Below are 56,720 nucleotides of genomic sequence, written 5' to 3'. Positions count from 1 at the left end.
AGTTCACGATGAGCGAGGAGGGCAACGGGTTCTGGGCGCAGGCCTCCGGCTACATCCCGGGCAACACGGCGGTCGCCGAGCAGGACTGGGTCGCCGAGAACCCGGCCATCGCGGCCGCCGCCGCGGCGAGCGCCTCCCCCGACTCGGTGGTCCTCGACCAGCCGTTCTACCTCCCGGAGTTCACCTCCATCACCGCCTCCGACATGCAGCCGGACTGGCAGCTCGTGCTCCAGGGCAAGCTCCCCGTCGAGGACTTCCTCGGCACCTGGGCCGACGCGCTCACCGAGGCCCAGCAGCGCTATGACGCGGCCACCGACTAGTCGCCCCCTCCGGGCGGGCGCGCCGGTCGCGCCCGCCCCCGATCGCAAGGATCCGACGATGACGACCTCCTCCCCGCCCGTCCCCCGACGGTCCGCCGCCCGACCCGCCGCCCCTCGACGGCGGCGCTCGACGGCCTGGTACCCCTACGCGCTCATCTCCCCCGCCGTCGCCCTGGTCGTGGTGTTCCTCCTCTACCCGGTGCTCAGCGTCTTCTACTACAGCCTGCAGAACTACAACGTGACGCTGCCGATCTACAACGGCTTCGCGGGGCTCGACAACTTCGTCGCCATCTCGCAGGACCCGCTCTTCTGGCGCAGCATCTGGTTCACCGTGCGCTGGGTGGTCGTCGAGGTGGGCCTCCAGTTCGTGTTCGGCCTCGCCCTCGCCCTGCTCATCAACCAGAGCTTCCGCGGACGCGCGATCGTGCGGGCGCTGGTCTTCTCGCCCTGGGCGGTCGCCGGCATCCTCACCACCACGATCTGGCTGCTGATCTACAACCCGTCCACGGGTGTCGGCCGCTACCTCGCCGACCTCGGCATCGGGAGCTACGGCACCTCCCTCCTCGCGAACGAGGACACCACCTTCTGGGCCGTCGTGCTCGCGGAGCTGTGGAAGGGCGCGCCCTTCTTCGCGATCCTGATCCTGGCGGATCTGCAGTCGGTCAACCTCGACCTCTACGAGTCGGCCGAGGTCGACGGTGCCGGCCGCATCCGCAAGTTCGTCTCGATCACCTGGCCGCACATCCGCCAGGCGGTGATCCTCGCGACCCTGTTGCGCGCCATCTGGGAGTTCAACAACGTCGACCTCCTCTACACCCTGACCGGAGGCGGGCCCGCGAGCTCCACGACCACGCTCCCGCTCTACGTCGCCCAGACCGCGATCCACGACCGCGACTTCGGCTACGGATCCGCGCTCACGGTGGTCGCCTTCGTCATCCTGGCGGTCTTCACCGTCGCCTACCTCAGAGTCAGCAAGTTCGGACGGGACCAGTCATGACCACGACACTCGAACGCCCCCTCGCCCCCGCGATCCCCGTCGAGGAGCGGGCGCACCAGCGGAAGGCGAGCCGCCGCCGGATCGGCGAGCGGCTCCTGCTCGGCGGTCCGCTCGCCGTGGCCCTCGTCTTCACGCTCGTGCCGTTCTACTGGATGCTGCTCTTCGCCTTCCGCCCGGCCGGATCGACCTCGCTGCTCCCGTGGCCGCTCACCGTCGACAACTTCGTGACGGTGTGGAACGGCTCCGGCTTCGGGATCTACTTCGTCAACAGCCTCTCGGTCGGAGTGGCCAGCCTCGTCGTCTCCACCCTCATCGGGCTCCTGGGCGGCTACGGTCTGGCGCGGTTCCAGTTCCGCGGCAAGTCGGCCTTCCTGCTGGTGATGCTCTGCACTCAGTTCATCCCCGGGGCGATGATGCTCATCCCCCTGTTCGAGATCTTCAACGGCCTCGGGCTGACGGACTCGCTCTGGAGCCTGATCATCTCGGACACGGTGTTCCACCTCCCGCTCTCGCTGGTCCTGATGTCCGGCTTCATCCGGAACGTGCCGATCGACCTGGAGGAGGCGGCATGGGTCGACGGCTGCGGGCGCGTTCGGGCGTTCTGCCTGATCGTCCTGCCGCTGCTGCGTCCGGGCATCGTCGCGGTCGGGTCGTTCGCCTTCATCAGCGCGTGGAACAACTTCCTCTTCGCGATCATGTTCCTCTCGAGCCAGGACCAGTTCACGATCCCGGTGGGTCTGAGCTACCTCTTGGGCGAGTTCGGGACCGACTTCGGCGCTCTCGCCGCCGGCGGGGTCATCGCGGTGGTCCCCGTGGTCGTCCTGTTCGCCTACGTGCAGAAGTTCCTCGTGCAGGGGCTGAGCGCGGGAGCGGTCAAGGGCTGAGGATCGGGGCCTCCGGTCCGAGCGCACCGCGCGCACCGGAGGCTCCGTGCGGTCGGCCCGTGCACTCGCCCCTCGAGCCCCCCGTCGGCGCCGCGAGGCGGCACCCTATGCTCGGCAGATGACCGACCCGCGTCCCCGTCCCCGGCGCCGTCGATGGCCGGTCCTCCTCGCCGTCCTGGCGGCGGTCCTCGTGTACGCGACGGTCGTGCTGACGTACGCGGGCGGCATCCGGGACTCGAGCGAGGGCTGCGAGACGGTCATCGCGGGCGCCGACCCGGTCACCGTGAAGCTCCAGCCGGCGGAGGTCGACGCGGCCCGCCAGCGGCTCGAGTTCCAGATGACGCTGGTGCCGTCGGAGGGTCTGACCTCCTCCGACGGGTACACGGCCGAGGAGACGATCAGCCTGGTGACCTTCCCGGTCGACGGGCCGAGCGTCCTGACCTTCCCGGCGGGCGAAGTGCTCGACAGCTCCGTGCAGTCGGACTTCGCCGAGGGGACCGTCGAGGAGTGGCCCTTCGACAGCTACCGGGCGGACCTGACGACGTTCGCCTTCCTCGGCGAGGACGATCACGACGACCACGAGCACACCGCGGTGCCCACCCGGGTCTGCATCGACGACTCCGTGCCGGGGTGGCACTTGAACACCGTGACGGCCGCGCAGCCCGGCGACAGCGTCCCCACCGCCGACGGCGATGAAGCGCTGACCTCGGTCATCATCACCGCGACCCGCTCGGCGAGCACGGTCGCGTTCGGGATCGTGCTGCTCGGGATGATGGCGGTCACCCCGGTGCTCGTCCTGTTCGTCGCCATCAGCGCCTACACCGGCCGCCGCAGGGTGGAGGCGACCCTCACCAGCTGGATCGGCGCCATGCTCTTCGCGGTCATCCCGCTGCGGAACTTCCTCCCCGGTTCGCCGCCGGTCGGCTCGTGGATCGACTACCTCGTCGTGCTGTGGGTGATCGCCGGGCTCGTCACCGGACTCGCCATCTACATCGCGGCCTGGAACCGCTGGGGCCATCGCGCGATCCCCCGGCAGCCGGCTCCCGCCCGGTCGGACGAGCTCTAGCCGGATCCGACGACAGGCGGCCCGCGCGCCCCGTGTCGGAGGCCCGCCCTACTGTGAGGGAGTGACAGATCGCATCCTCGTCCTCACCACCGGCGGCACGATCGACAAGGAGTACTCGCTCGCGGGCGAGCTCGTGATCGGCGCGCCGACCATCCCGCGCCTGCTCGAGCCCGTGCTCTCGACGCTCGAGTTCCGGGTGGAGGAGGTGCTCGCGAAGGACAGCCTCGACCTCGACGACGACGATCGCGCCCTCATCCGGCAGCGGGTCCTCGAGGCGGAGGAGGACCGCATCGTCCTCACGCACGGCACCGACACCATGACCGCCACGGCCGAGGCGATCGGGACCGTCCGCGACCGCGTGGTGGTGCTGACCGGAGCGATGCAGCCGGCGCGGATGCGCGACAGCGACGCGTCGTTCAACCTCGGCGCCGCGGTGGCCGCTGTGCAGCTGCTGCCGCCGGGCGTCTACGTCGCGATGAGCGGCCGGGTCCTGCCCGCCGGAGCGGTCGTGAAGGACCGCGCGGCCGGCGTCTTCCTGCCGGCGTAGCAGCCGACCGCCGGCCTGGAGCGCGTCAGTCCGCGGTCGCCCGCGTGCACTCGGCGCAGAGGCCGAACACATCGACGACGTGGTGCGCATCCGTGAAGCCGTGCTGGCCCGCGACGGAGCGCGCCCAGGTCTCGACCTCGTCGGCCGCGATCTCCACGGTCAGCCCGCAGCGCCGGCAGATCAGGTGGTGGTGGTGCGTGCCCGGAGTGCAGGCCCGGTAGAGGCTCTCGCCGTCGGGCGACTGCAGCGAGTCGGCCTCGCCCTCGACCGCGAGGTCGGCGAGCGCGCGGTACACCGTCGCCAGGCCGATCGGCGATCCGGACGCGTGCAGCGCGCTGTGCAGCCCCTGCGCGCTGACGAAGTCGTCGCGCCCGGTCAGCGCCTCGCGCACCGCTTCCCTCTGCCACGTGTTCCGCTTGACCACCGGACCACCTTCCCGTCTCACGACCCGGGCCACGCTATACCCCCGCCCCGGCGAGCGCCGGTGAGCGCCGACGCCGGACTCCCCGCCGCCCGGCGATCCGGCAGACGACGTAGATCGTGAACGAGATCGTCGTCACGTACGGGCTGATCGGCACCGAGCCGCCCAGCGCCAGCAGGATCCCGCCGACCAGCGACCCGACCGCGAAGAGCGTGCTCAGCAGCGGCACGATCACCGGCGACGCCGAGATCCGCAGGGCGGCGGCGGCCGGGGTCACCAGGATCGCGAGCACCAGGAGCGAGCCCACGACCTGCACCGACACGGCCACGGCCAGACCCAGCAGCAGCATGAAGACGATCGAGAGCGCTCGGGTCGGCACTCCGCGGGCCGCCGCCACGTCGGCGTCCACGCTCGCGAAGGTCAGCGGGCGCCAGATCAGCGCGAGGCCGATCACGACGACGACCGAGATCGCGATGAGCCAGCCGAGCTGGGGGTCGTCGACCGCGACGATCTGCCCCGTGAGCAGGCCGAACTTGTTCGCGCTGCGCCCCGGGTAGAGCGCGAGGCAGAGGATCCCGATGCCCAGGCCGAACGGCATGAGCACGGCGATGATCGAATTGCGATCGCGGGCGCGGGAGCCGAGCAGGCCGATCAGCAGCGCCGCGACGAGCGAGCCGACGATCGAGCCCTGCACCACGCCGATCCCGAGCAGCAGGCCCGCGGAGGCGCCTGCGAAGGACAGCTCGCTGATGCCGTGCACCGCGAAGGCCATGTCCCGCGACATCACGAAGACGCCGATCAGCCCGCCGACCACGCCGAGGACGGCGCCGGCGATGACCGAGTTCCGCAGCAGCGCCAGCAGGGCTCCGTAGTCCGAGAAGTCGAAGATCTGCGACCAGACGTCGTCCATCAGGCGCGCTCCTCCGGGGTGTCGTGGCGGTGCTCGCGCCGGCGCTCGGATTCGTGCCGGTGCTCCGATCCGTGCCGGCGCTCCGCCTCGTGCTCGTGCACGTGCGAGTGGTCGGGGGCGCCGACCACGATGATCCGGCCGCGGGCGCGGATCACGTCGACGGGCGCGTCGTACAGGTCGCTCAGGACCTCCGAGCGCAGCACCTCGTCGGGCGTGCCGATGCGGAACCGGCCGCCGGCGAGGTACAGCACGCGGTCGACCATCCGCAGCACCGGATTCACGTCGTGCGTCACGAAGAGGACGCCGAGGTCGCGCTCGCGCCGGTGCCGGTCGATCAGCTCGCTGACCGCGCGCTGGTGCGCGAGGTCGAGGGCGATCAGAGGCTCGTCGCAGAGCAGGAGCGCCGGGTCGCCCGCGAGGGCCTGGCCGACGCGGACGCGCTGCTGCTCGCCTCCGGACAGGCTGCCGAGCGGGGCGTCGGCGTAGTCGGTCGCCCCGACGGCGGCGAGCAGGGCGTCGACCTGCTCGCGGCGGGCGCGAGAAGGCAGCGGCAATCCGAATCGGTGGCCGTCGATCCCGAGCCCGATGAGGTCGCGGGCGCGCAGCGGAGTGCCGTCGTCGGCGAGCTTCTGCTGAGGGATGTAGCCGATGCGGCGGTTGCCGCGGTGCACGGGCGCGCCGAGCACCTGCAGCTCGCCCGTGCTCAACGGCTGCTGACCCAGGACCGCCTTCAGCAGGCTGGTCTTGCCGGATCCGTTCGCGCCGAGCACGGCGACGAACTCGCCCGCCTCCACGTCGAGGTCGACTCCGCCCCACAGCTCACGCGAGCCGAAGCGGAGGCCGGCGCCGCGCATCCGCAGCACGGCCGGAGACGCCGGAAGGCCCGCCTCCGGGGAGGCGGGCCGATCGATCGGGGACGGAGGCGTCACGACGAGAGCGCCCCCTCGACGGCGTCGAGGTTCGCGGTCATCCAACCGACGTAATCGTCGCCGTCGGGCAGGGTCTCGGTGACGGCGACCTCGGGGATCCCCGCCGACTCCGCGGCCTCGAGCACCGCCTCGGTCTGCGCGTCGGAGGTCTGCGCGTTGTAGACGAGGGCGTCGACGGCGCCGTCCGAGAACAGCGCGAGCGTCTCCTGCAGCAGCGTGGCGGGCACGTCGGTGCCCTCCTCGATCGCCTCGCTGAACTCCTCCGGAGTCGCGTCGACGAGGCCGAGCGCCTCGGTCATGTACAGCGGCACCGGCTCCGTGATCGCGATGGAGCGGCCCTCGAGGGTGCCCTTGAGCTCCTGCTCGCGCTCGATCAGCGCGTCGAGGTCGGCGGCGAGCGCCTCGGCGTTGGCGGAGTAGGTCGACGCGTTGTCGGGGTCGATGCTCGAGAGCTCGTCGGCGATCCCGGTCGCGACGTCGCGGGCGACGGCGAGGTCGTACCAGACGTGCTCGTTGTAGGCGGCGTGATCGTGGCCGTCCTCGTCCGAGTGACCCTCCTCCTCGGCGCCCTCCTCGTCGGAGTGCTCCTCCTCGTGCGCGTGCTCGTCCTCGAGACCGGCGACGACGGTCGCCGTGACGACGGGCGCCTCGGAGCCGGACGCGTCGATCATCGTGTCGATGAAGGGGTCGTAGCCGCCGCCGTTCTCGATCACGAGCTGCGCGTCCGAGACGGCGAGCTGGTCGCGCGCCGTGGCCTCGTACTCGTGCGGGTCCTTCTCCGGGCTGTCGATGATGCTCGTGACCTCGACGAGGTCACCGCCGACGCTCTGCGCGAGGTCGCCGTACACGTTCGTCGACGCGACGATCGAGACGAGGCCGGAGTCGTCGCTCGCCGAGCCGGAGCCGGAGCAGGCCGAGAGGGCGAGGGCCGCGGCGCCGACGAGGGCGGCAGCGGAGAGGGTGCGGGTACGGGTCGTCACGGAGAGCCAATCTGAGTCCGGAGTCGGACGGTCGGGGTGACTTCACGGTAGCGGCTATTGATAACGATTGTCAAAATCGGCAGCGCATCGATTCATCACGGCCGCTCCACCGCCCGCGACGACACCCGGAGTCACACGCCGTCACTGCCCGACGCACGCGGTGCATCCGCCGCGCCCGGCTGCGAGAGTCGCCGCACCGTTCGAGAGAGGACCACCGTGAGCACCGCATCCGCCCCCACGCCCACCGGCACCACCACCCCGCCCACCGGCCACGAGCCCGCCGCGCGCGCCACCGCGCTGGGCGACCCGCTCACCGACCGCTGGTCCGGCGCCCCGCGCCCCGCCTCCCCTGCGGAGTGGATCGCCCGCGCCGACGAGGTCGCCTCGGTCCTCGCCGTCGACGCCCTCGAGCGCGACCGCGCCGGAGCCGCGCCCTTCACCGAGGTCGCCCTGCTCAAGAACGCCGGGCTCGTCACCCTGCTCGGCCCGCGCGAGCACGGCGGCGGCGGCCAGGAGTGGACCACCGCGCTGCGCGTGATCCGCACCGTCGCCCGCGCCGACGGCTCGATCGGTCAGCTGCTCGGCTACCACTACCTCTGGGCGTGGGCGGCGCGACTCGTCGGCACCCCCGAGCAGATCGCGGCCGTCGAGCAGCTCGCCACCGAGGGGAACCTGCTCTACGGCGGCGCCGTGAACCCGCGCGACTCCGACCTCTCGATCCGCGAGGAGGGCGACGAGCTCGTCTTCTCGGGCCGCAAGTCGTTCTCGACGGGAGGCGTGGTCAGCGACCTGACGGTGCTCGAGGGGATCCTCGAGGGCACGGACACGCACGTCTTCGCGATCGTCCCGACCGCGCAGGACGGCATCGTCTTCGGCCGCGACTGGGACAGCCTCGGCCAGCGGCTCACGGAGTCGGGCTCGGTCGAGATCCGCGACGTGCGCGTGCCGTGGGCCGCCGCCGCCGGCTTCGTCGACCGCGAGTTCCAGCCGCTCGTCTACAACTCGCTGAACGTGCCGACGATCCAGCAGGTGTTCGCCGAGTTCTACGTCGGCATCGCGCAGGGCGCCCTCGAGCACGCCGCGCGCTACACGCGAGAGCGCACCCGCGCCTGGCCGTTCGGCGGAGACGACAAGGAGCGCGCGACCGACGAGTGGTACCTCCTCGAGGGGTACGGCGATCTGCAGGCGAAGCTGTGGGCGGCCGAAGCGCTGATCGACGCGACCGGAGCCGAGCTGTCGGCCGTGCTGCACGCCCCGCGCGAGGAGCTCACTCCCCGCCGCCGCGGCGAGATCGCCGTGCGCATCGCGGCGGCCAAGGCCCGCATCGTCGAGGACGGACTCGAGACGGCGACCCGCGTCTTCGAGCTGACCGGCGCCCGCGCGAGCGCGAACACGGTCGGACTCGACATCTACTGGAGGAACCTCCGCACCCACTCGCTGCACGATCCGATCGCGTACAAGCGACGCGAGGTGGGCGTCTTCGCCCTGCTGGGCGACGTGCCCGAGCCCTCCTGGTACACCTGATCGCCGTCGGCCCCGGTTCCGGCGAGCCGGGGCCGGCTCAGATCAGGCCGTGACGGAGGAACGCCGTCCGCACGCCGTCCTCGTGCACCGACGTCGTCACGTCGTCGGCGATCGCGAGGACGTCGTCGGTGGCGTTGCCCATCGCGATCCCGAGCCCGGCGGCGGTGATCATCTCGACGTCGTTCGAGCTGTCCCCGATCGCCACGGTGTCCTCGACCGCCCGCCTCAGCCGCTCGGCGAGCGCGAGGAGCGCCGCGCCCTTGTCGACGCCGGGCAGGCTCACCTCGCCGCCCGCGTGCCCGAGGTACGGGATGGTGCCGGTGACCACGTGGAAGCGCTCGCCCAGGCCGTCGCGCACCACCGCGAAGGTGTCGTCGTGGTCGCCGAAGAACGTCGCCTTCGCGATCCCCTCGGTCGGCACGGGTCCGCGCGGCGTCTCGACGACCGGCTCCACCGTCTCGCCCCGCCGCGCGTGCAGCTCGGCGACCCGCGCCGCGAGCCCGCCGCTCGTGAACACGGCGTCGTGCGCCTGCAGCGTGTACTCGATCCGGTGCGCCTCGAAGAAGTCGACGATCTCGCGCACCGCGTCCGCCGGCATCGTGCTCCGCGAGACGAGCTCGCCGTCGAGCTCGACGAAGCCGCCGGCGGCCGAGACCACTCCGTCGAAGCCGAGGGCGAGCACCTGCTGCGGGATCTCGGGACGCGAGCGGCCGGTCGCGAGCAGCACCAGGTGGCCGTTGCGGCGGGCGCCCACGACGGCCTCGGCGGCCGAGGGCGCGACGACGCCGCCGTCCATCAGCGTGCCGTCGATGTCGAGCAGGATCAGGCGGGAGCGGGTCACCCGCGGAGCCTACCGAGCCCGGGAGAACGCCCCCCTCCCGAGCACGCGGATCTCGATATGCCCGCTCCGCGGCCTACTCGATCAGCAGGCAGGTCCGCCCCCCTCTGCGGCCTACTCGATCAGCAGGCAGGTCCGCCCCCTCTGCTGGTCGAGTAGCCCCGCAGGGGCGTATCGAGACCCACCACCACCGGACACCGCGGATCTCGATACGGCCGCTCTGCGGCCTACTCGATCAGCAGGGCTGGTCGCCCTGCACAGCCGGGCAGCTCGCTCCCCCGTCACCCGAGCACCCGCGGCGCGCGGTACTCCCACTCCCGGTCCTCGTCGCCGATGGCCCGCAGCACGCGCGCCGGCACTCCTCCGACGACGACCAGCGGAGGCACGCTCGCCGTCACGACCGCACCCGCGGCCACGACGGAGCCCGCGCCGACCACGACGCCCGGCAGCAGGATCGCGCCCGCCCCGATCCACACGTCGTCCTCGATCACGACCGGCGCCGAGAACTGGGTGCCGTCGCGGCGCAGCTCGGGGTGGACCGGGTGCCCGGTCGTGCTGATGGTGACGTTCGGGGCGATCATCACCCGGTCCCCGATCACCACCTCGACGTCGTCGACGAGCGTCAGACCGAAGTTCACGTAGACGTTCTCGCCCAGCTGCACCCGGTTGCCGTAGGCGACGTGCAGCGGAGGCTCGACCCAGACGCCCTCGCCGACCGACTCGAAGAGCTCGTGCAGCAGCCGGCGGCGCTCGACACCCTCGCGCGGCCCGGTCGCGTTGTACGCGTGCGCGAGCTCCTTGCCGCGGATCCGCTCCTCCTCGAGCGCCGCGAGCCCCTCGCCCGCATCGGTGTACAGCTCGTGGGCGTCCATCCGCCGGCGGACCTCGTGCTCGCGCGCGTCCATCGCGCCCCCTCTCGTCGAGTCTCCAGCGTGCCGGACCCGCCCTCCGCCGCCCGGCCGCGACACGACCGCGCCGCCTCCGCCCCGCTCGAGGTCCGCACTCGCCGCGACACCGTGTCCCGCGAGAACAGGACGCCGCGGGACGCGCGGTGGTACAACGTTGTAGGTTGGGCGCACCCCCGAGCGGAGGAGGACCGATGGCGGTCACGTTGCACGACGTCGCGCGTGCGTCCGGAGTGTCGATCAAGACGGTCTCGAACGTCATCAACGACTATCCGCACATCCGTCCGGCCACCCGCGAGAAGGTCGAGGCCGCGATCGCGGAGCTCGGCTACAGCCCCAACCTCTCGGCGCGGAGCCTGCGCAGGGGCCGCACCGGAGTGATCGGCCTCGCGCTCCCCGAGCTCAGCCTCGCCTATTTCGCCGAGCTCGCCGACAGCGTGATGCGCGCCGCCGACCGCCGCGGGCTCACGGTGCTGATCGAGCAGACCGGAGCCGATCCCGCCCGCGAGCGCAGCGTCCTCAGCTCTCCGCGCCGCCAGCTGACGGACGGCCTCCTCTTCAGCCCGCTCGGCATCGACATGGCCGACGAGCCCGCCCTCGCCGTCGACTACCCGCTCGTCCTGCTCGGCGAGCGCATCTTCACCGAGCGCGTCGACCACGTCACGATGCAGAACGTCGAGGCGGCCCGCGCGGCGACGGAGCACCTGCTCGAGAGCGGCCGCCGGCGCATCGTCGCGCTCGGCGCGCACGCCGGCGAGGAGGTCGGCTCGGCCGTGCTCCGCACCCGCGGCTACGAGCAGGCGCTGGAGGCGGCGGGCGTGCCCTACGACGAACGGCTGATCGGCTACTCCGGCCCCTGGCACCGGGCCAACGGCGCGGTCGCGATGCGCGGCATCATCGAGTCGGGCGTCGACTTCGACGCCGTCTTCGCGTTCAACGACACCCTCGCGCTCGGCGCGATCCGCACCCTCCAGGACGCGGGCCGGCACGTGCCCGGCGACGTCGTGGTGATCGGCTTCGACGACATCGACGAGTCGCGCTACTCGGTCCCGAGCCTGTCCTCGATCGACCCGGGGCGGGAGGAGATCGCGCAGACCGCCGTCGACGTGCTGAAGGCGCGCATCGACGGCACCGAGACGGGTCCGCACCGACTGCGCACCGCGGCGTTCTCGGTGGTGGCGCGGGAGTCGAGCGCTCCCGTCTGAGCGCTCAGCCGCAGTCGCAGATCTCGCGGCGGATCCACTCCCCCGCGTCGCCGACCGGCAGGCGTCCGCGCCGCAGCAGCCGACTCCACTCCACGGCCCGCCGGGTGAGCCGGTCGTCGGCGCTGCCCGCGGCGTCGCCGCCGACCGTGCGCAGGAGCAGGTGCGCGAGCGGACCGCCGAGGTGGAGCGTCGCTCCGGCCACGCCCGCGAAGTGGCGCGCCTGCCCGCGGGTGTCGTCGTCGTACGGCTCGGCGAAGCCGCGGCCGCGGATCCGGTTGCGTCCGCCGCTCAGCAGATCGAGTGGCCCGAGGAACCCGCCCCGGATGCCGGCGATGTCGCGCGCCACCGCGCGGATCAGGGCCCTGGGCGGCGGATCGGAGGCGGCGAGCGCCTCCACCCGGTCGGCGAGGAGGCGGCACGCGTCGATCGTTCCCACCCGCCCAGTCCAGCACGGCCGGCTGGGCGGACACCGCTCGGGCCGCTCGGCGAGCCGCTCTTGACAGCGCCGCGGCGACTCCGCATCATCGTCTCTACAACGTTGTCTCCATCGTTGTAGAAACGTCGGGGACACGCTGCAGAACCTCCCCGCTCCCGCGTGGAACCCTCCTCAGGCCGACGACGGCCGCATCCGAAAGGAAACGCAATGACGCGTCATTCGAAGAGACTGCTGGCTGCGGGGGTGGCCGTCGCGGCTTCCGCCGCTGCTCTCACGGGCTGCTCCGCCGGGAGCGACGCCGCCAACTGCGAGAACACGATCGTGAACGAGGACGCGAAGGTCGTCACGATGTGGGCCTGGTACCCCGAGTTCGAGGGCGTGGTCGACCTGTTCAACAACAGCCACGACGACGTCCAGATCTGCTGGAGCAACGCCGGCGCCGGCAACGACGAGTACACCAAGCTCACCACCGCCGTGCAGGCCGGCTCGGGTGCCCCCGACGTCGTCATGCTCGAGAGCGAGGTCGTGCAGAGCTACATCCCGCAGGACGCCCTCGTCGACCTGAACGAGTACGGCGCGTCCGACGTGCAGCAGAACTACTCCGAGGGCGCCTGGGCCGACGTCTCCAGCGGCGACGCCACCTACGCGATCCCGGTCGACGGCGGTCCCGTCGGCATGCTCTACCGCCAGGACATCCTCGACGAGTACGGCATCCCCGTCCCCACCACGTGGGAGGAGTACGCGGCCGCCGCGCAGGCGCTCAAGGACGCCGGCTCCAGCACCCTGATGACCGACTACGCGGGCAACGGCCGCGCGTACCAGCAAGCGCTCTTCGCGCAGGCCGGCTCCGTGCCCTACACCGTCGACGGCACCGACGTCACGGTCGACCTCGACGACGAGGCCAGCGCCAAGGTCATGAACTACTGGAACGACCTCGTCACCAAGGGCCTCGTCGGCACCGAGGACAGCTCGACCACCGACTACAACACGCACCTCGTCGACGGCACCTACGCCTCCGTGATCGCCGCCGCCTGGCTGCCCGGCTACCTGCAGGGCTTCGAGGGCGCGGACCCCGACGCCGTGTGGCGCGCCGCTCCGGTCCCCCAGTGGGAGGGCGAGGAGCCGACCCAGATCAACATCGGCGGATCCGCGTTCGCGGTGACCGAGCAGGCCGAGGACAAGGAGGCGGCGGCCCTCGTCGCCAAGGAGATCTTCGGCACCGAGGAGGCCTGGAAGATCGGCATCGAGAAGGGCGCGCTGTTCCCGCTCTGGAAGCCGATCCTCGAATCCGACTACTTCGCGGACCTCGAGTACGACTTCTTCGGCGGTCAGCAGATCAACAAGGATGTCTTCCTCACCGCCGCGACCGAGTACCAGGGCTTCCAGGTCTCGCCGTTCCAGAACTTCGCCTACGACAAGCTCACCGAGGCCGTGAACGCGGTCAACAGCGGCGAGTCCAGCGTCGAGGACGCCCTCGCGACCTACCAGACCGCGGTCAGCGACTACGCCGCCGGTCAGGGCTACACGGTCGGTTGACGACCGGCGGCCGCCGTCCGCGAGGGCGGCGGCCGCCCCGTCCCGTCTCGAAGGAGCACCATGTCGAACCTCGTCGTCCCCGCGCCCGCCGCCACCGCCGAACGCCGCACGAAGAAGCCCCGCACCGGAGTCGTCGCCTCGCGCCGCGCCCGCTGGGGCTGGGTCTTCGTCGCCCCCTTCGGCGTCTTCCTCGTGGTCTTCCTGATCACGCCCCTGATCTACTCGTTCATCCTGAGCCTGCAGAACAAGACCGTCGCCACCGGCACCGAGTGGGTCTGGTTCGCGAACTACGCCAAGGCGTTCTCGGACCCCCTCTTCCTCGAGGGCGTCTGGCTCGTCGTCCGGTTCGCGTTCATCCTGATCCCGATCCAGATGCTGGTCTCGCTGATCGCCGCGCTGATGCTGGACGCGCTCACCTCGCGGTTCTCGCGCTTCGCCCGGCTGATGATCTTCGTGCCCTACGCGGTGCCGGCCGTCATCGGCGCGCTGATGTGGGGCTTCCTCTACAGCCCGTCGTTCGGCCCCGCCTCGGAGGTGTTCGGCTGGTTCGGCCTCGACGCTCCGAACCTGCTCGGCAAGGAGTCGATCTTCGGCAGCCTCGTCAACGTCGTCACCTGGCAGTGGGCGGGCTACTACATGATCATCATCTACGCGGCACTGCAGGGCATCGACCCCGCCGTGTACGAGGCCGCCCGCCTCGACGGTGCGAGCGCGATCCAGACGGCGCTGCGGATCAAGATCCCGATGATCTCCTCCTCGATGGTGCTGATCCTCGTCTTCGCCCTCATCGGCACGCTCCAGTTCTTCACCGAGCCGCAGATCCTGCGCTCGCTGGCGTCCGGCTCGATCGACGCGTCCTACACGCCGAACATCTATGCCTACACGCTCGCCTTCTCCTACAACCAGTTCAACTACGCCTCCGCGATCTCGTTCGCGCTGGGCCTGGTGGTGTTCGTCGGGTCGTACCTGTTCCTGGCGGCCACGAAGAAGCGGAACGGACTCTCATGAGCACCCTCGAACTCGCCCCCAAGCGCGACCGCGTGCAGCGCCGCGACGACGCCGTCCGCGCCCGCAGCCGCCGCGGCGGACGCCAGCTGCTCCCCCACGTGATCCTGCTCGCCTTCGTCGTGTACTTCGCCCTGCCGTTCTGGTGGCTCGTGGTGGCGTCGACGAAGGACCAGGTCGGCCTCTTCTCCGGGACCGTCAGCCCACTCTGGTTCGGCGACTCCTTCGAGTTCTTCACGAACATCGGCTCGCTGTTCACCTACTCGAACGGGCTCTACTGGAAGTGGCTCGGCAACTCGTTCCTCTACGCCTTCGTCGGCGGTCTCGGAGCGACGGTCCTGTCGGTGCTCGCGGGCTACGGCTTCGCGGCGTACGCGTTCAAGGGCCGCAACGCCTTCTTCTCGCTGGTCCTGGGCTCCGTGATGGTGCCGGCGACGGCCCTGGTCATCCCGCTGTTCGTCATGTTCAGCGCCGCGCAGCTCACCAACACCATGTGGGCGGTCATCCTGCCCTCGATGCTCAACCCGTTCGCGGTCTACCTCATGCGCGTCTACACGCAGGACGCGGTGCCGGAGGAGATGCTCGACGCCGCGCGGATGGACGGGGCGGGCGAGATCACGGTCTTCTTCCGCGTCGCCCTGCCGCTGCTGCGCCCCGCGCTCGTGACGGTGCTGCTGCTGTCGGTCGTGGGAACCTGGAACAACTACTTCCTCCCTCTCGTGATGCTCTCGAACTCGCAGCTCTTCCCCGTCACCGTGGGCCTGGGCACCTGGCAGACCCAGGCGTCGGTCAACACCGGCGGGCAGTCGCTGTGGAACCTCGTGATCGTCGGGGCCCTCATCTCGGTGATCCCGCTGATCGTCTCCTTCCTCACCCTGCAGAAGTACTGGCAGGGCGGGCTGTCCATCGGCTCGGTCAAGTGACCGGCCGCACCCGCGCACCACTCCCCTCCAGAACAGGAGGGGCCCGTCACCGCCTCAGAAAGGCCCTGTCATGACCGACGCTCCCCGCGCCGTCCCGTCCACCTCCTCGGCCCGGATCACCCTCGATCCCACCGCGGTCGTCGCCCCCGTGAATCCGCGGATCTTCGGCTCGTTCGTCGAGCACCTCGGACGCTGCGTCTACGACGGCATCTACGAGCCCGGGCACCCCACGGCGAACGAGGACGGCTTCCGCCTCGACGTGGTGGACCTGGTGAAGGAGCTGGGCAGCACGACCATCCGCTATCCCGGCGGCAACTTCGTCTCGGGCTACCGCTGGGAGGACGGGGTCGGCCCGCGCTCCGAGCGCCCCCGCCGCCGCGACCTGGCCTGGCACTCGCTCGAGACCAACGAGGTCGGACTCGACGAGTTCGCCCGCTGGGCCGAGCTCACCGGCAGCGAGATCATGTACGCGGTCAACCTCGGCACCCGCGGCGTCCTCGAGGCGCTCGACGTGCTCGAGTACGCGAACGGCCCGGCCGGCACCGCTCTCGCCGACCAGCGCATCGCCAACGGCGGCACCGAGCCTTACGACATCCGCATGTGGTGCCTGGGCAACGAGATGGACGGCCCCTGGCAGGTCGGCCACATGAACGCGGAGGACTACGGCAAGCTCGCCTCCCGCACCGCCAAGGCGCTCAAGATCGCCGATCCGTCGCTCGAGCTCGTGGTCTGCGGCTCGTCCGGATCCGGCATGCCGACCTTCGGCGAGTGGGAGCGCGTCGTCCTCGAGCACACCTACGACGACGTCGAGTACGTCTCGTGCCACGCGTACTACCAGGAGTACGGCGGAGACCTGGGCTCGTTCCTGGCGTCCTCCCTCGACATGGAGTACTTCATCGCGACGGTCGTCGCGACCGCCGACCACGTGAAGTACAAGCTCAAGAAGTCGAAGGACATCATGCTGTCCTTCGACGAGTGGAACATCTGGTACCTCGAGGAGTGGCAGGCCAAGGAGAAGGCCGACGCCGAGGGCGACCAGAGCACCCGCGAGTGGGCCTACGCCCCCCGCCTGCTCGAGGACGTCTACTCGGTCGCCGACGCGGTGGTCCTGGGCAACCTGATGATCACACTGCTGAAGCACTCCGACCGCGTGACCTCGGCCTCGCTCGCGCAGCTGGTCAACGTGATCGCGCCGATCATGACCGAGCCGGGCGGAGCGGCGTGGCGCCAGACCACGTTCTTCCCGTTCTCGACGACCGCGCGTCTCGCCTCCGGCACCGTGCTCAAGCCCCGGATCGAGGCGGGCACGTACTCCACCGCCCGCCACGGCGAGGCTCCGCTCGTCGACTCGGTCGCGACGCACGACGGCGACCGCTCGTCGGTGTTCCTCGTGAACCGCTCGCAGACGGAGTCGATCACGGTCACCGTCGACGTGTCCGGCCTGGGCGTCTCGAGCATCGCGGAGGCGGTCGCCCTCTTCGACGAGGACCCCTACGCGAAGAACACGAAGGACGACCAGGAGCGCGTGGGCCTGCGCGACGCGGTCGACGCCTCCCTCTCGGACGGCACCCTCACGGTGACGCTGCCTCCGGTGTCGTGGACGGCGGTCGCGCTGACGGCGTAGCGCCGACTCCGGAGGCGGTAGGTCTCGATACGCCGCCTCCGGCGGCTACTCGACCGGCAGGCACGGGGAAGCCCCCCTGCTGGTCGAGTAGCCCGCGCAGCGGGCGTATCGAGACCCCCGTCCTCCAGAGGCCGCGTCAGCCGCACGCCGGCCACTGCACCGGCACCGGCAGCCGCCGCCGCTCCGGCGCCGCACCCCGGTCGGCCAGCCGCTCGATGAGCAGCTCGGCCGCCGCCCGCCCCAGCTGCTCGCCGTCGACGTCGACCGCGGGCACCCCGACCAGACCCAGCGCGTCGACGATCGAGCGCTCCGAGCTCACCACGAGCCCCTCCGGCACCCCGCCCGACGACAGCAGCGCGTACTGCACGCCGAGCCCGAGCGCGGTCGCGTACGGCACGACGGCCGTCGCTCCCGAGTCGCGCACCGATGCCGCGGCGCCCACTCCCGCCGCGAACGTGGCCGGGAAGGGACCCAGCACGGTCAGCTCCGCTCCCCCGCGCCGAGCCGCCTCGCTTACCGCCGCCGTGCGCTGACCGTCCTGCCACGACCCCTCCGGTCCGCCGATGTAGAGCACGCGCTCGTGCCCGTCGGCCGTGAAGCGCTCGACGAGCGCGCCGAAGGCCGAGGCGGTGTCGGCGACGACGGAGGCCATCCCGTCGACCTCCCGGTCGACCAGCACGGTCGGCTTGTGCGATCCCGCCGAGAGCAGCAGCTCGTCGCCGCCGCGCGGCGCGACCACGATGAAGCCGTCGACCTGGCGCGAGAGCCGGTCGAACGCTCCGAGCTCGCGCACCGCCTCGAGCGGATGCACGGCCACGGTGAGCTGGAGGCCGTCCTCGTCGGCGCGGCGCTGCGCCCCTCCGATGATCGGCGTGAAGAACGCGTTGTCGAGGGTCGGCACGACCAGCGCGACGACGCCGGTGCGGCCCCGGGCCAGCTGGCGGGCCGCCGAGTTGGGGATGAAGCCGAGCTTCGCCGCGGCGCTGAGCACCCGGGCGGCCGTCTCGGGCGAGACGACCTCGGGGCGGGAGAGCGTGCGCGACGCGGTCGCCTTCGAGACGCCTGCGAGGGCGGCGACGTCGGCGAGCGTGGCCATGCGTCCCCCCTCCGGCTCTCCCGTGATCATAGGGCCACGTCTGCAACCGCTCGCATCGAGGACGTGCCCTGACGCGGGATCACGAAACACAGTGTTTACACGCGCGAATCGAAGCGGGTAGCGTCGCCGGTCTACTGTCGATGCAACCGGTTACATTCACCCTGCGGCCTTTCACGGCGCCGCCCGACGCGTCCGATCGGAGTTACTCGTGAGGTCGAGGACCGCTCCCCTCCTGCTCCTGCCCGGGCTGGGCTTCCTGCTGCTCTTCTTCGTCGTCCCCTCGCTGGTGATGCTGTTCGCCCCTCCCGGAACGGGGCCCGTCGAGGTGATCGCCCGGGTCGGCGAGATGCTCACCGACCCCTACGAGCTGCGCATCATCGGCCGCACGGTCGGCATCGGACTCGTGGTGACGCTGATCTGCGTCGTCCTGGGTTTCCCGATCGCCTACCTGCTGGCGCGCTCCTCGTCCCGCTGGTCCGGCGTCCTGCTGGCCCTCGCGATCTTCCCGCTCCTGCTCAGCAACGTCGTGCGCACCTTCGGCTGGCTCGTCGTGCTCGGCTCGAACGGCGCGATCGGCCAGCTGCTCGTGGGTCTGGGCGTCGTGTCCGAGGCCCCGCAGCTGCTCTACACGGAGCTCGCGATCGTGCTCGGCCTGACCCAGCTCTTCCTGCCGCTCGCGATCATCTCCTGCTACTCCGCCGTCTCGCAGGTCGACGCCGGCCTCGACGATGCCGCCCGCGGACTCGGCGCGAGCCCCACCCGCACCTTCTGGGACGTGGTGGTCCCGCTCTCGCTGCCCGGCGTCGTCGTCGCCGCGACGCTCGTCTTCGCCGGCTCCGTCACCGCGTACACCACGCCCTACCTGCTCGGCGGGTCGAGCCAGCGGATGCTGAGCACCCAGCTGTTCTCCTACTCCAGCGTCACGATCGACTGGGCCGGCGCCTCCGCCACCGCGATCGTCATGACGGTCCTGGTCTTCCTGGTCTCCGGGCTCTCCTCCCTCGTCGCCCGGAAGGGAGCCGTCTCATGAGGACCCGCCGCCCCGTCGCCGCGTCGCTCGCGGTCGCCGGCTACGTGATCATGATCGTGCCGATCCTGTTCGTCGTCGCCACGGCTTTCACCGCCGGATCCACGCTCCGCTTCCCGCCGGAGGGGCTCTCGTTCCGCTGGTTCGGCGAGGCGCTCTCGTACGACCCGTTCCTGGAGTCGCTGGCCACCAGCGCGCAGCTCGCCGTGCTCTCGACGGCGATCGCCCTGCTGATCGGCATCCCGGCGACCCTGGCGATCTACCGGGGCAGGATCCCCGGCCGCTCGCTGATCGAGGGGCTCTTCCTCTCGCCGCTGATCGTGCCCGAGCTCGTCGTCGGCCTGGCGCTGTTCCAGCAGCTCGTCGTCACGCTCGACATCGACAACGCGGCCGTGCTGCTGATCGGCCACACGGCGCTCCTGCTCCCCTACGCCGTCCGCGTGACCGGCGCCTCGCTCGCCACCAGCGACCCGGCGCTCGAGGAGGCCGCCCGCGGCCTCGGGGCCGGACCGCTGCGCACCTTCTTCACCGTCACGCTCCCGATCCTGCGCCCCGGGGTCTTCTCGGCCGCGCTGCTCGGATTCGTGACCTCGTTCAACAACGTCCCGCTGTCGCTGCTCCTGCAGAGCCGCGACGCCAGGACCCTCCCCGTGACGATGCTCGACTACGTCCAGCAGAGCTACGACCCCATGGTCGCGGCCACGTCCACCCTCATCCTCGCGGCGACCGTCGTCATCGCGATCATCGCCGAGCGCAGCGTCGGCTTCGCCCAGATCTTCGGAGGCATCAACCGATGAGCGCAGCAGCGGAATTCGTCGACGTCAGTCAGGTCTTCGGTGACTTCACCGCGGTCGACGGCATCGACCTGGCGATCCCGTCCGGGAAGCTGACCACCCTCCTCGGGCCCAGCGGATGCGGCAAGACCACGTCGCTGCGGATGCTCGCCGGGTACTCGACGCCGACCTCGGGCCGGATCCTGATCGACGGCGTCGACAGCACCCGGCTCGCTCCCGAGAAGCGCGGACTGGGCATGGTGTTCCAGTCGTACGCGCTGTTCCCTCACCTCAGCGTCGCCGACAACGTCGGCTACGGGCTGAAGCTGCGCGGTCTCGGACGCGCCGAGCGGGCTCAGCGGGTGACCGAGAGCCTCGAGATGGTCGGGCTCGCGCACCTCGCAGCGAGCCGGCCGCGGCGCCTCTCGGGCGGACAGCAGCAGCGCGTCGCCCTCGCCCGCGCCATCGCGATCCGCCCCCGGCTGCTGCTGCTCGACGAGCCGCTGTCGAACCTGGATGCGCGGCTCCGCGTGCAGATGCGCTCCGAGATCCGCCGCATCCAGTCCGAGACGGGGCTGACCGTCGTGCTGGTCACGCACGACCAGGACGAGGCGCTCGAGATGAGCGACGAGATGGTGCTCATGCGCGCCGGGCGCATCATGCAGCAGGGCGCACCGGCCGCGGTCTTCGGCGCTCCGGCGAACCGCTTCGTCGCCGACTTCCTCGGCTACGAGAACTTCCTCGGCCTCGCCGACGGCTCGCTCGTGACGGTGCGTCCGGAGCACCTCGCGGTGACGAGCGGGGCCTCATCCGGCGCACTGTCCCTGGACGCGGTCGTCGTCGACGTCGCCTACCGCGGGGTCGACGTGCTGGTGACGGTCGAGGCGACGGATCCCGCCGGCGACCCGGTGCGGCTGGTGTCGGACGTGCGCGCCGACTCCGCCGCGCGCGTCGCGCCCGGGGACGCGGTCGTCGTGTCGGCCGCGGCGTCGCGGATCGTCGCACTGGCCCGCGACTGAACGCGGCGCCTGCTCCCGCGCTCTCCTCGTTCTCTCCGTCCTCCTCTTCCCCAGCAGCTCCCCTCCGCAGCACCTCTCGAAAGGAACCGCCATGTCCCGCACCACACCCCGGCGCGCCGTCGCCCTCACCGCCGGTGCCGTCATCGGCGCCCTCGCCCTCGCCGGCTGCTCCGGCGGCTCCGACTCCTCGGAGTCCGAAGGCGCCTCCGAGACGCTCGTCGTCAGCACCTTCCCCTTCGGCGTCGAGCAGTTCCAGGAGGCGGTCATCGACCCCTTCACCGAGGCGACGGGCATCGAGGTCGAGGTCGAGACCGGCTCCAACTCCGACCGGCTCTCGCAGCTGCAGCTCGCGGGCGGCGACGACCCCGGCGTCGACGTGATGCTCATCAGCGACTACTACGCCGCACTCGGCCAGGAGGACGACCTCTTCGAGCAGGTCGACGCGGACGCCGTGCCCGCGATCGCGGACATCGCCGACTTCGCTAAGGAGGACGTCTACCTCGGCCCGGCCTACAGCTACCAGCTCAACGGCACGCTCTACTCCACCGACGCGTTCTCGGCCGAGCAGGCCGCCGACTGGGAGCTCTACGGCGACTCCGCGAACGCCGGGCGCGTCGCGCTGCCCGACATCTCGGTCACCGCGGGCCAGCTGATGATCAGCGGAGTCGCGGCCACCTACGGCGACGGCCCCTACGACATCGACACGGCGCTCGACACCCTGTCGGGCTGGGCTCCCGGCGTGCTGCAGTTCTACAGCTCCTCCACCGAGGTCACGAACCTGCTGACGCAGGGCGAGATCACCGCCGCCGACGCGCTGAGCGGCTTCGCCACCGACCTCGTCGCCTCGGGCGAGCCCATCGGCTGGACCCCTCCCGCGACCGGCCGCTACATGGCGACCAACCGCGCGATGATCCCCGCGGGCGCCGCGAACACCGACGCCGCCGAGCAGTTCATCGACTACCTGCTCTCGGTCGAGGCGCAGACCTCCTCCGCCGAGATCGTGGGTGACCTGCCCGTCAACCTCGCCGCGCAGGTCCCGGAGTCGATCACCGCCGTCGTCGGCGACATCGCCGCCGACCCCACGGCCGCCGGCTACGAGACCCTCGACCCGACCGAGCTCGTCCCCACCCGCTCGGAGTGGGTCGACCGCTTCGCCCGCGAGGTCACCGCCCAGTAGGCGGCCCGCCCGTGCGCGGCCGCCGCGCCGCGCACGGGCCCTCCACCCTGCACCGCCCGCACCACCCGGAGAGACCGCCATGAGCACCGAGACCGCCGCCCCGACCGCCGCCGCCGGCGCCGTCCCCGACGAGTGGATCCGTCGGATCCCCAAGGTCGACCTGCACTGCCACCTGATCGGGACCGTGCGCGCGAGCACGTTCGCCGAGCTCGCCCGCCGGGAGGGCCTCGCGCTGCCCGCCGACCCCGAGCGGATCTTCGCCGACATCAACTCCCTCCCGCCCGACCCCGCGCTCTACCGCGACACTGTCGTGCCGGTGCCGCAGGGACGCTCGGCCGGCGAGCCCGAGGTCTCGTACTCGCTCTTCCAGGCGTCGGAGTGGGTGGTGCAGGTGCTCCGCTCGCCCGAGGACCTGACGCGGATCGTCTACGAGGCCTTCGAGGACGCGCACCACCGCAGCGGCACCCGTCATCTCGAGCTCTTCTTCGACGCCGTCCCCGAGCACCTGGCGGGCCTGGGGTACCGCGGCAGCGTCGAGGCGTACGCCGACGGCATCCGCGCGGCCCAGCGCGACTTCGGCATGACCGGGCGGATGATCGCCGGAATCGACCGCAGCCGCAGCGGCGAGGAGGCCCTCGCCCTCGTGCGGCAGGTCGTCGACTCCCCGCACGAGTACGTCGCCGGCATCGGCCTCGACAACCTCGAGACCGCCGGCCCGCCCGAGCGCTTCGCAGACGCGTACGCCCTGGCCGGACGAGCGGGTCTGGGCCGCACCGCGCACTCCTCCGAGCACGCCCCCACCGCCGCGAACACGATCACCTGCCTGGATCTGCTGGGCTGCGACCGCATCGACCACGGCTACTTCGTGCTCGAGGACCCGGCCGTCGTCGAGCGGATGCGCGAGGACGGAGTGGTCTTCACCGTCGCGTCGACCACCTCCCGCCGCTCCTGGCGCCCGTGGCGCCGCGCCTCCATCCGCGCCATGCTCGACGCCGGTCTACGCGTCACCCCCTGCTCGGACGACCCGGGGATGTTCCCGACGACGCTCGCCGACGAGTACCGGATCGCCGCGGGGCCGATCGGAGCGACGCACGCGCAGCTGCGCGCGATGGCGCTGACCGGGGTGGACGCGTCGTGGCTGCCCGCGGCCGAGAAGGCGCGGCTGCACGTGGCGGCCGCGGCGGAGCTCGATGCACTGGACGCGGAGTTCGGGCTGGGGCTCTAATCCCGGACGCGCCACCTCCGCGCCGAGAAGTCGAGGGAATGTCAGTGGTCGACGCTTCACTGCTCGCATGACGGAGATCGGTACGACGGAAGCGGTGCTCGCGGAGGTCCGCGGGCGCGGCGACCGCGCCGCCGCGCTCGCCCGCTCGGCTGCACCGCTCCACCTCGCCGCGGCCGAGGAGCTGTACGCGGGCTACCGCGCAGCTCTCGAGCACCCCGAGGCGTTCTCCCGAGGCCGGTCGCGCAGCGAGTCGAGCGATCTCGTGGAGCGCTCGATCCGAGCCGAGTTCGCGGTCGCCCTCAGGGTCTCGGAGGCGTCCGCCTCGCGCTCACTGGAGCAGGCGCGGCTGCTCGTCGAGGATCTGCCGATGACCAGGGCCGCGCTGGCCGGAGCGCGCATCCTCTGGGAGTCGGGCCGCATCGTCTGCGCCGTCGCCGCCACGCTGCCCGTCGCCTCGCGGGCCGCGTTCGACGAGCGCGCAGCCCGTCTCGCCGTCTCCCTGACCCCCACCCAGCTGCGGCGAGCCCTGGCGCGACTCCGGGAGGAGCTGCACGAGCAGCCCCTCGCCGAGCGCCACCGGCGAGCCCGTGAGGACCGGGCCGTGTGGATCACGCCGGAGATCGACGGCATGGCGACCCTGTCCGCGCTCCTCCCCGCTCCCACCGCGATCGGAGCGTTCGCCCGCCTCGACCGGCTCGCGCGGACCCTCCGCGAGGGCCGCGCCGGCGCCGGTGAGCACGGCGACCAGCGCCGCGACGAGCCGTGCGACGACCGCACCCTCGCGCAACTGCGCGCCGACGCCCTCGCCGGCCTGCTGTGCGACGGGGACGTGTCGGGCACCTCGCCCGGCGAGCCCGGTGCACCCACGTTCGTCCCCGGGGTGCGCGCCGAGATCCGCCTGACCCTCCCCGCCACGACCGCCGCCGGTCTCGACGACTCCCCCGCAGACCTCGACGGCTACGGCCCCGTGCCGGCCGATGTCGCCCGGGAGCTGGTCGCCGGCGGCGCCTCCTTCACTCGCGTCGCGACCGATCCCGGTGCCGGCACCGTCGTCTCCGTCGGCCGCACGCTGCGCGTCCCACCCCCGGGGATGCGCCTCCACCTGCAGCTGCGCGACCAGACCTGCCGCTTCCCCGGCTGCACCCGTCCCGCGTCGCGCACCGAGGCCGACCACGCCGTCGAGTGGCGCCATGGCGGCGAGACCGCCCTCCGCAACCTCGCCTCCCTCTGCGTCGCCCACCACCACGTCCGCCACGGCGACCGCTGGACCTACGTCCTCCACCCCGACGGCACCGCCGACTGGACCACCCCCACCGGACGCCGTGTCACGACCCGCCCGGGCCCGGTCGCCGGCGCCCCGCCGGGCTCGGGCCCGCGGTTCGCCGACCCGCCGCCACCCTTGTGAGCAAGCGACCGCGGAAACCCGCGTCGCGTCGCGCCCATCGATCGAATGTGAACCAGGGTGCGTGGGCACCCGCGGCTCCCGGCGACGGCGGGTCGCGATACGCCGCTTCCGGCGCCTACTCGACCAGCAGGCCTGCGTATCGCCGCGCGCGAAGCACATCCCTCCCCGGAGAACGGGACCACCTCGCCGAGCCGACCACGCGACGCCACGGGGCGATCCGTGTGCGAGCGGATCGCGTAGCGGAACGCACTCCGCTCTGCCGACCGCGCCCGACTCGAACAGCCGACCGCGCGCCGATCGACGAGGACCTCGTCGAATCGGACTCAGTCCAGCAGCAGCGCCGGCTCCTCCAGCACGCTCGCCACGTCGGCCACGAAGCGGCTCACCACGTCGCCGTCGACAACGCGGTGGTCGAACGATCCGCCGACCGTGGTCACGTAGCGGGGACGGACCTCGCCGTCGACGACCCACGGCTTCTGCTTGATCGTGCCCAGCGCGATGATCGCGACCTCGCCGGGGTTCAGGATCGGAGTGCCCGTGTCCATCCCGAAGACGCCGATGTTGGTGATCGTGATGGTGCCGTTCTGCATGTCGGCGGGCGCCGTCTTGCCGTCGCGGGCGTCGAGCGTGAGCTTCTCGAGGGCCTGGGCCAGCTCGAGCAGGCTCATCGACTGGGCGTCCTTCACGTTCGGCACGATCAGTCCGCGGGGGGTGGCCGCGGCGATGCCGAGGTTGACGTAGTGGCGCACGATGATCTCGGAGTCGGTCCACGCCGAGTTGACGGTCGGGTTCCTCCGGACCGCCCAGATGATGGCCTTCGCCATGATCAGCAGCGGCGACACCTTGGTGCCGGCGAAGTCGGGCGAGTTCTTCAGGCGCTTGACGAACTCCATGCTGCGCGTGGCGTCGACGTCGACGAAGACGCTGACGTGCGGCGCGGTGAAGGCGCTCTGCGACATCGCGGCGGCGATGGCCTTGCGGACGCCGCGCACCGGGATCCGCTCCTCGCGGGAGTCGGCCCAGGCGGGGGTCTGGATGTTGCGGAAGACGCTGGCCTGCGAGGCGTGGCGGATGACGTCGTCGCGGGTGACCTCGCCGGCGAGGCCGGTGGCCTGCACCTCGAGGAGGTCGACGTCGAGGTCCTTCGCGAGCTTGCGGATGGGCGGCTTCGCGATGACGGGGAGCGCGGCCGCGGCGGGGACCGACGTCGGGCGCGGCGGCGCGGCCGGGCGCGCGGGGGCCGCGGCGGCCGGAGCGCCCTGCGGTCGGCGGCGACGGGTGGCGACGTGGCCGCCCGCGGTGCCGTAGCCGACGAGCGCGGCGCCCGATCCCTCTCCGGGCTCGGTCGTCGACGGGGCGGGCGGAGCCGCCTGCGCCGGGTGGGCGGGGATCGCGGGGATCTCGGACCCGAGGGTGCCGGCTCCCGCCTGCACGGTGATGATCGGGGTGCCGACGTCGACCGTCTGGCCCTCGTCGACGAGGACGTCGACGACGGTGCCGCTGAACGGGGACGGCAGCTCGACCAGGGACTTCGCGGTCTCGATCTCGACGAGGACCTGGTTGACGGCGACCTCGTCGCCGACCTTGACCTTCCAGGCCACGATCTCGGCCTCGGTGAGGCCCTCGCCGACATCGGGGAGGAGGAACTGCTCTGTCATCGTCGGGATCTGCTTTCTGACGCTGGAGGGACGCGGACGCGTCGGGTGGGACGCGGACGCGTCAGTACGCGAGGGAGCGGTCGACGGCCTCGAGCACGCGGTCGACGTCGGGGAGGAAGATCTTCTCGACCTTGGCGGGTGGGAACGGGGTGTCGAAGCCGGCGACCCGCAGCACGGGCGCCTCGAGCGAGTAGAAGGCGCGCTCGGTGACGGTCGCCGCGATCTCGGAGCCGAGGCTCACGTTCGCGGACGCCTCCTGGGCGACGACGAGGCGGCCGGTCCGGCGCACCGACTCGAGCAGCGGCTCCCAGTCGATCGGCGAGAGCGAGCGGAGGTCGACGACCTCGATGCTCGTCCCCTCCTCGCCCGCGAGCTCGGCGGCCTGGAGCAGCACCGACACCATCGGGCCCCAGCCGACGACGGTCACCTCGGTGCCCGGTCGCACGACGCGGGAGGCGTGCAGCGGAACGGCGGAGGCGCGCAGGTCGACGTCGCCCTTGGGCCAGTAGCGGCTCTTGGGCTCGAAGAACATCACCGGGTCGTCCGAGGCGATGGCCTCCTGGATCATCCAGTAGGCGTCGTTGGGCGTGGACGGGCTCACCGCGCGCAGACCGGCGGTGTGCGCGAAGTACGCCTCGTTGCTCTCCTGGTGGTGCTCGACCGCTCCGATGTGCCCGCCGTAGGGCACGCGGATCACGACGGGCATGCTCAGCTGCCCCTCGTGCCGGTTGGTCATCTTGGCCAGCTGCGAGGTGATCTGGTCGAAGGCCGGGTAGATGAAGCCGTCGAACTGGATCTCGCAGACGGGCCGGAAGCCGCGCATGGCGAGTCCGATCGCGGTCCCGACGATGCCGGACTCGGCGAGCGGGGTGTCGAGGACGCGCTGCGGTCCGAACTCGGCGTGCAGTCCCTCGGTGATGCGGAAGACGCCGCCGAGGGGGCCGATGTCCTCGCCCATCAGCAGGACGCGGTCGTTCTCGGTCATCGCGCGGCGGAGGCCGGCGTTGAGCGCCTTGGCCATGGACATCGACTGGAGCTGCTCCTCGGAGAGGTGCGGCTGGGCAGCCGTGGTGCTGGTGTCGATCGTCATCGCGGGTCGCCTCCGAACGAGTCCTCGTAGCGCTGCAGCCACGCCTTCTGCTCGGCCACCTGCGGATGCGGTTCCGAGTACACGTGGTCGAAGATCACGTCGACCGGCGGCGCCTCCAGCTCGAGCAGCCGGCGGCGGATGTCGGACGCGTAGTCCTCCGCCTCCGCGTCGACCTCGTCGAAGAAGGACTGCTCCACGCCCTCGGAGCGCAGGTACGCGGCGAAGCGCGTGAGCGGGTCCTTCGCGATCCACGAGGCGAGCTCGTCGTCGGTGCGGTACTTCGTGGGGTCGTCGCTCGAGGTGTGCGCACCGATGCGGTAGGTGAGCGCCTCAATGAACTGGGGGCCGCCGCCCGAGCGGGCGTCCTGGAGGTGCTTCGCGGTGACGGCGTAGCTCGCGAGCACGTCGTTGCCGTCGATCTGCACGCCGGGGATCCCGAAGCCGGAGGAGCGGAGGTAGAGCGGGCTGCGCGACTGCGTCGCCACGGGCACCGAGATCGCGTAGTGGTTGTTCTGCAGGAAGAAGACCTGGGGCGTCCGGTAGCTCGCGGCGAAGACCATCGCCTCGCTGACGTCGCCCTGGCTCGAGGCGCCGTCGCCGAAGTAGACGACGACCGCCGCGTCCTTCTCGGGGTCGCCGGTGCCGGTCGCCCCGTCGAAGGTCAGCCCCATCGCGTAGCCGGTGGAGTGCAGCGCCTGCGAGCCGAGCACGAGCGTGTAGAGGTGGAAGTTGCCGTTCGCCGGATCGGTGGGATCCCAGCCGCCGTGCGTGGTGCCGCGCAGCAGAGCGAGGACGTTCAGCAGGTCGATGCCGCGGATCTTGCCGACGACGTGCTCGCGGTATGAGGGGAACACGTGGTCCTGCGGGCGCATCGCGAAGGCCGAGCCGACCTGCGCCGCCTCCTGGCCGTGGCTGGGCACCCAGAGCCCGAGCTGACCCTGCCGCTGGAGGTTCGCGGCCTCCTTGTCGAAGCGCCGGACCACCGCCATCTCGCGGTAGAAGGAGCGGTGCTGCTCCTCGCCGATCCCGTCGAGGAAGGAGGCGTACTGCTCTGCCGCGGGGGTCGGGGCGAAGCGCCCGTCCGCGGTGAGGAACTGGACCGTCGGCGACTCCGTGCTGGTGACTACCACCCGACTAACCTATCCGCCTCGCGGGATGCCCCTGCGGGAGGGACCCCACAATCTCGGCCGCCGCCGAGAGGAGCTTGTCGACAGACTCCTCCTCGCCGATCGAGACCCGGATGCCCTCCGGCGGGAACGCCCGGACGACGACGCCGGCCCGCTCGAAGACGCCCGCGGCCCACTCCGTCTGCTCGCGCGTGTCGAACCAGAGGAAGTTGGCCTGCGAGTCGGGCAGCGTCCAGCCCGCCTCCTGGAGCGACTGCTGCACGCGGTCGCGGAGGGCGACGATGCGGTGCACGCGCTCGAGCAGCTCCTCGCGGTGCCGGAGGGACGCGACGGCGGCGGTCTCGGCGAACCGGGTCACCGAGAGCGGGATCGCGGTGGACCGGGCGGCGTCGAGGATCCGGGGGTGGCCGATCGCGTAGCCGACGCGCAGTCCGGCGAGCCCGTAGGCCTTGGAGAAGGTGCGGGCGATCACCAGGTTCGGGTACCGGCCGAGCAGCGCCGTGCCGTCGACGGCGCGCTCGTCGTCGACGAACTCGGCGTACGCCTCGTCGAGGAGGACGAGGACGTCGCTCGGGACCCGCTCGAGGAACGCCTCGACGTCGTCGGCGGTCGCGATCGTGCCGGTGGGGTTGTTGGGGCTGCAGACGATCACCAGGCGGGTGCGCTCGGTGATCGCCAGCGCCATCGCGTCGAGGTCGTGCGTGTCGTCGGCGCGCAGCGGGACGGGCACGCTCGTCGCTCCGGCGGTGGTGACGAGGGAAGGGTACGCCTCGAACGAGCGCCAGGCGTAGACGACCTCGTCGCCCGCTCCGGCCGCCGCGCTGATGAGCTGCGCGATGACGGCGACGGATCCGGCCCCGACGATCACCTCGTCGAGACCGACGCCGTACTCCTCGGAGAGCGCCGTCCGCAGGGCGGTCGCCGCCGCATCGGGGTAGCGGTTGAAGTCGCTCACCGCGTGCACTTCGTGCAGGACGGAGGGCAGCGGATCGAACGGATTCTCGTTCGAGGACAGCTTGAACGCGTCGGCGGCCGCCGCTCGACCCTGGCGGTAGGCCGGGAGGGCGAGGATCTCGGGGCGGAGGCGGACGGGAGGGGCCGACGGGTCTGTCACCCGCCAATGGTAGGCGGCGGGGGGACACACACCCCCCTGGCCCGCGGCAACCTCCCTTCTTCGGGGGCCGATCGTGGCCCTGTCCCCCGATAAGGTGCCGTCATGCGGAGTCGACGGCGAACCGAGCGGTGCCCTGGTGCGCACCGGGCGCCTCACCGCGTCGTCGCCGCCGTCTGGGCGGGCCTGCTGACCCTCGCGCTCGTCGCCTGCACCCCGCAGGAGGACGCGGCCGGTCCCCCTCCGACGCCCCGCGAGACGTCGATCGAGGTGACCGCTCCGGCCGAGTTCACCGCGGCGAAGGAGCGGGCGCTGAGCGTCCGCGACGACGTGCTCGCCCTGCTCGCGGCCACCGACCGCTCGGTCGAGGGCAGCGCCAGGGGCGACCTCCTCGCCTCCGTCCCCGCTCTCACCGCCGCCCTCGCCGGCGTCTCGACCGAGGAGCTGATGGCGGCCTCCGATGCCGCCGTCGACGCCGAGCTGGTCGTCGCTGACCGCGTGCTGGGCCTCGGCGCCGGAACCCTCGCCTCCGGCTCCGGGTCCAGCGCCCGCCGAGCCGCACTGCGCACCGCGATGGGGGAGCTCGAGGCGGCCGTCGCCGCCCGCGGCGGTCTGGCCGCTCCGGCCCGCGCCGTGCTGGACGCGCGGGACCCGCTGATCCCGCCTCCCGGCAGCGGAGTCCCGCCGCGCGCCACGCAGGCCCCCCAGCCGCCCGCGGCCACTCCCCCACCCGCGCAGCCCACCCCGGAGCCGACTCCGACCGAGCCGCCCGTCGAGCCGCAGCCGACGGCGCCCCCCGCGCAGCCGGAGCCGCCGCCGCAGCCCCCGGCGCAGCCGGAACCGCCGGAGCAGCCCGAGCCCACTCCGACCCGGCAGCCGCCGATCGATCCGATCCCCGACTGCGGCAGCGACCCCTCGCTCTGCCCGCCCGTCCCCTCGCCGTCGATCGACGACCCCCGCTGACCCACCGGCTCTCGCGGGCGGCCCCGCGGACCGGGATAGTGGAGGCATGCGCAGACTCCTCCTCGGCCTCCTGACCAACGCCGTCGCGATCTGGCTCACCACGCTCGTGGTGGCGGGGGTGCGCGTCGCTCCGTACGAGGAGGGGGCCACCGCCGCCGTCCTCACGTACCTCCTCGTGGCGGTGATCTTCGGAGTCGTGAACGCCGTCGTCGGCGGCGTGATCCGCGTGGTCGCGTTCCCGCTGTACCTGCTGACGCTCGGGCTGATCTCGTTCCTCGTCAACGGGGCGCTCCTGCTCCTGACCGCCTGGGTCAGCGGCCTGTTCGGGTTCGGACTCGAGGTGGACGGCTTCTGGTGGGGCGTGCTCGGCGCCCTCGTGCTCGCGATCGTCAACTGGTTCATCGGGCTCCTCGTGCGCCCGTTCCTGCGGAGCCGCGAGAGCTGACCGGCACCGTCGTCAGGCGGACGCCGACCCGGGAGTCGGGTGCCGAGCGCCACAGGGCGAAGAGCCCCGCACCGGCGACCGCCAGGCGCGGGTCGCTGTCGAGGGTCTGCGCGGTCGCGATGTAGGAGTGGAGTGCGTGCGCGGGCACGGCGCCCTCCTGCAGCGTCGCGGCGGGATCGGACCCCCGCTCCACGCGGACGACGCCCGGCTCCAGCGCGCTGGTCCGCCCGAATCCGGCGAGGGCCGGCACCAGATCGTCCGAGTGCTCGACCGACACGGTCCTGGTGCCGTCGGGCAGATCCAGACCCCGGATCGGGCTGCCGAAGGCGACGACGTCGTGCACGTCGTACCGCCCCGACTGCGCGACGCGCGCCGCGATCAGCCCGCCCTGCGAGTGCGCGACGATCGTGACGGGCGCTCCCGGAGGCACGCCCGCCGCCTCCATCGCGGCCAGCGTCCCCTGCACCGAGGTCCCGGCGCTCCCGCTCATCGCCTGCAGGTTCGCGGCGGCCCCGAAGGCCTGCGCGGGATCCCCGCTCCAGTCGGTCGTCCCCGAGACGGCGACGAGCCACTCCGATCCGTAGCGCTCGATCACGACCTGCGGCCCGTCCGGGTCGCTCGGCGGGACCCGCCCCGCGAGCTCGCCCCAGCCGCGCGGCGGGGCGGCGACCGATCCGAAGGGCGGCGCCGGAGGATCCGCCCGCTCGAGACGGAGCCGCCGCTCACCCGGCGGGGGCACCGCACCCAGCAGCGTCCCGAGCACGACGAGCACCCCCGACGCCGAGCCGACGCCGGTGCCGATCACCCGCTCGTCAGGCGGGGCGCCGAGTGCGGCCGCGATCGGTGCTGGCAGCAGCAGCACCCCGATCTCGGTCCCCAGCCCGATCGTCGAGATCAGCGCGCGGATCCCCTCGAGCACCAGCGGATCGCCGAGCAGCGCCCGAACCAGCTCGTCGCGCTCCTGCTCGAGTGCGGCCCGGTCGCCGCCCGCCAGCAGTGCCGCTCCGACACCGTGCACCGCATCCGTCGTCGCGCGCACGAGCGCCGCGGCGTCCGCGAGCGCGGTCGGTGCGCGGTGCCCGAGCGACTCCTCCGCCCGTCGCGCGAAGGCGACCACCGCGACGACGGGGGCGGAGCCGGGTGGCAGCGGCGGCGGCTCCTCCGCCCGCTCGTACGCGGCAGCGGCGCTCGCCAGAGCCGCCCGCAGCACGTCCGCCTCCTGGGCGAGCAGGCGCAGCCGCGCGCCGAGGAGGCCGAGCTCGCCCGAGCGCTCCGGCGAGGTGAGCGCGACGGCCGGCGCCGCCGCGTCGACCCCGGCCGCGCACTCGGTGAGACCCGCCCCGAGCACGCTCAGCATCCGCTTCCGCTCGTCGAGCTCGAGCGTCTCGACCCGCGCGGTCACCGCACGCCCTCCGCGAGCATCGCCGCGCTCGCCTCGAGGACCGCGAGATCGCCCAGGATCCGGGCCGCCCGCTCCGCGAAGCCCCTCGCCGCCGCGTCCTCCCAGTCGGCGTCGGGGACGAGCCCCGCCGCCTCCGCCCGCAGCTCGCCCACCCTCTCCGCGAGTGCGCGGAGCTGCGGCCCCGCCCCGTGCGCCGTGTGCTCGATCACCGTGCTCGCCTCCGTCATCGGGCCCCCGCGGAGCCAGCATCGCCACACGACCGCGCGGCCGGGCACCGCCGGGTCGGTTCGGGGGAGGACGGAGCGGACCGACCGGGTGTGAGGGAGCCCTCGTGCACCAGAATGAGCGGGTGACCCCCCGCCCCCTCGCGCCCTCGGCCTTCGCCGTGTGCTTCGTCTGCACCGGCAACATCTGCCGATCGCCGATGGCCGAGGTCGTCCTGCGCTCGCTGGCCGAGCGGGCAGGCCTCGGCTCGGTCATCGAGATCACGTCGGCCGGCACGGGCGAGTGGCATCTCGGCGAGCAGGCCGACCACCGCGCGCTCGACGCCCTCGAGCGACGGGGCCTGGACGGCGCCCGCCACCGCGCCCAGCTCTTCGATCCCTCGCGGTTCGGGGAGTTCGACCTGGTCGTCGCCCTCGACCACGGTCACGAGCGCGCCCTGCGCTCCTGGGCGCGGACGGACGTCGACCGCCAGAAGGTCCGCCGGCTGCTCGCCTTCGAGCCGGGCCTCTCCCCGCAGGGCGACGTGCCCGACCCCTACTATTCCGATGCGGCGGCGTTCGACTCCGTGCTCGCGCTCATCGAGCGGGCCTGCGAGTCGCTCTTCGCCCAGATCGAACCCGGACTGCGCGGCAACCGCGCGTCCCTCACCGACTCCCCCCGAGAACCGGAAGGCACCACCGCATGACGCTCCCCCTCCAGCCGCTCAGCCCGCTCGACGGCCGCTACAGCTCCGCCGTCTCCTCGCTCGGCGAGTACCTCTCGGAGGCGGGCCTGAACCGGGCGCGGGTGCACGTCGAGGTCGAGTGGCTGCTCGCCCTGACCGACCGACGGCTGTTCGGCTCCGAGCCCGTCGACGCCGCCACGGCCGAGGAGCTGCGCCGTCGCGCCCGCGACTTCGGCCAGGCCGAGATCGACGAGCTCGCGACCCTCGAGGCGACCACGCGCCACGACGTGAAGGCCGTGGAGTACCTCGTCCGTCACTGGTTGGCCGACCTGGGCCTGAACCGCATCGCCGAGCTCACCCACTTCGCCGCCACCAGCGAGGACATCAACAACCTCTCCTACGCGATCGTCGTGCGCCAGGCCGTCGGCGAGATCTGGCAGCCCAAGCTCCGCTCGGTCGTCGACTCCCTCCGCGAGCTGGCGGTGCGCTACCGCGACGAGTCCATGCTCAGCCGCACGCACGGCCAGCCGGCGACGCCGACCACGATGGGCAAGGAGTTCGCGGTCTACGCGTACCGCCTCGAGCGCGTCCTCGCGCAGATCGACGCCACGGAGTACCTGGGCAAGTTCAGCGGAGCGACCGGCACGTTCGCCGCGCACCTCGCCGCCGATCCCGACGTCGACTGGGCCGGTCTCGCCGAGGAGTTCGTCACCTCGCTCGGTCTCGACTTCAACCCGCTGACCACCCAGATCGAGTCGCACGACTGGCAGGCCGAGCTCTACGGCAAGGCCGCGCACGCCAACCGGATCCTGCACAACATCTGCACGGACATCTGGACCTACATCTCGCTCGGCTACTTCCGGCAGATCCCGCAGGCCGGAGCGACGGGCTCGTCGACCATGCCGCACAAGATCAACCCGATCCGGTTCGAGAACGCCGAGGCCAACCTCGAGCTCTCGAGCGCACTGCTCGACTCCCTCGCGCAGACCCTCGTCACCTCGCGGCTGCAGCGCGACCTCACCGACTCGACGACGCAGCGCAACATCGGAGTCGCCTTCGGCCACTCCCTGCTCGCCCTCGACAACATCGCGCGCGGCCTGCTCGAGATCGACCTCGACCCGCGCGCGCTCGCGGCCGACCTCGACACCAACTGGGAGGTGCTCGCCGAGGCGATCCAGACCGTGATCCGCGCGGAGGTGACCGCCGGGCGCTCCTCGATCACCGACCCCTACGCGATGCTCAAGGACCTCACCCGCGGCAAGCGCCTCGGCGCCGAGGACCTCGCGGCCTTCGTCGACGGTCTCGACATCGGCGAGGCCGCGAAGGCGCGCCTGCTGGCGCTGACGCCCGCGGGCTACACGGGCGCCGCCTCGGCCCTGGTCGACCGCCTGAACTGACGGAGGCGCCGGTGTCGGCGGTCGTGCGTAGCGTCGGGGCATGCCCCGCCGCCGCACCGCCGCCGTCACCGCCTGCAGCATCGACGGGTGCGCTCTGCCGACCGAGGCGGGCGCACCCGTCGCGCTGTGCGCGGCGCACCTCGGCCTCGCCCACGACTGGGTCGCCCGCGAGGACGGGGTCGTCGACGCGCTGCCGTCGCCGTGCCCCGTCTGCGGATCCCGGCTCGGCGTCCGCCTGCCGTCGGCCTGGCTCTGCGCCGCGTGCGAGTGGCGGCACGGCGAGGTGCCCGACGGCGAGCTCGGGCCGCCGCGCGTCGAGGTGGTGTACTACATCCGCTTCGGCGACCGGCTGAAGATCGGCACGAGCGCGAACCCGCGCCAGCGGCTGCACCGGCTGCGGCACGAGGAGCTGCTGGCCTTCGAGCGCGGCGGTCGATCGCTCGAGCAGCACCGGCACGCGCAGTTCGCCGCCGAGCGCCTCGAGCGCACGGAGTGGTTCGCGCGGAGCCCCGCCCTCGACCGTCACGTCGAGACGGTGCGGGCGGGCGAGCCCGATCCGTGGGCGACTCACCGCCGCTGGTTCAGCGAGGCCCTGGCGCTGCGCACCTGACGACCATCGGAGTCAGCGGCACCACGCGTCCACGAGCAGCGGGCCGCGGATCTCGCGCAGCCGCTCGAGGACCCGGTCCGCGAGGGCCGGCGAGACCGCCGACGCGGTCAGATCGAACGGACCGAGCGGAGCGAGCCTCCCCGTCCGCACGCGCAGCACCTCCCAGCCGGCCGCCCTCACAGCGCGGTCCTTCCGCCGGTCGGCCTCCTCGCGCTTCCCGACGTGCTCGAGCCCGTGCCGACCCGTCGAGTCGTACTCGATCGCGACGCGCAGCTCGGCCAGCACCACATCGGGCCACGCCTCGAGGTGGTCGAAGAACGGCTGCCGCAGCCGCACCGCCGTGAGCCCCGGTTCGAACTGCAGGCGCTCGGCGAGCAGCGCCCGCAGTCGCGCCTCGACGGCAGAGGCGGGCGGAGGAGCGCAGCGGCTCGCGAACGGCTCGCCGACGGGCAGATCCGGCGTCTTCGAGCAGAGCCGCGGAGGGCGACGGGAGGAGGGGCGCGGGGCGACAGCGCGCACGGGAGCAGCAGCCGCAGAGGCAGCAGGTGACGCCGTGCGCCCCGCCGACGCCGCCCGGGCGAGCGCCACCACCATCGGCTCCCCCACGTCCTCCCGCATCGGCGCCGCCCGCGGCCCTCGGGGAGCCGCCGCCTCGGCGCAGTCCGGGCACCACGACGAGCGCCGCCGCTCGCGCCCCGGCCGCATCCGCTGCTCCTCGGGCGTCGCCACGAACAGGTGACCCGTGTCGCAGAGCCAGCAGAGGTAGACATCGGCGGCCGGCGGGATCTGGCTCAGGACGATGCCCTCGTTGTACTCCGGCCGGTACTGGCGTACGAGCACCGGGTACGACCGCCACGCCTCCCGGTAGGTGCCCACCGCGTACGGCACCTCGACGCCGCGCGAGAAGCGCCGGCGCCGCCACCATCGTCCGATCTGCTCAGCCACGGCGGCACGCTAACGCGCACCTCCGACACCGCCGCGATCAGGAGGTGCTTAGGCGGTCACGGGACCGCGACGGGGATCAGGCCCCGTGCCCGCGGTCCTGCTCGTCGATGTCGGCGATCTCGGCGCCGTCGGGCTTGAAGGTGAGCGAGAACATCGCGATCGCGACGAGCACGACGATGAACGTCACTCCGAACGAGATCAGCGCCACCACGATCTCGCGGGTCGACAGCAGCACCACGCCGCCGACGAAGAGCGCCATGACGGCCGAGAAGCCGATCAGCTCGAGCGGGCGCAGACGATCCTTGCGGGTGGGCTGGAACGTGCGGGGCGTGAAGTGCTCGTCGTCGGCGCCCGGGGTCGAGCCGGAGTCGGGGGTGGGGCCTTCGGCGGTCATCGGTCTCCTCCGGTGGTCGGGGTGGAGGGCGCGACGGCGTCGGAGGCGCCCGCCCACTTGAGCGAGAACGCGGCGATCCCGAGGTAGACGGCGACCATCACGGCGTAGGCGCCGAGGAGCCCCACCGAGACGACGGGATGGGGCGGGAGGAGCGCGAAGGCCGCTCCGAGCAGGAGCGTCCCGGCTCCGACGACGACGGAGTCGCGCGCGGCGAGTCCGCTGCGGCGGCGCCCGGAGACCAACTCGAAGGTGCCCGCGACGAGGCCCCAGCCCGAGACGAGGGCGATGAACAGCATCAGCGACGGGACGGGCAGCGCGACCAGCGCGAGCACTCCCGCGAGCAGCGTCACTCCGGCCGACACGAGCGCGGGAGCGCGACCCGGTCCGGTCAGGGTGCGCAGGGCCAGGAGGAGCGACAGCGCGCCCGTGAGCAGCGCGAAGCCCGCGAACACGGCGAGGCCCAGGACGGGGCTGTGGTCGGGCGAGAACGTGACCGTGCATCCGGCGACGGCGGCGACGATCGCGCGACCCAGCGGGAGGAGCCAGGTGCGGCTCGTCGTCCGGGCGGTGTCGGCGGCTTCGGCCACGATCGAGCCTCTCTGGTGGTGCGGTCGGCGGAGGATGCGGGGCGGTCCGCCTCACGGTGCGGCGGGATGCGGTCCGGTGCGGGCGTCGGCCGCGGGCGGACCCGCCGGATCCCGCAGGCACGACGATTTTACGCCCCCGCCCGGCGCACGAGCGCCCGGCGCCTCTTCCCCAGCCTTATCCCCGGCGAGTTCCCGGTCCCCGCGAGTGCGCGGTCGAGCCCGACCGCGCACCCCGCCGGGTCAACGCGCGACGGTGCCGAGCCAGACCTCCTCGACCCGCGGGAAGACCGCGGTCGCCGAGAATCGCTCGTCGAACCGGCGCGCGGCCCGCTCGACCATCTGCGCCCGCGCCTCGGCGTCGTCGATCAGCTCGCGCAGCGCGGAGGCGAGGGCCGCGGCGTCGCCCGCGGGCACGACCGAGCCGACACCCTCCGACAGCACCTCGGGGATCCCGCCGACGGCGGTCGAGACGACGGCGGCGTCGCGCGCCATCGCCTCGAGGATGAACATCGGCATGGCCTCGTCGCGCGAAGGCAGCACCGCGATCGCCGCCTCGTCGAGCAGGTCGAGCAGGCGGTCGTGCTCGAGCGAGCCGAGGAACTCGATGCCGGGGATGCTCCGGTCGACGATCTCCTCCTCGCGGATCGGACCCGCGACGAGCAGGCGCCACGTGTCGCCCTTCGCGAGATCGGCCCAGGCCTTCTGCAGAACGTCGACGCCCTTGCGCCGGCTGACGACCCCTCCGAAGACGACCGTGTCGGTCTTGGCCGACGGCGTCCCCTTCTCGATCGCGTTCGGCACGAGGTGCACGCGGTCGGCGGGCGCGTAGCGCCGGCAGATCTCGGACGTCTCCTCCGAGAGCGAGATGACCTCGTCCGCGCTCCGCAGCACGTTCTTCACCAGCGACGGGTGCGCGCGGGTGAACGCGGCGAACTCGCTGCCGTGCAGGTGGGCGACGGTGCGCAGGCCCAGACGGTGCGCGAGGCGCAGGAGCGATCCCTCGCGCAGGAACGAGCCCCGCTCCGAGAGGTGCACGACGACGACGGCCTGCGGCTCGCGCCGCGCGAGCGCCACGATCCGCGCGGCGGCCGACGCCGCCAGGCGGGCCCCCGCCACGTGCTCACCGGGAGCGGTGCGCGACGAGATCACTCCGACCTCGGAGCGCTCGAAGGGCCAGGCCAGGTAACCGTTCACCACCTGGGTCATGCCCCCGGGCACCTCGCCGCTGCGGCCCACGTGGTAGACCGGGCGCTTCGCGGCGGCACCGCGGGCGCGGCTCCCCCGGCTGGGCGTGCGGAGGAGCGACTGGATGTCGTCGCGCACGCCGCGGAGGCGACCGCGGGCCTCCAGCAGCGCCTCGAGCAGCTCGCGACGCCGGCCGGCGACGGCGCCGAGGAACTCGACCGCGTCCTCGGGGCGCGCCTTCGACATGTCGAGGGTGACGCCGTCGACGCCGATCGTCTCGAAGTGGCGGGACGCCTTGGTCGAGGAGTCCATCTGCAGGCTGACGGGGACCGCGCCCTCGGTGAACGCCATGATGATGACGTGCAGGCGGTCGCTCAGGGCGATGCGCGTGCGGCGGTAGAGCTCGCGGAGCTTCACCTCGTGCTGGTCGTGGGTGTCGCTCGGGTCCCAGTCCAGGAGCTCGGCGCCGAGGTCGGCGGCGAGGCGGCGCGACCGGTCGGAGTCGACCGCGACCTGCGTGACCACGTGGATGTCGAGGTCCTCGCGCTGCGCGTAGGCGGCGATGGCGTCCAGCCACTCCTTGCGGGGGTAGGGACGCGCGTCGACCTCGTGGTCCTCGCGGAGGGAGAGGACGAGGATGCGGCGCGCATCCTCCGGCTCCTGCAGGAACGAGCGGATCTCGTCGTCCGTCGCGCCCTCGCCGTAGCCGAGGTCCGGCATCGCCGCTCCCACCCGCATGTACGAGGCGGTGCGGTCGTCGCGCCAGCGGGTGTAGCTCGAGAGGGCCATCGAGGGCCACATGATCGCGCGCGGCAGCGGGGCGAAGTTCCTCGTGCCGACTCCGGCTCGGATGACCTTGCCGCCGCCCAGGCGCACGAGGGCGATCCCGGGGAGCATGACCAGGTGCTCCTTCATGCCGATCAGCGTCAGCTGGATCTCGCCCGGCTTGAAGACCGAGTGCGCACGACCGGCGAGCGCCTCGCGGGCGAGGGCCGCGTACCAGCGCACGAGCGAGCGGTAGACCGTGTCGTCCGGGCCCAGGCGCAGGCCGTCGTCGTAGCCCCACGGCGAGTGACCGACGTAGACGTGCATCGGCCCGGCCTCGCGCAGCCAGTCGAGGAGCTGGCGCCGGAGGATGATGTCGCCGATGTTCTCGTACTGTCCTCGTCCGACGGCGAAGATCGAGCGTGCTTGCGTCACAGGCGGGCCTTTCGGGTGCGGGTCGGGGTCTGTCGCGTCGCCCGGGCGGGGCGATCCGCCGGCCGGGCGTTCCCCGGGAGTGCTCCGGACGTCCTCGCGAGGCACCTCGGCGCGACGCGCATGAACACTATCGCAGCGCTCAGCAGGTGTTCGTGACGAAGAACGCCTTCAGGAATCCGCCGGTCTGGTAGAAGTACTGGCCGATCAGGTAGTCGAACCCCATGGGCTCGTTCGAGGGGATCATCGAGATCTCTCCCGAGTAGCAGCGCTCCATGATCATCCGCGCGCGGACGATGTGCGGCTCGTTCGTCATCACGATCACCGAGTCCCAGCCGTACTCCTCGGCCATCCGCTCGAGCTGCCGCGCCTCGCCCTGGGTGGTCAGCGGTTCGGCCGCGTAGCAGAGGACGTCGCCGCCCTCTTCGTTGCACTTCTTGTACTTCTTGTCCTCGTAGTCGGCCTGCATCTCCTCGGGGCCGACCGACAGCACCATCACTTCGGTGGCTCCCGACTCGATGATGCGGCGCGCGTACTCGACGCGGGCCCGGGTGGAGGGGCCGAGGACGAAGACGGCGTCGGCCTGCTCGGGGATCCGCTCGATGGGGGGCGTCACGTAGAGCGGGATCCCCGCACCGAGCAGCGCGAGCGCGATCAGGGGCACGAGGAGGACCCGCCGCAGCAGGAACCACCAGCGCGGAACGGCGCGGACGACGCGCTCGGCCCGGTGTCCGCTCGTCCGTCGGGACGGGGTGGGCGCCGGGGCGCCCGCCGAGGCGGTGCCGGTCGTGATCCCGTCCATCGCCGCCCCTCGTGATCCTGTCGTGCTCGTTCGACCCACCGGCGCCACTGATCCCGGGGATTCGGCGCGAGGGTCTCATGACGTTATCTCAGCGGATGTTTCGCCGATGAATCGGGGAGATGAATTCTCCGTCACGTCGGACTGTATCGGCTCGTACCCCCAAGGAGTGGGACAGCGGTCACGGGTAGTGTGGAGGCGTTCCCGCGGCCCCACCCCGAAGCCCGGATCCTCCTCCTCGTCCGTCACCGCATCCTCTCGCCGTCGAGCCCCGGCCGGTTCCCGCCCGCCCGGATCGCAGCGATCCCCCGTCTGCCCGTCCCTGCGGGCAGCGGCGCCGCGAACCGGCGTCGAGGGCAGCCGGGGAGTCCGCACAGGGCTCGTCCCGCTCCCGCCGTACGTCCCCTGCACGCCCCCTGAGCCCCCTCGAGCCCCCGGAGCCACCCGTGAACCCCTCATCGCACACTCTCCCCCGCGAGCGGAGCCGCCCGGCGCGTCGACGCCGCGGCGTCGTCGTCGGGGCCCTCGTCGCGGCACTCGCCCTGCTCGTCACTCCCCTGGTCTCCCAGGCCGCCTCGGCCGACACCCTGGACCCCGGCGCCGGGAACACCGTCCGCGTGCAGGAGGGCGATCCCGCCCTCGTCTACGACGGGCCCTGGCGCACCATGTCCGGCGGCGACAGCGCCGGCGGCATCCGCTTCCTCAACCGCGCGGGATCGGTCACGCTCACGTTCCGCGGCACCGGGTTCACCTGGATCAGCCGCACCACCTCCTACGCGGGCATCGCCTCCGTCTCGCTCGACGGCGACGACATCGCCTCGGTCGACCGCTACAGCCCCACCGCGAAGTACAAGGTGCCGGTGTTCTCGCGGAGCGGCCTGCCGGACGCGCAGCACACGGTGACGATCTCGTACACCGGCACGCGGGCCGCGGCCTCGAAGGACAAGAACCTCGTCATCGACGCGTTCGACATCGTCCGCGGCGACGGATCGACTCCCGAGCCGACCCCCTCCGACGCACCGACCCCGACCGACGAGCCGGAGGTCCCGACGAGCGACCCGTCCACGCCCGCCCGACCGGCGCTGACCCCGTCCGCGACCGCTCCGCTCGTCGCCGAGGAGACCGACCCCGTCCTCGTGTGGAAGGGACGCTGGAAGGACCTGAAGGGTGGCGACAGCGGAGGGTCGATGAAGTACCTGACCTCGGCGGGCTCCGTCTCGTTCGACTTCATCGGCACGTCCTTCCGCTGGCTCAGCCGCACGACCTCCTCCTCCGGCATCGCCAGCGTCTCGATCGACGGAGGACCGGCGACGGCGGTGGACCGCTACAGCCCGAAGGCCGAGTACCAGGTCCCCGTCTTCGAGAAGAACGGCCTCGACCAGGGCAGGCACACCGTGACCGTCTCGTTCACCGGGAAGAAGAACCCGAAGTCCTCGGGGAAGAACCTGATCGTGGACGCGTTCGTGCTCTCGGCCGACGGGCTCGCGGTCGGCGGAGTGACGCTCGCTCCGCTGGTCGACGGCTACGCGGTCGCGTGGAACGCACCGCTCTCCTCCGGCGCCGAGTCCTACGACGTCTTCCGCTCGAAGGCCGACGGCTCCGACGAGCGGAAGCTCGCCTCGGTCGCCGACCCCGTGCGCCTCTACCGCGACGAGGACGCCTCCGCCGACGAGGCCTACCGCTACTGGGTCGAGGGCGTCGACGGCTCCGGCAGCCGCGCCCGCTTGAACGAGTCCGTCTCGACGACGAACGCGATGCGCTCGCAGCGCGCCGCCGTGAGCGCGGCCTTCGACTGCCCCGCCCCCACCACGACGGTCTCCGACTCCGGCGAGCTGGACTCGGCGCTCCGCTCCGCGGGCTCCGGCGACGTGATCCGCCTCGCCGACGGCGAGTACACCGGCGAGTTCGCGCTGCGGAAGAAGAAGGACGTCTGGCTCTGCGGGTCCCCCGACGCCGTCGTGACCTCGGGGGGCATCTCCTCGGGAACCGCACTGATGCTCAACGACGTCGAGGACGTCCACCTCACCGGATTCACGGTGCGCGACTCCTTCCAGGGCGTCCAGGTGCTCGAGAGCGAGGGCGTGACCATCGCCGGGCTGACGGTGACCGGGATCGGCTACGAGGCGGTGCACCTGCGCAGCCAGACGACCGACTCCCTGATCACCGGCACGACGATCCGCCGCACAGGGCTCGTGACCGCCAAGTTCGGCGAGGGCGTCTACATCGGCACCTCCGACCGCAACTGGTGCAAGTACAACGACTGCGACCCCGACCGCTCCGCCCGCATCTCGATCATCGACAACACGATCAGCGACACGGGAGCCGAGCCGATCGAGGCGAAGGAGGGTACCCTCGACGGGTCGATCCTCGGCAACACGGTCTCGGCCGGGTCGCGCCTCGACTCCGACGTGGCCTCGCTCGTCCTCGTGTCGGGCAACGGATGGCGGGTCAGCGGCAACACGGCCACAGGAGGCACGACGTACGGCTACCAGGTCATCACGCGCGCCGACGGCTCGGGCAACGACAACTCGATCGACGGCAACCTCGCCGTCGGCTCGACGTCGGCGCCGGTGTACCTCCACCAGCCGTCGAAGTGGACCACCGAGGGCAACACGCTGAGCTGCTCCAACTCGGGCGCCGACCCCGTCGGAACGCAGCCCTGCACCCCGTGACGCACTGACCGGCCCCTCGCCGGCCCGAGCACCCGCGCCGCCCCCGTCGACCCGACGGGGGCGGCGCTGTCGTTGCGGGGGGCGTGCCCGGGACTGGTCGTCCCCCCTGCTCATCGAGCAGTCCGCGTGGCGGCCGTATCGAGCGGAGGGGCGCCTTCGGTGCCGGCGCAGGGCGGGGACGAGACGCGGCTTCTGGGAGACGTGGGTCTCGATACGCCCCTTCGGGGCTACTCGACCAGCGAGGAGGCGGGGGTCTCTTCCCAGTAGGTCCACCAGCACCCGGAGCCGGTCGGTCTCGATACGCCCCTCCGGGGCTACTCGACCAGCCGACTGCCTGCTGATCGAGTAGCCCGCGCAGCGGGCACATCGAGATCGACCGCCGCCCGGAGCCCGAGGGGCTGCCCGACCGGCGAGAGGGGCGCAGACGAGAAAAGCGCGTGCCGCCCGACGGGAGAGTCGGGCGGCACGCGCTTCAGGAGAGGGCGATCAGACGATCGCGGGCGTCTTCTGCAGGCGGCGGCGGGCCACGACGAGCGCGCCGACGACCGGGGTGCCGGCGGTCTCGATCCAGTGGGTGTCGGCGGCGGCCTGGCGGCCCTCGACCTTGCCCTCGACGAGGACGAGCACGGCCGCGTCGGCCAGCCCGCGGAACGCGATCGACTCCTCGGTCGAGCCGACCACTCCGGTGATCAGGAGCACGATGTCGTAGACCTGCTCGAGCTCGCGGATGACGGCGCGCAGGGCCTCCGGACGACCGGCGGCGGCGGCGTTGCGTCCACCGGCGGGGAGGAGGTCCATGCCGTCGTCCTGGCGGCGGACCACGGCGGCGTCGAGCGAGGCGGTGCCGGACGCGACGTCGCGCAGTCCGGGGCGGCCCGCGGCGGCGTCGGCGAGGGCCGATCCGTCGGCGGTGGCGTCGACCAGGATGACCGAGGAGCCGACGGCGGCGATCGCCTTGGCGAGGAGCACGGCGCTCGTGATGTGCGGCGTGCTGGAGGTGGCGGGAGCCAGGGCGAAGGAGCTGACCGAGCGGGCGCGGCCGATCGAGGACAGCTCGAACGCGACGGCCGAGTACCGGGCCGGGATGCGGTTCGAGGCGAGCAGCTCGCCGAGCTTCGCGACCTTCGACGGCACCACGCCGAGGAGCGGGCGCTCCAGGGCGGTGCGCACGTCGTCGCCGTCGCGGATGCGGCGGTCGAGCGCGGTCAGCACGATCGCGACTCCGACTCCGATCACGGCACCGGCGAGCAGACCGAGGATCAGCAGGACGATCGGGCCTCCCGTCACGGGGATGAGCGGCGGGATCGCCTGGCTGAGCACCTCGAGCTGGATGACCGGCACGGGCTGGGCCGTGACCGCCGGCGTCTCGGTGCCCTGCACGGAGGCGTCGAGCTGCGCCGCGAGGGCGTTCGCGATCACCGCCGCCTGCTCAGCGTTGGGGTCGGTGGCCGCGATGGTGATCACGACGGACTCGAGCTCCGAGGTGACCTCGACGCGCGAGGCGAGGTCCTCGATCGTCTCGTCGAGCCCGAGGCTGTCGATCACGCCCTGCAGGACCGTGTCGGAGGTGCCCAGGGCGACGAAGGTGACCGTCGCCTGCGCAGCGGCGCTGTTCGCGGCCACCCGGTCACTGGTCGAGAGGGCGCCCGTGGTCGAGACCGCCACGTAGACGCGGGCCTCGGCCCGGTACTGAGGGAGCACGACCGCGTTGACGATGAGGGCGCCGATGATCCCGATGAGCGTGAAGGCGACGATCACGATCCACCTCCGCCAGATGCCGGCGACAAGTCCGTTCAAGGTCATGATTCTGGTGTCCCTTTCGTGATCGGCACCGTGGGTACTCGGGAGCCGACTCTAGCGTCGTGATGTTTCGGCCGGATTCCGCGGCTCATCGGAGAAGGTGCAGCGGGAGGCGGTGGATCAGAGATTCGCCTGCAGGAAGGCGAGGATCGCCTTCTTGTTGTTGGGCGTGTTGTTCTGCAGACCGTGGTGCTGCTCGCCGTCGATGCCGACCTCGGCCGCCACGCCGACGCCCTGGAGCGCCGCCTGCATCGCCTCGGCCTGCTCGACGGGGACGAGCTCGCCCTCGGACGTGAGCCAGATCTGGGGCGCATCGCTCGCGTCGACCGCGGTGATGGGCGACGCGGGGACCGCCTGGGGGCAGGACTCGCTGACGGACTCGCACCCGAGGTACGAGACGATCTGCTGCTCCGCCTCGGGGGCGGGATCGCCGAGCGTGAGGCCCGCTTCGGTCATGTCGGCGACCGCCGAGAAGGCGACGACCGTCTTGACCCGGGAGCCCTCGGTCAGCGGGCCCTCGCCCGCGGTGCCGAGGGACGCGGCGATGATGGCGCCGGCGGAACTGCCCATCGCCCCGATGCGGGCGGGGTCGATGCCGAAGCGCTCGACCTGCTCCGGGTCGCGGAGCCACTCCACGGCCGCCTGCGCGTCCTCGATCTGCCCCGGGTAGAGGCTCTCGGGGAGGAGGCGGTAGTCGATGGTGAAGGACGCGTAGCCGCGCTGCGCGTAGTAGGCGCAGAGCTCGGACATGCCGCCCTCGTTCCGCGCGCCCTCGACGAAGCCGCCGCCGTGCATCATCACCAGGGCCGGGAGCGGCCCGGTCTCGCCGGTCGGGAGGCAGGCGTCCGCCTTCAGCGACGTGCCGTCGATCGAGCGGTACTCGATGGCCTTCTCGGTCGTGAAGCCGGCCGGGCTGGAGACCGGGCCGGGGCTCGCCGTGCAGCCCGCCAGCGTCGCGGCGGCGGCCAGGGCCATCGCCAGGAGTCCGGCTCTGCGGTAGGTGGTTGCCTTCGTCACTCTTCGGTGTCCGCCTTCGTGGATCGGGGGGAGGGAGGTGTGCGGGAGCCGATGTCCGGGGTGCTCACGGCATCGGTCGCTCGGGCGTCGGTGCTGACGGCGGGGGTGCCCGGGCGCGGCTTGCGCTTGGCTCCGGGGCCGCCGAGGATCGCCGGCGGCACGTAGATCCAGCGGATCTTCGAGAGGTACCGGGTCACGAAGAGGGAGATCACGACGGCGAGGACCAGCACGACCAGCAGGAGGGGCACTTCGAGCCCGGCGAGCCGCGAGCGGTCCTCGGGGAGGGCGAAGCGGAGGAACGTGATGCTCGCCACGATCACGTACAGGTGCAGCAGGTAGATGTGCAGGCTCCGCTCGCCGCACGTGGTGACGAAGTGGAGGAACCGCACGCGGGACAGCGAGCGGGACACCAGGATGCCCATCGCGACGGCCGCCATCTGCGCCGCGAGCACCAGGAACGGCACCCAGCGGACGGGGAAGACGAACAGCACGACGCTGAGGGCGAGGAAGACCGGCGTCACGATGAGGTAGGCCTTCGCGCCCTTCTGCTCGACGAAATCGATGATCTTCTTCGAGTAGAGGGTCCCCACCAGGAAGAAGACGAACAGGGCGCCGATGCGGTTCCACCCGACGTTGGTCGTGTTGATCAGACCGGTGGTGAACAGCGTGCCGAGGATCGCCGCGAAGGCGACCTGCACCCGGTGATCGACCTTACGCAGGAGCCAGGCCCCCAGGGTGAACAGGAAGAGGCCGTAGATGAACCAGTAGCTGCTGCTGGGCCAGAAGAAGAGGAGGAGGAGGTTGAGCGGGTCCGTCGCGGGCAGCTCGCCCAGTCCGCCGTTGGCGAGCGGGACGACCAGGTAGAAGACCATGCGCAGCACGGACCAGATCACGTACAGCCAGAGCAGCGGGTAGAGCCTGCGGCGCCAGAGGTCGCGGAAGGACCACGTGGGGATCCGGCTCCCGAAGAGCCCAGAGACCAGGAAGAAGACCGGCATCGGGAAGAGCTCGAAGACGACCTTGATCCGGCCGAGCGTGTTCTCCACGCCGATGTCGCCGAGGTACAGCGAGGTGTGGTAATACACGACCAACAGGATCGCTGCGCCCTTGGCGAAGTCGACCCACTCGCGCCGAGCATTGGCCGGCGCCTTCATCATCTTGACCATCTCCACCCCCCTTTGCACTTCTCGGACCACCCTCGGATCCAGCCGCTCCGCAGGACCGGGCAGGGCCCGGCACGCGTCGCAACCCGGCCAGCCTACGGGAGGCGCGACACTCACACCTACTTGCGAGGATTCGGGGGGACACGTGGTACCGCTCCCGCCGAGCCTCCGGCGGCGTCCCCCTTCGTGAGGGCGCCGCCGGTCGGTCACCGTCGGGCGCGACCCGCGTCCATCGCCCGCCGGTAGAGCGCGGGAGCTCCCCAGGCGAGCGCGAAGAGCACGGCGCGCTTCGCATCGCGGCGTCCGGCGAGCGCGATCAGGTGCCGGAGGGACGCCTCATCGTGCGTCTCGCGCCAGAGTCGGTCCGCTTCGCCGGCCTCGTGAGCCCCGGACGTGGCGTCCTTGAAGCGGGACAGCAGGTTGAACCGCGCGAGGTAGTACGAGAACTCCGGCGACCGCGTCAGACGGGGGTCCAGGCCCTCGGCCGTCGACTCGACGACCCGGGCGAGCGCCGCGAGCGAGTCGGCCCGCTTCGCACCCGAGCGGATGATCGACCCCGAGCGGAGGTGGTACTCGTACACCCGGTCCGGGATGACGGCGACCTCGTCGGCCGCCGCGAGGAGCTGGGCCACCTGGGCCTGGTCGGAGTGCTGCCGGATCCTCGTGAAGTCGATGCCGTCGAACAGGGTCCGGCGGAACAGCTTGTTCCAGAGGTGCCCGGTCAGCTCGCCCACGAGGAGCGCGTCGAACGCGCCCCGGCCGCTCAGCGCCACGGGTCCGCGCAGGCCCCCGATCGGAGTCGTGCCTCCCGGCTCGACCGTGACGGCGCCTCCCACGACCACGTCGGCCCTCGTCGACAGCGCCGCGGCCAGCAGGACCTCGACGGCGTCGTCCGGCCAGACGTCGTCGGCGTCGACCATCCAGATCCACTCGCCGCGGGCCTCGCCGACGCCGCGCTCGCGAGCGGCCGCGACTCCGGCGTTGACCTCCTGGGTCAGCGGGCGCACGCGCGCGTCGCGCTCGGCGGCGGCGCGGGCGATCTCGCCCGTCCGGTCCGTGGAGGCGTCGTCGACGACCAGGATCTCGATCCGGTCGTGGGTCTGCCGGAGGAGCCGCTCCAGCGCCGAGGCGAGGTGCTCCTCCTCCTGGTGGCAGGGCAGCACGATCGAGACGAGCGTGTCGGCGGAGGTCACGGCTGCGCCATCACTCGCGCGAGCACGATCTCGAGAGCGCGCCCGCTGGACTCGAGCGAGAAGCGGTCGAGCCAGCGCTCGACTCCGGTGACCTCGAGCTCGCTCGCCCGGAGGAGGGCGTCGGCGAGGTCGGAGGCGGACGCCGTCAGCGACAGCTCGCCGGTGAGACCCGGGACGATCGCGTCGGCGACGCCGAGGGCGCCCGAGACGGCGACGGACGGGACTCCGGCGGCCGCGGCCTCCACGAGCACGTTGCCGAAGCCCTCGCGCAGCGACGGGAGCAGCACGACGGCGTTCTCGTCGAAGTGGGTGAACCAGTCCTCGACCCAGCCCATGTCCTCGAAGACGACGTTCCGCTGGGTCGCCTCGGAGCGCATGCTGTCGAGCAGCGGCCCGCCGCCGAACGAGACGACGCGCACGTCGACGCCGCGGCGGCCGAGCTCCTCGGCCGCGCGGATCGCCAGCTCGGGCCGCTTCTGCACGACGAGGCGGCAGGGCAGCACGATCTGCAGTCCGTTCGCCGCGCCGGGCACGCGGTGCACGCGCTGCGTGAGGTCGACCTTGGCGGTCGCGGGGTTCGGGACCACGGTGCAGCGCTCGCCCGAGACTCCGAAGCCGGCGACGAGCTCGCCCGCCACGGGGTGCGAGATCGCGATGACGTGGTCGGCGCGGCGGTACAGGGTCTTCGCGAGACCCAGCTGCACCTTCTGCACCTTCGAGAACCCGGGGATCCCCAGCGAGACGAGGTTCCGCTCGCTGACGATCGTCTTGGGGCGGTAGCGCTTCGGAGTGGTCTCCGCGGCCGCCAGGAGCACGATGTTCGGGTAGCCCTGCAGGCCGATGGCGACGTCGGGGGTGCGGCGCTGGAAGAGCTCCTTGAGCATCTTCGCCTTGCCCACGTGGCCGGTGCCGGCGCCGATGCGGTGCAGGACGGCACCCTCGGGGAGGTACTCGTCCGTGGCCTTGGAGGAGGTCGTGACGACGTCGACGTGGTAGCCCTGGTCGAGCAGCCACTGCATCCAGGTGCGGGCGACGAACTCGGCCCCACCGCCGTGCAGCGAGGTCACGACGAACATGATGCGGTTCGGGCGGGTGGACGGTGCTGTCGTGCTCACTTGACGACCTCCGAGTCGAGTCCCTGGGTGTTCAGCGCCGAGAGCCGGGTGACCTCGGGCAGCGCCGCGGCGATGGTCGCACGCAGTCCGCCCCCCTCCGGTCCGGTGAGGATCCGGTCGAGCACGGGGAGGACCGCGTCCGCGAAGCCCGGCACGGGCTCGACGCAGAGCTCGGGCAGGCCGATGAGGCGCATGATGCCCTCGACCTTGCCCTGGGTGGCCAGCGTGATCGCGGGCACGCCGAGCGAGAGCGACATGATCGCGAGGTGCATGCGGCCGGTGACGACCAGCAGCGCGTCCTCGGCGAGTCCGCGGATCTCGGCGGGGAACAGCACGCGGTCGACGACGGTGACGCCCTCGGAACCGACGCGCTCGGCCACCGCGCGCACGGCGACCTTGTCGTCGCCGATCGGACGGGACACGTGCGGCAGGAGGACGACGTGCACGCCCGCAACGCGCAGCCGGGCCACGATCCGCTCGTACTCGGGGACCTGGTCGACCGACTTCGCCACGAGGGCGCTGGCGTTCACCAGGGCGTAGGGGACGCCGACGGGCAGGTCGAGCGCGTCGCGGGCGCTGCGGTCCCGCGTCCGGGCCGAGAACACGATGTCCGTGACCTCGACGACGCCCTTCGCGCGGTCGCCGCGGGCGCGCTCGGCCGAGACCGGGTCGCGCAGCATCGGGACGGCGCCGGCGCGCGACGCGGCGGCGAGGCTCCGCTTGGCGGCCAGGCGGGCGCTGCCGTTCCAGCTGAAGCCGAGGATGCGCGTCGGCACGCCGGCCTCGGCGGCCAGCTGCGCGAGGAGGGAGCGGCGGACGGATCCGCGGAGGCTGTACTTGCCGTCCATCATGTCGGCGCCGATCACCGAGAACGTGCTCGCGCGGCGCACCAGCTCGGCGAAACGGCGGAGGTCCGCCGCGTGGTCCTCCCCCACTCCGTAGACGAGGTGCGGCAGGACGACGACCTCGACGCGATCGGCCTGGTCGGCGGGGACGACGACATCACCGGCGAAGCGCTCGATGATGACGACCGGGCCGGAGGTGTTCTCGAGGAACGCCTCGAGCATGGCCTGGTCGCCGATGTTGCCGCTGCCCGGCGCGGCCAGCAGCAGGTGCGCCGAGGGGGCGGCGGGGAGCGACGACACGGCGGCCCGGAAGACCTTCGCGTCGCGCTTCGCGGGAAGGAGCGTGGTCGTGACGAAGTCCTTCTTCCAGGACTTCACGACGCCGAGCTTGAGTTTCATCGGTCTCTTTCACTAGGGGTAGCGGCGGGGTCCGACTCGAGGGTCGGCTCGTCGGTGGGGACCGGAGCGGCGGCGGCCTTCGGCGCGCGCTTGAGGTGGCGGCGGGCATCGGCGAGCCCGAGGATCTGGCGGCGGAACGCGGGGAGGACGAGCATCCACAGGCCGACCCCGACGAGCACCGCGGCCACGCCGACGGCGAGGCGGAGGATCGGCACGTCGGCCGGGAGCGCGATCGTCGCGAAGAACGCGCCGACCGTGATGCTGCCGAACACGACGAGGCTGCGCAGTCCGTTGAGGAACATCTCGCCCACGGGTGCGTCGGAGGTGCGGCCGATCCACAGCAGCGCGATCGGCCAGGTCAGGGCGAGGGACGCGGCGTAGGCGACGGCCACTCCGGTCACGCCCCAGTTCGAGCCGACCAGGATCAGGACGACCATCAGCGGGCGGGTGCAGAGGCTGTACCAGACGCTCTGGCGGACGAGGTTCTTCGCCAGGAACACCCACCACGAGCAGTAGGCGGTGGCCTGGAAGAAGCCGGCGACGAGCAGGATCTGGAAGATCGGCACCGAGGCGAGCCAGCGCTCGCCGAGCAGGATCCGGATGACCGAGTCGGCCTGGGATCCCAGCACCGCGAGCACGAGGCCCATCACCGTCAGCATCGCCGACTGGCCGAACAGGATGAAGGTGCGGAAGCGCTCCTTCTCGTCCTGCAGGCGCGAGAGCACCGGCAGGGCGACCCGCTGCGCGGGCGCGTTCAGCTGCTGCAGCGGCAGCATCATCAGCTGGAAGGCACGGTTGTAGAGACCGAGGTCGACCGGGCCGAACCGGGCGCCGATGATGACCGAGTCGACGTTCTTGCTGACGTAGGTCAGCGCCTGCGTCGCGAAGACGCCGCCGCCGTAGCGGAGGAACGCCTTCATCGGCTCGCCGCGGCGGTAGCGGCCGGGGAGCCACCCCGTGATCGCGATCAGGACGATCACTCCCACCAGCGGCTGCACCACCTGGGACGCGGCGAGCGCCCAGTAGCCCGCTCCGGACAGGGCGAGGATCACGCCGAGCGCGAGGCCGATGACCTGGCCGGCGATGTCGACCGCGGTCAGCTTCACGAAGCGGAGGTGGCGGGCGAGGTCGGCGCGGAACTGCGTCGCGACTCCGTTGAGGAGGAACGTCGACGAGAGCGCGACCGTCAGCAGCTGGAGCCGCGGGTCGCCGTACAGCGCGGCGACCGGCCACGACGCCGCGATCACCAGGAGCGTGAGCACGAGGCCGATCGCGGAGTTGATCCAGAAGAGGTTGCTCTTCTGCCCGCGGCTGATCTCCTTCGCCTGGATGGCCGCGGAGGAGAGACCGAAGTCGCGGAAGATCTCGCCGATGCCGATGATGGCCGTGACCATGGCGATCAGACCGTAGTCCGCGGGCGCGAGCAGGCGCGCCAGGATGACGATGCTCCCGAGCTGGATGACGATCCGGACGGCCTGGCCGCCGATCGTGACCGCGGCGCCGCGGGTCGCCGAGCGACCGAGACTGCCGGGGGCCTTGGGCGCTGCGCTCATCGCTTCGACTTCTTCTTCCTGGTGACGGCGTCCTGGTACGCCTCCTTGAGCTGGAGTCCGAGCCTGTCCCAGTCGCGTCCCGCGAGGGCCGGGGTCCCGGTGCGGGGGCGGGCGCGGAGGTCGGCGATCGTGGCCGTGATCGTCTCGGGGGTCAGCTCGCCGTCGTACTCGATGACCCAGTCGCTGCCCACCTCCTCGGCCAGGACGGAGTTGGCGGGGGTCCTCGGGACGAGGACGGGCCGGGCGAGCGAGAGCGCCACCAGGATCGAGCCGGAGTTGTGCATCTCGCGGTACGGCAGCACCACGAGCTCGGCGAGGGCGATCTCCCGGACCATCTCGTCGTCGTCGACCCGGCGGAGGGTCGCCGAGACCCGGTCGTCGCGCGCGGCGCGCTCCTCCACGAGCTCGCGCTGACCGGCGCTGGGGCTGCCCACGACGTGCAGCGAGAGCGTCGGGTCCTCGACTCCGCGGAAGACGTCGATGAACTCGACGACGCCCTTGTAGGGGCGGATGATGCCGAAGTACAGCAGGCGGCCCTGCTCGGACGGCGGCTGCGGGTGGCGGGCGAACTGGTCGCGGTAGTGCCCGTGCAGGATCGTGACGGCCGGGACTCCGGCCGGGGTGACCGTGGTGGGGTTCAGCCGGACGAAGAGGTCGGTCGCCTTGTCGATGCGCCGCAGCGAGCGCCGCTCCGCCACGGGTCCCTTCTCGTGCGGCTCGGCGTTGTGCACCGTGCGCACGAGCGGGATCCGCCGCAGGGCGAGGCGCACCAGCAGCACGTCCAGGGCCCGGCGGCGCAGGAACCGGTGGCTCCGGCTGCGGCCGCGGATCATGAGCTCGGGCCAGTGCACGTGCAGCACGTCGTAGCGGGCGGTCAGGGCGCTCCGCCACGAGAAGAAGAGGAGCTCGACGCCGGGCGCGAGCCCGTCGACGATCGAGTCGACGTACTGGGTCGTGTCGTCCGGCGGTGCGAGCGACTGCTGGACGACCAGGTTCGCGGCGCCGTCGCGCCCGCGCGTCATCGTCCGCTCCTGGCGGTGACCGGGGCGTCGAAGATGCGGGCACCGCGCGGCTGGCGGCGCATCCGGATCCCCTTGGAGAACTCGGGCACGTGGACGGGGTTCAGGCAGATGATCACGAGGAAGCCCAGGAGGAGGTGGCTCGGGCGCACCGCGTCGATCGCGTTGTAGCCGGCGAGGCAGATGAGGAAGCCGAGCAGGGCCGTCGCGGGCGCGACGTCCTTCTTCGAGAGGGCGCTGGCGGCGAGGGCGCCGACGAAGATCAGGAAGAAGACCACTCCCGGGATCCCGACGCTGATCAGCAGCTGCAGGAACGAGTTCTCGATGACGACCTCCGAGAAGAGGCGGCCGGTGATGCCGGAGGTCCCCGCGCCGGAGCCGAGCCAGTTCGAGAAGTCGGCCGCCTGCAGCGCGACCGTGATGCCCTCGTCGCGGGCGTCGGCCGAGATCGCGGCGTCGAGGTTGTTGTTGCGGGCGGTGACGGGCTCGAAGTTCAGCACTCCGACCGCCGCGATGATGCCCGCGACGGCGATGGAGCCGGGCCGCGAGAGCGACCGGTTCGGGTTCATGAAGGCCACCGCCACCAGGGTCACGGCGATCGCGATGCCGACCGCCGCCATGGGGCCGCGCGAGACGGTGCCGACGACTCCGGCCGCGGCGATGATCGCGCAGATGAGGTCGGAGCGGCGCGAGCCCTGCAGCCAGGCGCCGAAGCCGAGGGCGGCGCCGACGGTGAAGAACGTGCCTGCGAGCAGCGGGTGGCCGAAGGTCGCCTCGGCCCGGTAGAGCGACCAGTGCTGGGTCGACTCGCGGCCGAGGATCTCGTAGACGGTGCCGTACAGCGGCGAGCCCTGCAGGACCAGCTCGATGCAGGCGTAGAAGCCGAAGACGGCGGCGAGGATCACCCAGGTCTTGCGCAGCAGCACGGCCTCGCGCTGGGCGTCGAACACGAAGAGCGGGAGGATCACGCAGACGGCGATGCTGATCATCCACGAGACGCCGGCCGAGGCGTACTCCGAGCGGAGCGACACGACGGCCGACCAGGCGAGGAGCGCGAACCCGCTCAGGATCGCGATCGCGCGCGGCGCGGTCAGCACCAGCTCGCTCGTCCACTCCCGGATGGGAGCCCGCCACAGCTCGGGGGACAGGGCGCGGCGCAGGACCCAGACGACGAGCACGACCGCCCAGAGCGTCACGCGGAAGGTGAAGCCGGACGGGGTGAGGGGCGAGGGGACGATCGCGAAGAGGGCCAGCGCGAGCGCGGGGAGCCAGTGCGCGGGCACCCGGAGCACCACGACCGCTCCGACGATCCCGCCGGCGGCGAGCACGACGAGGCTGGCGCTCCCGGTCATGGAGCGCGTGGTCATGACGTAGAGCAGGCCGGCCACCACGATGGTGGCGAACGAGAAGACACCGGCGACGACGAGCCGACGGGGCAGGAGATCGATCACGGTCGTGGATCCTTCTGGAGTCGGAGCGGGAGGAGGGGGCGCGGGCGGTGCGGAGGCCGGCGGTGCGATCGGAGGCGGGGTGGAGCGGGGACCCCGGCCGTCACCGGACGGCGCAGAGGATCGGGGAGCCGAGGACGAAGGAGCGCATCTCCTCGACGTAACGACTGTAGGGGCGGGACCGGGCGATCCGACCCACTTCCTCCGCTCGGGCTCGCAGACCGGCCGGATCGGCCAGCAGCCGCGCGGCCGTCTCGGCGAGCTCCTCGGGCCGCCCGGGCGGGACGACCGCCACCGCGAGGTGCTCGTAGCCGCGGATCCCCGCGACGTCCGACGCGATGACCGGGGTGCCGCGCGTGGCCGCCGAGGCGAGGCGCACGTGCCCGGTGCTCTTGCGCGTGTCCTTCAGAGCCAGCACGTAGAGCTCGCTGGAGGAGAGGAGCCGGTCGTGCTCCTCGCGGGGCACCTCGACGAGCACCGTGCTGCCGGGGGTCGCCGATCGCCGCGCACTCTCGGCGTCGCGGTGATCGCACACCGCGGTGAGGGGGACGCCCTGCTCGCCGAGTCCGGCGAAGAACGTCTCCCAGTCGCAGGAGTTGCGCCCGGACGCCATCGCGCCGCTGCGAGCGGTCGGCTCGGCGGGCGGGACGCGGTCGTCGAACCAGTAGAACGGCACGTGCACGATGCGCTCGGGCGGGATGCGGAAGCGCTCGGCGTACTCCTCCCGCTCCCACTCGGTCATGACCTGGATGCGCGCGACCGCACGGCCCAGCAGGAGCCGGTAGAGACGGACGGCCGCGGCGCCCTTGAGCCCGGGACGGACCGTGCTCGGCATGAACTCGGTGAGGACGAGCCGGCGGCGTCCGGTGAGGGCCAGGAAGCCCGCGAGCACGACGACACCGCCGATCCGACGGGTCCCCTGCGACGTCAGCACGAGGTCGTAGTCGCGGCTGCGGAGGCACATCCGCAGCGTGGTCCGCCATCGACGGAGCGCGCTCGTGTTCGTGCCTGCCACGTCCGCGCCCACGACCCGTCCGTACCAGGTGTCACTCAGGATCCGAAGGGGTGCCGGTTCCGCCATCGATCAGGCCGGGCCTTCCCGCAGCCAGCGCTGGAAGGTCGTGAGCATGTCGGCGTTGGTGGAGGAGGGCACCGTGTGGCCGTTCTCCCTGCCCTCCCCCGAGTGGGCGACGATGGTCGCCTCCTTCGCGAGGGGCAGCGCCCGGCGGTAGAAGCGCCCGCCGTGCAGCTCGAGGGGCACGAGCTCGTCCTCGGAGGAGCCGGTGACGCGCAGTCGCGCGCCCGCCCAGGCGGACTCGGGCAGGCGGAGGGGGTTGGCGGCTCGGAGGGCCGCCGGGTCGTTCCCGTAGATCGGCAGGACGCGCGAGGGATCGCGGCGGCCCAGGTCCTCCATGTCGAACGAGCCGCTCGCGTGGTACGCGCCGCGGATCGCGGGGACCATGCGCTTGCCGTACGCCCAGGCGAGGAGCGTGCCGCCGCCGGAGTTGGAGCGGAGCAGGCTAGCCGAGACCGTCCACACCGACGACGCCCACGCCGCCGCCTTCGTCTGAGCGGCGAGCGCGACGGGGTTCGTGTAGAGCGAGCCGCCGTAGTTGGGGCAGATCGAGACGAGGCCCTGGTCGACGGCCTGGTCGGCCGAGTACTGGTACGCGCCGGACAGGGCCGCGTAGTTGCTCCCGCTCGCGTGGTAGTACCAGATCATCGAGACCGAGGACCCCGGCTTCGCCGAGTGCGGCACGAACAGGCGGGCGCGATCGCCCGAGATGACGACGTCGACGACCTCGTACTTCTTCTTGCCCACCCGCGAGACCACGGTGTCCGTGCGCGAGATCTCGCCCGGCAGTCGGGGGATCACCGAGTAGTTCGGTGCGGCGGAGGCCGGCGACGCGACGACGAGGGTCGCT

The 56,720-nt window shown here is 72.1% G+C and carries 53 protein-coding genes (2 of these 53 running past the window's edge); 23 read left to right on the top strand and 30 right to left on the bottom strand.

The features are described from left to right. The 5 genes from ASF48_RS02785 to ASF48_RS02765 all read left to right on the top strand — a co-directional run. On the top strand, positions 1-320 hold the end of the coding sequence (locus ASF48_RS02785) for an ABC transporter substrate-binding protein (protein ID WP_055786035.1). Its footprint begins 1,015 nt before the window's first position; only the last 320 of its 1,335 coding nucleotides appear in the window; its start codon lies off the left edge, out of view; it ends in the stop codon at positions 318-320. A 58-nt stretch (positions 321-378) separates the two neighbouring features. Further along, positions 379-1,317 (top strand): carbohydrate ABC transporter permease, encoded by a 939-nt coding sequence (locus ASF48_RS02780; RefSeq protein ID WP_055786032.1) that lies wholly within the window; start codon positions 379-381, stop codon positions 1,315-1,317. Further along, positions 1,314-2,201: a carbohydrate ABC transporter permease gene (locus ASF48_RS02775; RefSeq protein WP_055786029.1), complete on the top strand. Its 888-nt coding sequence runs from the start codon at positions 1,314-1,316 to the stop codon at positions 2,199-2,201. The genes ASF48_RS02780 and ASF48_RS02775 overlap by 4 nt, the downstream gene beginning before the upstream one ends. A gap of 118 nt (positions 2,202-2,319) precedes the next feature. Further along, on the top strand, positions 2,320-3,267 hold the full coding sequence (locus tag ASF48_RS02770; protein ID WP_055786025.1) for a DUF4436 family protein: 948 nt from the start codon (positions 2,320-2,322) through the stop codon (positions 3,265-3,267). Positions 3,268-3,328: 61 nt separating this feature from the next. Further along, entirely contained in the window at positions 3,329-3,814 is a 486-nt protein-coding gene (locus ASF48_RS02765; protein WP_055786020.1) for an asparaginase domain-containing protein, read from the top strand. Between the two features lie 25 nt (positions 3,815-3,839). Here the strand turns inward: ASF48_RS02765 and ASF48_RS02760 are convergent, their stop codons facing one another. The 4 genes from ASF48_RS02760 to ASF48_RS02745 form a co-directional block, all read right to left on the bottom strand. Beyond that, positions 3,840-4,238, bottom strand: coding sequence for a Fur family transcriptional regulator (locus ASF48_RS02760; protein WP_055786018.1), 399 nt, complete (start codon positions 4,236-4,238; stop codon positions 3,840-3,842). Positions 4,239-4,272: 34 nt separating this feature from the next. Next, positions 4,273-5,145, bottom strand: coding sequence for a metal ABC transporter permease (locus ASF48_RS02755; protein ID WP_055786014.1), 873 nt, complete (start codon positions 5,143-5,145; stop codon positions 4,273-4,275). Further along, a complete protein-coding gene (locus ASF48_RS02750; RefSeq protein WP_082481080.1) occupies positions 5,145-5,999 on the bottom strand; it encodes a metal ABC transporter ATP-binding protein in 855 nt (284 codons plus the stop codon). The genes ASF48_RS02755 and ASF48_RS02750 overlap by 1 nt, the downstream gene beginning before the upstream one ends. Before the next feature lie 71 nt (positions 6,000-6,070). Next, the gene (locus ASF48_RS02745; protein ID WP_055786007.1) at positions 6,071-7,054 is read right to left on the bottom strand and encodes a metal ABC transporter solute-binding protein, Zn/Mn family; all 984 of its coding nucleotides are present in this window, start codon (positions 7,052-7,054) and stop codon (positions 6,071-6,073) included. 216 nt (positions 7,055-7,270) lie between these two features. Between ASF48_RS02745 and ASF48_RS02740 the strand changes: the two genes are divergently transcribed. Further along, a complete protein-coding gene (locus tag ASF48_RS02740) occupies positions 7,271-8,578 on the top strand; it encodes an acyl-CoA dehydrogenase family protein (protein ID WP_200930955.1) in 1,308 nt (435 codons plus the stop codon). A 37-nt stretch (positions 8,579-8,615) separates the two neighbouring features. On the opposite strand, the gene ASF48_RS02735 is transcribed toward ASF48_RS02740, so the two are convergent. Both ASF48_RS02735 and ASF48_RS02730 read right to left on the bottom strand, forming a co-directional pair. Beyond that, positions 8,616-9,419: a Cof-type HAD-IIB family hydrolase gene (locus tag ASF48_RS02735; RefSeq protein WP_055786005.1), complete on the bottom strand. Its 804-nt coding sequence runs from the start codon at positions 9,417-9,419 to the stop codon at positions 8,616-8,618. Between the two features lie 278 nt (positions 9,420-9,697). Continuing rightward, positions 9,698-10,321 (bottom strand): sugar O-acetyltransferase, encoded by a 624-nt coding sequence (locus ASF48_RS02730; protein ID WP_055786002.1) that lies wholly within the window; start codon positions 10,319-10,321, stop codon positions 9,698-9,700. 194 nt (positions 10,322-10,515) lie between these two features. Here ASF48_RS02730 and ASF48_RS02725 point away from each other — a divergent pair, with 194 nt between their 5' ends. Beyond that, positions 10,516-11,526: a LacI family DNA-binding transcriptional regulator gene (locus ASF48_RS02725; RefSeq protein ID WP_055785998.1), complete on the top strand. Its 1,011-nt coding sequence runs from the start codon at positions 10,516-10,518 to the stop codon at positions 11,524-11,526. Between the two features lie 4 nt (positions 11,527-11,530). On the opposite strand, the gene ASF48_RS02720 is transcribed toward ASF48_RS02725, so the two are convergent. Next, positions 11,531-11,962 (bottom strand): hypothetical protein, encoded by a 432-nt coding sequence (locus ASF48_RS02720; RefSeq protein WP_055785995.1) that lies wholly within the window; start codon positions 11,960-11,962, stop codon positions 11,531-11,533. Between the two features lie 207 nt (positions 11,963-12,169). On the opposite strand from ASF48_RS02720, the gene ASF48_RS02715 reads away from it, so the two are divergent. From ASF48_RS02715 to arfA, 4 genes are all read left to right on the top strand, one after another. Further along, positions 12,170-13,498 (top strand): ABC transporter substrate-binding protein, encoded by a 1,329-nt coding sequence (locus tag ASF48_RS02715; RefSeq protein WP_082480941.1) that lies wholly within the window; start codon positions 12,170-12,172, stop codon positions 13,496-13,498. Between the two features lie 60 nt (positions 13,499-13,558). Then, positions 13,559-14,506, top strand: coding sequence for a carbohydrate ABC transporter permease (locus ASF48_RS02710; RefSeq protein WP_055785988.1), 948 nt, complete (start codon positions 13,559-13,561; stop codon positions 14,504-14,506). Beyond that, the gene (locus ASF48_RS02705) at positions 14,503-15,426 is read left to right on the top strand and encodes a carbohydrate ABC transporter permease (protein ID WP_082480940.1); all 924 of its coding nucleotides are present in this window, start codon (positions 14,503-14,505) and stop codon (positions 15,424-15,426) included. The genes ASF48_RS02710 and ASF48_RS02705 overlap by 4 nt, the downstream gene beginning before the upstream one ends. Before the next feature lie 70 nt (positions 15,427-15,496). Then, a complete protein-coding gene (gene arfA, locus ASF48_RS02700) occupies positions 15,497-17,050 on the top strand; it encodes an arabinosylfuranosidase ArfA (RefSeq protein ID WP_055785984.1) in 1,554 nt (517 codons plus the stop codon). Positions 17,051-17,186: 136 nt separating this feature from the next. On the opposite strand, the gene ASF48_RS02695 is transcribed toward arfA, so the two are convergent. Next, on the bottom strand, positions 17,187-18,146 hold the full coding sequence (locus ASF48_RS02695; RefSeq protein WP_055785981.1) for a LacI family DNA-binding transcriptional regulator: 960 nt from the start codon (positions 18,144-18,146) through the stop codon (positions 17,187-17,189). A gap of 208 nt (positions 18,147-18,354) precedes the next feature. Here ASF48_RS02695 and ASF48_RS02690 point away from each other — a divergent pair, with 208 nt between their 5' ends. The 6 genes from ASF48_RS02690 to ASF48_RS02665 all read left to right on the top strand — a co-directional run bounded on the left by ASF48_RS02690 (position 18,355) and on the right by ASF48_RS02665 (position 24,772). Beyond that, on the top strand, positions 18,355-19,176 hold the full coding sequence (locus ASF48_RS02690) for an ABC transporter permease (protein WP_082480939.1): 822 nt from the start codon (positions 18,355-18,357) through the stop codon (positions 19,174-19,176). After that, a complete protein-coding gene (locus ASF48_RS02685) occupies positions 19,173-19,970 on the top strand; it encodes an ABC transporter permease (protein ID WP_055785978.1) in 798 nt (265 codons plus the stop codon). Before ASF48_RS02690 ends, ASF48_RS02685 begins: the two co-directional genes overlap by 4 nt. Further along, positions 19,967-20,965: an ABC transporter ATP-binding protein gene (locus ASF48_RS02680; protein ID WP_055785974.1), complete on the top strand. Its 999-nt coding sequence runs from the start codon at positions 19,967-19,969 to the stop codon at positions 20,963-20,965. Before ASF48_RS02685 ends, ASF48_RS02680 begins: the two co-directional genes overlap by 4 nt. Before the next feature lie 91 nt (positions 20,966-21,056). Then, positions 21,057-22,142, top strand: a complete 1,086-nt coding sequence (locus tag ASF48_RS02675; protein WP_055785971.1) for an extracellular solute-binding protein — start codon at positions 21,057-21,059, stop codon at positions 22,140-22,142. Between the two features lie 79 nt (positions 22,143-22,221). Beyond that, a complete protein-coding gene (locus ASF48_RS02670; RefSeq protein ID WP_235577173.1) occupies positions 22,222-23,367 on the top strand; it encodes an adenosine deaminase family protein in 1,146 nt (381 codons plus the stop codon). A 67-nt stretch (positions 23,368-23,434) separates the two neighbouring features. Beyond that, positions 23,435-24,772, top strand: a complete 1,338-nt coding sequence (locus ASF48_RS02665; RefSeq protein ID WP_055785968.1) for an HNH endonuclease signature motif containing protein — start codon at positions 23,435-23,437, stop codon at positions 24,770-24,772. A 323-nt stretch (positions 24,773-25,095) separates the two neighbouring features. Here ASF48_RS02665 and ASF48_RS02660 read toward each other — a convergent pair whose 3' ends face one another. From ASF48_RS02660 to hisC, 4 genes are all read right to left on the bottom strand, one after another. Next, positions 25,096-26,430, bottom strand: coding sequence for a dihydrolipoamide acetyltransferase family protein (locus tag ASF48_RS02660; RefSeq protein ID WP_055785965.1), 1,335 nt, complete (start codon positions 26,428-26,430; stop codon positions 25,096-25,098). 61 nt (positions 26,431-26,491) lie between these two features. Then, positions 26,492-27,457 (bottom strand): alpha-ketoacid dehydrogenase subunit beta, encoded by a 966-nt coding sequence (locus ASF48_RS02655; RefSeq protein WP_372488142.1) that lies wholly within the window; start codon positions 27,455-27,457, stop codon positions 26,492-26,494. Positions 27,458-27,516: 59 nt separating this feature from the next. Then, positions 27,517-28,650 (bottom strand): thiamine pyrophosphate-dependent dehydrogenase E1 component subunit alpha, encoded by a 1,134-nt coding sequence (locus ASF48_RS02650; protein WP_055785957.1) that lies wholly within the window; start codon positions 28,648-28,650, stop codon positions 27,517-27,519. A gap of 4 nt (positions 28,651-28,654) precedes the next feature. Next, on the bottom strand, positions 28,655-29,761 hold the full coding sequence (gene hisC / locus ASF48_RS02645; protein ID WP_055785954.1) for a histidinol-phosphate transaminase: 1,107 nt from the start codon (positions 29,759-29,761) through the stop codon (positions 28,655-28,657). 102 nt (positions 29,762-29,863) lie between these two features. Here hisC and ASF48_RS19230 point away from each other — a divergent pair, with 102 nt between their 5' ends. Beyond that, positions 29,864-30,721: a hypothetical protein gene (locus ASF48_RS19230; protein WP_055785951.1), complete on the top strand. Its 858-nt coding sequence runs from the start codon at positions 29,864-29,866 to the stop codon at positions 30,719-30,721. 46 nt (positions 30,722-30,767) lie between these two features. Continuing rightward, positions 30,768-31,166 (top strand): phage holin family protein, encoded by a 399-nt coding sequence (locus tag ASF48_RS02635; RefSeq protein ID WP_055785948.1) that lies wholly within the window; start codon positions 30,768-30,770, stop codon positions 31,164-31,166. Here ASF48_RS02635 and ASF48_RS02630 read toward each other — a convergent pair. Continuing rightward, entirely contained in the window at positions 31,120-32,568 is a 1,449-nt protein-coding gene (locus tag ASF48_RS02630) for an alpha/beta hydrolase (protein WP_055785944.1), read from the bottom strand. The genes ASF48_RS02635 and ASF48_RS02630 overlap by 47 nt on opposite strands. Continuing rightward, positions 32,565-32,777 carry a hypothetical protein gene (locus ASF48_RS19605; RefSeq protein WP_162238017.1) on the bottom strand — a complete coding sequence of 71 codons (213 nt, stop codon included), beginning with the start codon at positions 32,775-32,777 and terminating at the stop codon, positions 32,565-32,567. The genes ASF48_RS02630 and ASF48_RS19605 overlap by 4 nt, the downstream gene beginning before the upstream one ends. Before the next feature lie 140 nt (positions 32,778-32,917). Here ASF48_RS19605 and ASF48_RS02620 point away from each other — a divergent pair, with 140 nt between their 5' ends. From ASF48_RS02620 to ASF48_RS02610, 3 genes are read left to right on the top strand one after another with little or no spacing between them, the layout of a single operon-like run. Continuing rightward, positions 32,918-33,478, top strand: coding sequence for a low molecular weight protein-tyrosine-phosphatase (locus ASF48_RS02620; RefSeq protein ID WP_200930954.1), 561 nt, complete (start codon positions 32,918-32,920; stop codon positions 33,476-33,478). After that, the gene (gene purB, locus ASF48_RS02615; RefSeq protein WP_055785937.1) at positions 33,475-34,854 is read left to right on the top strand and encodes an adenylosuccinate lyase; all 1,380 of its coding nucleotides are present in this window, start codon (positions 33,475-33,477) and stop codon (positions 34,852-34,854) included. Before ASF48_RS02620 ends, purB begins: the two co-directional genes overlap by 4 nt. Before the next feature lie 40 nt (positions 34,855-34,894). Continuing rightward, positions 34,895-35,464, top strand: a complete 570-nt coding sequence (locus tag ASF48_RS02610) for a GIY-YIG nuclease family protein (protein ID WP_055785934.1) — start codon at positions 34,895-34,897, stop codon at positions 35,462-35,464. A gap of 12 nt (positions 35,465-35,476) precedes the next feature. Here ASF48_RS02610 and ASF48_RS02605 read toward each other — a convergent pair whose 3' ends face one another. The 5 genes from ASF48_RS02605 to ASF48_RS02585 form a co-directional block, all read right to left on the bottom strand. Next, complete coding sequence (locus ASF48_RS02605; protein ID WP_055785931.1) at positions 35,477-36,409, bottom strand: hypothetical protein; 933 nt, start codon at positions 36,407-36,409, stop codon at positions 35,477-35,479. Positions 36,410-36,485: 76 nt separating this feature from the next. Further along, the gene (locus ASF48_RS02600) at positions 36,486-36,803 is read right to left on the bottom strand and encodes a hypothetical protein (RefSeq protein ID WP_230672329.1); all 318 of its coding nucleotides are present in this window, start codon (positions 36,801-36,803) and stop codon (positions 36,486-36,488) included. Then, on the bottom strand, positions 36,800-37,390 hold the full coding sequence (locus tag ASF48_RS02595; protein ID WP_055785928.1) for a DUF308 domain-containing protein: 591 nt from the start codon (positions 37,388-37,390) through the stop codon (positions 36,800-36,802). The genes ASF48_RS02600 and ASF48_RS02595 overlap by 4 nt, the downstream gene beginning before the upstream one ends. Positions 37,391-37,630: 240 nt before the next feature. Continuing rightward, positions 37,631-39,775: a glycosyltransferase family 4 protein gene (locus tag ASF48_RS02590; RefSeq protein ID WP_055785926.1), complete on the bottom strand. Its 2,145-nt coding sequence runs from the start codon at positions 39,773-39,775 to the stop codon at positions 37,631-37,633. A gap of 139 nt (positions 39,776-39,914) precedes the next feature. After that, positions 39,915-40,574 (bottom strand): YdcF family protein, encoded by a 660-nt coding sequence (locus tag ASF48_RS02585; protein WP_055785921.1) that lies wholly within the window; start codon positions 40,572-40,574, stop codon positions 39,915-39,917. A gap of 443 nt (positions 40,575-41,017) precedes the next feature. Here ASF48_RS02585 and ASF48_RS02580 point away from each other — a divergent pair, with 443 nt between their 5' ends. Further along, positions 41,018-43,243 (top strand): right-handed parallel beta-helix repeat-containing protein, encoded by a 2,226-nt coding sequence (locus tag ASF48_RS02580; protein WP_055785917.1) that lies wholly within the window; start codon positions 41,018-41,020, stop codon positions 43,241-43,243. Positions 43,244-43,729: 486 nt separating this feature from the next. Here the strand turns inward: ASF48_RS02580 and ASF48_RS02575 are convergent, their stop codons facing one another. From ASF48_RS02575 to ASF48_RS02525, 11 genes are all read right to left on the bottom strand, one after another. Next, positions 43,730-45,040: a Wzz/FepE/Etk N-terminal domain-containing protein gene (locus tag ASF48_RS02575; protein WP_162240150.1), complete on the bottom strand. Its 1,311-nt coding sequence runs from the start codon at positions 45,038-45,040 to the stop codon at positions 43,730-43,732. Between the two features lie 123 nt (positions 45,041-45,163). Beyond that, positions 45,164-46,060, bottom strand: a complete 897-nt coding sequence (locus tag ASF48_RS02570; RefSeq protein WP_055785910.1) for an alpha/beta hydrolase — start codon at positions 46,058-46,060, stop codon at positions 45,164-45,166. Then, complete coding sequence (locus tag ASF48_RS02565) at positions 46,057-47,226, bottom strand: acyltransferase family protein (RefSeq protein WP_157603027.1); 1,170 nt, start codon at positions 47,224-47,226, stop codon at positions 46,057-46,059. Before ASF48_RS02565 ends, ASF48_RS02570 begins: the two co-directional genes overlap by 4 nt. Before the next feature lie 203 nt (positions 47,227-47,429). After that, positions 47,430-48,416, bottom strand: a complete 987-nt coding sequence (locus tag ASF48_RS19600) for a glycosyltransferase family 2 protein (protein WP_055785904.1) — start codon at positions 48,414-48,416, stop codon at positions 47,430-47,432. Then, the gene (locus ASF48_RS02555; protein ID WP_055785901.1) at positions 48,413-49,531 is read right to left on the bottom strand and encodes a glycosyltransferase; all 1,119 of its coding nucleotides are present in this window, start codon (positions 49,529-49,531) and stop codon (positions 48,413-48,415) included. Before ASF48_RS02555 ends, ASF48_RS19600 begins: the two co-directional genes overlap by 4 nt. Next, positions 49,528-50,775: a polysaccharide pyruvyl transferase family protein gene (locus ASF48_RS02550; RefSeq protein WP_055785898.1), complete on the bottom strand. Its 1,248-nt coding sequence runs from the start codon at positions 50,773-50,775 to the stop codon at positions 49,528-49,530. The genes ASF48_RS02555 and ASF48_RS02550 overlap by 4 nt, the downstream gene beginning before the upstream one ends. Next, positions 50,772-52,328 (bottom strand): lipopolysaccharide biosynthesis protein, encoded by a 1,557-nt coding sequence (locus tag ASF48_RS02545; RefSeq protein ID WP_082480934.1) that lies wholly within the window; start codon positions 52,326-52,328, stop codon positions 50,772-50,774. Before ASF48_RS02545 ends, ASF48_RS02550 begins: the two co-directional genes overlap by 4 nt. After that, complete coding sequence (locus ASF48_RS02540; RefSeq protein WP_055785893.1) at positions 52,325-53,350, bottom strand: glycosyltransferase; 1,026 nt, start codon at positions 53,348-53,350, stop codon at positions 52,325-52,327. Before ASF48_RS02540 ends, ASF48_RS02545 begins: the two co-directional genes overlap by 4 nt. Continuing rightward, entirely contained in the window at positions 53,347-54,798 is a 1,452-nt protein-coding gene (locus ASF48_RS02535) for an O-antigen ligase family protein (RefSeq protein ID WP_055785891.1), read from the bottom strand. Before ASF48_RS02535 ends, ASF48_RS02540 begins: the two co-directional genes overlap by 4 nt. 100 nt (positions 54,799-54,898) lie before the next feature. After that, positions 54,899-55,822 carry a glycosyltransferase gene (locus ASF48_RS02530; RefSeq protein WP_162238016.1) on the bottom strand — a complete coding sequence of 308 codons (924 nt, stop codon included), beginning with the start codon at positions 55,820-55,822 and terminating at the stop codon, positions 54,899-54,901. Positions 55,823-55,879: 57 nt separating this feature from the next. After that, positions 55,880-56,720, bottom strand: partial view of a hypothetical protein gene (locus ASF48_RS02525; RefSeq protein WP_055785886.1) — the 3' portion only. Its footprint extends 74 nt past the window's final position; only the last 841 of its 915 coding nucleotides appear in the window; its start codon lies off the right edge, out of view; it ends in the stop codon at positions 55,880-55,882.

Source organism: Rathayibacter sp. Leaf299 (assembly GCF_001423055.1).
Classification (GTDB): domain Bacteria; phylum Actinomycetota; class Actinomycetes; order Actinomycetales; family Microbacteriaceae; genus Rathayibacter; species Rathayibacter caricis.
Note: the sequence above shows the minus strand (reverse complement) of the source record. Positions and strands in the feature narration are given on the sequence as shown.

Excerpts from the sequence above, each read along its gene's own strand:
- ASF48_RS02600 (WP_230672329.1), bottom strand. The coding sequence starts at position 36,803 with ATGACCGCCGAAGGCCCCACCCCCGACTCCGGCTCGACCCCGGGCGCC.
- ASF48_RS02540 (WP_055785893.1), bottom strand. The coding sequence starts at position 53,350 with ATGACGCGCGGGCGCGACGGCGCCGCGAACCTGGTCGTCCAGCAGTCG.
- ASF48_RS02585 (WP_055785921.1), bottom strand. The coding sequence starts at position 40,574 with ATGGACGGGATCACGACCGGCACCGCCTCGGCGGGCGCCCCGGCGCCC.
- ASF48_RS02565 (WP_157603027.1), bottom strand. The coding sequence starts at position 47,226 with ATGGTCAAGATGATGAAGGCGCCGGCCAATGCTCGGCGCGAGTGGGTC.
- ASF48_RS02610 (WP_055785934.1), top strand. The coding sequence starts at position 34,895 with ATGCCCCGCCGCCGCACCGCCGCCGTCACCGCCTGCAGCATCGACGGG.
- ASF48_RS02770 (WP_055786025.1), top strand. The coding sequence starts at position 2,320 with ATGACCGACCCGCGTCCCCGTCCCCGGCGCCGTCGATGGCCGGTCCTC.
- purB (WP_055785937.1), top strand. The coding sequence starts at position 33,475 with ATGACGCTCCCCCTCCAGCCGCTCAGCCCGCTCGACGGCCGCTACAGC.
- ASF48_RS02780 (WP_055786032.1), top strand. The coding sequence starts at position 379 with ATGACGACCTCCTCCCCGCCCGTCCCCCGACGGTCCGCCGCCCGACCC.
- ASF48_RS02670 (WP_235577173.1), top strand. The coding sequence starts at position 22,222 with ATGAGCACCGAGACCGCCGCCCCGACCGCCGCCGCCGGCGCCGTCCCC.
- ASF48_RS02665 (WP_055785968.1), top strand. The coding sequence starts at position 23,435 with ATGACGGAGATCGGTACGACGGAAGCGGTGCTCGCGGAGGTCCGCGGG.
- ASF48_RS02695 (WP_055785981.1), bottom strand. The coding sequence starts at position 18,146 with ATGGCCACGCTCGCCGACGTCGCCGCCCTCGCAGGCGTCTCGAAGGCG.
- ASF48_RS02750 (WP_082481080.1), bottom strand. The coding sequence starts at position 5,999 with ATGCGCGGCGCCGGCCTCCGCTTCGGCTCGCGTGAGCTGTGGGGCGGA.
- ASF48_RS02755 (WP_055786014.1), bottom strand. The coding sequence starts at position 5,145 with ATGGACGACGTCTGGTCGCAGATCTTCGACTTCTCGGACTACGGAGCC.
- ASF48_RS19230 (WP_055785951.1), top strand. The coding sequence starts at position 29,864 with ATGCGGAGTCGACGGCGAACCGAGCGGTGCCCTGGTGCGCACCGGGCG.
- ASF48_RS02635 (WP_055785948.1), top strand. The coding sequence starts at position 30,768 with ATGCGCAGACTCCTCCTCGGCCTCCTGACCAACGCCGTCGCGATCTGG.
- ASF48_RS02705 (WP_082480940.1), top strand. The coding sequence starts at position 14,503 with ATGAGCACCCTCGAACTCGCCCCCAAGCGCGACCGCGTGCAGCGCCGC.
- ASF48_RS02655 (WP_372488142.1), bottom strand. The coding sequence starts at position 27,457 with ATGTCCATGGCCAAGGCGCTCAACGCCGGCCTCCGCCGCGCGATGACC.
- ASF48_RS02680 (WP_055785974.1), top strand. The coding sequence starts at position 19,967 with ATGAGCGCAGCAGCGGAATTCGTCGACGTCAGTCAGGTCTTCGGTGAC.
- ASF48_RS02710 (WP_055785988.1), top strand. The coding sequence starts at position 13,559 with ATGTCGAACCTCGTCGTCCCCGCGCCCGCCGCCACCGCCGAACGCCGC.
- ASF48_RS02715 (WP_082480941.1), top strand. The coding sequence starts at position 12,170 with ATGACGCGTCATTCGAAGAGACTGCTGGCTGCGGGGGTGGCCGTCGCG.
- ASF48_RS02550 (WP_055785898.1), bottom strand. The coding sequence starts at position 50,775 with ATGAAACTCAAGCTCGGCGTCGTGAAGTCCTGGAAGAAGGACTTCGTC.
- ASF48_RS02545 (WP_082480934.1), bottom strand. The coding sequence starts at position 52,328 with ATGAGCGCAGCGCCCAAGGCCCCCGGCAGTCTCGGTCGCTCGGCGACC.
- ASF48_RS02730 (WP_055786002.1), bottom strand. The coding sequence starts at position 10,321 with ATGGACGCGCGCGAGCACGAGGTCCGCCGGCGGATGGACGCCCACGAG.
- ASF48_RS02725 (WP_055785998.1), top strand. The coding sequence starts at position 10,516 with ATGGCGGTCACGTTGCACGACGTCGCGCGTGCGTCCGGAGTGTCGATC.
- ASF48_RS02660 (WP_055785965.1), bottom strand. The coding sequence starts at position 26,430 with ATGACAGAGCAGTTCCTCCTCCCCGATGTCGGCGAGGGCCTCACCGAG.
- arfA (WP_055785984.1), top strand. The coding sequence starts at position 15,497 with ATGACCGACGCTCCCCGCGCCGTCCCGTCCACCTCCTCGGCCCGGATC.
- ASF48_RS02775 (WP_055786029.1), top strand. The coding sequence starts at position 1,314 with ATGACCACGACACTCGAACGCCCCCTCGCCCCCGCGATCCCCGTCGAG.
- ASF48_RS02685 (WP_055785978.1), top strand. The coding sequence starts at position 19,173 with ATGAGGACCCGCCGCCCCGTCGCCGCGTCGCTCGCGGTCGCCGGCTAC.
- ASF48_RS02675 (WP_055785971.1), top strand. The coding sequence starts at position 21,057 with ATGTCCCGCACCACACCCCGGCGCGCCGTCGCCCTCACCGCCGGTGCC.